Source organism: Streptomyces sp. NPDC051105 (assembly GCF_040682795.1).
In the GTDB taxonomy this organism is placed as follows: Bacteria; Actinomycetota; Actinomycetes; order Streptomycetales; family Streptomycetaceae; genus Streptomyces.
Genome location: NZ_JBFBBR010000021.1, coordinates 61,393 through 119,063 on the forward strand (window position 1 = coordinate 61,393; position 57,671 = coordinate 119,063).

General features: G+C 68.6%; 46 protein-coding genes, 1 tRNA gene and 6 pseudogenes (1 of these 53 running past the window's edge). 11 read left to right on the forward strand and 42 right to left on the reverse strand.

What is annotated here, in order from left to right; all coding sequences use genetic code 11:
- Positions 1–66: 66 nt before the first annotated feature.
- From AB0N16_RS36760 to AB0N16_RS36775, 4 genes and pseudogenes are all read right to left on the reverse strand, one after another.
- Positions 67–2,565, reverse strand: coding sequence for an ATP-binding protein (locus AB0N16_RS36760; RefSeq protein WP_365804526.1), 2,499 nt, complete (start codon positions 2,563–2,565; stop codon positions 67–69).
- A gap of 317 nt (positions 2,566–2,882) precedes the next feature.
- Positions 2,883–3,206 carry an STAS domain-containing protein gene (locus tag AB0N16_RS36765; RefSeq protein WP_186284954.1) on the reverse strand — a complete coding sequence of 108 codons (324 nt, stop codon included), beginning with the start codon at positions 3,204–3,206 and terminating at the stop codon, positions 2,883–2,885.
- Between the two features lie 185 nt (positions 3,207–3,391).
- Positions 3,392–4,240, reverse strand: coding sequence for a 3-hydroxyacyl-CoA dehydrogenase family protein (locus AB0N16_RS36770; RefSeq protein ID WP_365804528.1), 849 nt, complete (start codon positions 4,238–4,240; stop codon positions 3,392–3,394).
- A gap of 152 nt (positions 4,241–4,392) precedes the next feature.
- Positions 4,393–4,488: pseudogene (locus AB0N16_RS36775) on the reverse strand (TetR/AcrR family transcriptional regulator); the annotation flags it as partial.
- A 22-nt stretch (positions 4,489–4,510) separates the two neighbouring features.
- Here AB0N16_RS36775 and AB0N16_RS36780 point away from each other — a divergent pair.
- Both AB0N16_RS36780 and AB0N16_RS36785 read left to right on the forward strand, forming a co-directional pair.
- Positions 4,511–4,606: pseudogene (locus tag AB0N16_RS36780) on the forward strand (ABC transporter permease); the annotation flags it as partial.
- A 13-nt stretch (positions 4,607–4,619) separates the two neighbouring features.
- A complete protein-coding gene (locus AB0N16_RS36785; protein ID WP_365804531.1) occupies positions 4,620–5,192 on the forward strand; it encodes a cob(I)yrinic acid a,c-diamide adenosyltransferase in 573 nt (190 codons plus the stop codon).
- Between the two features lie 70 nt (positions 5,193–5,262).
- On the opposite strand, the pseudogene AB0N16_RS36790 reads toward AB0N16_RS36785, so the two are convergent.
- Positions 5,263–5,447, reverse strand: a pseudogene (locus tag AB0N16_RS36790) (hypothetical protein); the annotation flags it as partial.
- Between the two features lie 44 nt (positions 5,448–5,491).
- On the opposite strand from AB0N16_RS36790, the pseudogene AB0N16_RS36795 reads away from it, so the two are divergent.
- Both AB0N16_RS36795 and AB0N16_RS36800 read left to right on the forward strand, forming a co-directional pair.
- A pseudogene (locus AB0N16_RS36795) lies at positions 5,492–5,638 on the forward strand (LuxR C-terminal-related transcriptional regulator); the annotation flags it as partial.
- 85 nt (positions 5,639–5,723) lie between these two features.
- Positions 5,724–7,547 carry a glycoside hydrolase family 18 chitinase gene (locus AB0N16_RS36800; RefSeq protein ID WP_365804533.1) on the forward strand — a complete coding sequence of 608 codons (1,824 nt, stop codon included), beginning with the start codon at positions 5,724–5,726 and terminating at the stop codon, positions 7,545–7,547.
- 60 nt (positions 7,548–7,607) lie between these two features.
- On the opposite strand, the gene AB0N16_RS36805 is transcribed toward AB0N16_RS36800, so the two are convergent.
- The 26 genes from AB0N16_RS36805 to AB0N16_RS36930 form a co-directional block, all read right to left on the reverse strand.
- The gene (locus tag AB0N16_RS36805) at positions 7,608–8,054 is read right to left on the reverse strand and encodes a DUF2550 domain-containing protein (protein WP_351710512.1); all 447 of its coding nucleotides are present in this window, start codon (positions 8,052–8,054) and stop codon (positions 7,608–7,610) included.
- A 129-nt stretch (positions 8,055–8,183) separates the two neighbouring features.
- A complete protein-coding gene (locus tag AB0N16_RS36810; RefSeq protein WP_351710510.1) occupies positions 8,184–8,558 on the reverse strand; it encodes a F0F1 ATP synthase subunit epsilon in 375 nt (124 codons plus the stop codon).
- A 113-nt stretch (positions 8,559–8,671) separates the two neighbouring features.
- On the reverse strand, positions 8,672–10,108 hold the full coding sequence (gene atpD, locus AB0N16_RS36815; RefSeq protein ID WP_365804535.1) for a F0F1 ATP synthase subunit beta: 1,437 nt from the start codon (positions 10,106–10,108) through the stop codon (positions 8,672–8,674).
- Positions 10,108–11,022: a F0F1 ATP synthase subunit gamma gene (locus AB0N16_RS36820; RefSeq protein ID WP_365804537.1), complete on the reverse strand. Its 915-nt coding sequence runs from the start codon at positions 11,020–11,022 to the stop codon at positions 10,108–10,110. The genes atpD and AB0N16_RS36820 overlap by 1 nt, the downstream gene beginning before the upstream one ends.
- A 21-nt stretch (positions 11,023–11,043) precedes the next feature.
- Positions 11,044–12,633: a F0F1 ATP synthase subunit alpha gene (gene atpA / locus AB0N16_RS36825; RefSeq protein ID WP_365804539.1), complete on the reverse strand. Its 1,590-nt coding sequence runs from the start codon at positions 12,631–12,633 to the stop codon at positions 11,044–11,046.
- Between the two features lie 134 nt (positions 12,634–12,767).
- A complete protein-coding gene (locus AB0N16_RS36830) occupies positions 12,768–13,583 on the reverse strand; it encodes a F0F1 ATP synthase subunit delta (protein WP_365804541.1) in 816 nt (271 codons plus the stop codon).
- Positions 13,580–14,125 (reverse strand): F0F1 ATP synthase subunit B, encoded by a 546-nt coding sequence (locus AB0N16_RS36835; RefSeq protein ID WP_351936896.1) that lies wholly within the window; start codon positions 14,123–14,125, stop codon positions 13,580–13,582. Before AB0N16_RS36835 ends, AB0N16_RS36830 begins: the two co-directional genes overlap by 4 nt.
- A gap of 37 nt (positions 14,126–14,162) precedes the next feature.
- Positions 14,163–14,411, reverse strand: coding sequence for a F0F1 ATP synthase subunit C (locus AB0N16_RS36840; protein ID WP_067003022.1), 249 nt, complete (start codon positions 14,409–14,411; stop codon positions 14,163–14,165).
- Between the two features lie 76 nt (positions 14,412–14,487).
- Positions 14,488–15,321 carry a F0F1 ATP synthase subunit A gene (gene atpB, locus AB0N16_RS36845; RefSeq protein ID WP_365804544.1) on the reverse strand — a complete coding sequence of 278 codons (834 nt, stop codon included), beginning with the start codon at positions 15,319–15,321 and terminating at the stop codon, positions 14,488–14,490.
- A 225-nt stretch (positions 15,322–15,546) separates the two neighbouring features.
- Positions 15,547–16,005 carry a hypothetical protein gene (locus tag AB0N16_RS36850; protein WP_365804546.1) on the reverse strand — a complete coding sequence of 153 codons (459 nt, stop codon included), beginning with the start codon at positions 16,003–16,005 and terminating at the stop codon, positions 15,547–15,549.
- 302 nt (positions 16,006–16,307) lie between these two features.
- Positions 16,308–17,675 (reverse strand): MraY family glycosyltransferase, encoded by a 1,368-nt coding sequence (locus AB0N16_RS36855; protein WP_365804548.1) that lies wholly within the window; start codon positions 17,673–17,675, stop codon positions 16,308–16,310.
- Between the two features lie 125 nt (positions 17,676–17,800).
- A complete protein-coding gene (gene glyA / locus AB0N16_RS36860; protein WP_365804550.1) occupies positions 17,801–19,069 on the reverse strand; it encodes a serine hydroxymethyltransferase in 1,269 nt (422 codons plus the stop codon).
- 84 nt (positions 19,070–19,153) lie between these two features.
- The gene (locus AB0N16_RS36865) at positions 19,154–19,837 is read right to left on the reverse strand and encodes a protein-tyrosine-phosphatase (protein ID WP_360477379.1); all 684 of its coding nucleotides are present in this window, start codon (positions 19,835–19,837) and stop codon (positions 19,154–19,156) included.
- Positions 19,834–20,481 (reverse strand): L-threonylcarbamoyladenylate synthase, encoded by a 648-nt coding sequence (locus AB0N16_RS36870; protein WP_365804552.1) that lies wholly within the window; start codon positions 20,479–20,481, stop codon positions 19,834–19,836. Before AB0N16_RS36870 ends, AB0N16_RS36865 begins: the two co-directional genes overlap by 4 nt.
- 79 nt (positions 20,482–20,560) lie before the next feature.
- Positions 20,561–21,406 (reverse strand): peptide chain release factor N(5)-glutamine methyltransferase, encoded by an 846-nt coding sequence (gene prmC / locus AB0N16_RS36875; protein ID WP_362575517.1) that lies wholly within the window; start codon positions 21,404–21,406, stop codon positions 20,561–20,563.
- 35 nt (positions 21,407–21,441) lie between these two features.
- Entirely contained in the window at positions 21,442–22,518 is a 1,077-nt protein-coding gene (gene prfA, locus AB0N16_RS36880) for a peptide chain release factor 1 (RefSeq protein WP_365804555.1), read from the reverse strand.
- Between the two features lie 108 nt (positions 22,519–22,626).
- Entirely contained in the window at positions 22,627–22,851 is a 225-nt protein-coding gene (gene rpmE, locus AB0N16_RS36885) for a 50S ribosomal protein L31 (protein WP_190206740.1), read from the reverse strand.
- 301 nt (positions 22,852–23,152) lie between these two features.
- Entirely contained in the window at positions 23,153–24,286 is a 1,134-nt protein-coding gene (locus AB0N16_RS36890) for an LCP family protein (protein ID WP_365804558.1), read from the reverse strand.
- 217 nt (positions 24,287–24,503) lie between these two features.
- Positions 24,504–26,333, reverse strand: a complete 1,830-nt coding sequence (locus AB0N16_RS36895; RefSeq protein WP_365804560.1) for a trypsin-like serine protease — start codon at positions 26,331–26,333, stop codon at positions 24,504–24,506.
- Between the two features lie 133 nt (positions 26,334–26,466).
- A complete protein-coding gene (gene rho, locus AB0N16_RS36900) occupies positions 26,467–28,509 on the reverse strand; it encodes a transcription termination factor Rho (protein ID WP_365804563.1) in 2,043 nt (680 codons plus the stop codon).
- Positions 28,510–28,913: 404 nt separating this feature from the next.
- A complete protein-coding gene (gene thrB / locus AB0N16_RS36905; protein WP_365804565.1) occupies positions 28,914–29,843 on the reverse strand; it encodes a homoserine kinase in 930 nt (309 codons plus the stop codon).
- 375 nt (positions 29,844–30,218) lie between these two features.
- Positions 30,219–31,277 (reverse strand): threonine synthase, encoded by a 1,059-nt coding sequence (thrC, locus tag AB0N16_RS36910; protein ID WP_365804567.1) that lies wholly within the window; start codon positions 31,275–31,277, stop codon positions 30,219–30,221.
- A gap of 6 nt (positions 31,278–31,283) precedes the next feature.
- Positions 31,284–32,576, reverse strand: coding sequence for a homoserine dehydrogenase (locus AB0N16_RS36915; protein WP_365804570.1), 1,293 nt, complete (start codon positions 32,574–32,576; stop codon positions 31,284–31,286).
- Between the two features lie 182 nt (positions 32,577–32,758).
- Positions 32,759–34,150, reverse strand: a complete 1,392-nt coding sequence (gene lysA / locus AB0N16_RS36920; protein WP_365804572.1) for a diaminopimelate decarboxylase — start codon at positions 34,148–34,150, stop codon at positions 32,759–32,761.
- Between the two features lie 19 nt (positions 34,151–34,169).
- The gene (gene nrtL, locus AB0N16_RS36925) at positions 34,170–35,162 is read right to left on the reverse strand and encodes an ArgS-related anticodon-binding protein NrtL (protein WP_365804574.1); all 993 of its coding nucleotides are present in this window, start codon (positions 35,160–35,162) and stop codon (positions 34,170–34,172) included.
- 373 nt (positions 35,163–35,535) lie between these two features.
- Positions 35,536–36,027, reverse strand: coding sequence for a response regulator (locus tag AB0N16_RS36930; protein ID WP_365804576.1), 492 nt, complete (start codon positions 36,025–36,027; stop codon positions 35,536–35,538).
- A 152-nt stretch (positions 36,028–36,179) separates the two neighbouring features.
- On the opposite strand from AB0N16_RS36930, the gene AB0N16_RS36935 reads away from it, so the two are divergent.
- Positions 36,180–36,251, forward strand: a tRNA-Arg gene (locus AB0N16_RS36935).
- Between the two features lie 666 nt (positions 36,252–36,917).
- On the opposite strand, the pseudogene AB0N16_RS36940 reads toward AB0N16_RS36935, so the two are convergent.
- A pseudogene (locus tag AB0N16_RS36940) lies at positions 36,918–37,262 on the reverse strand (hypothetical protein); the annotation flags it as partial.
- Between the two features lie 117 nt (positions 37,263–37,379).
- On the opposite strand from AB0N16_RS36940, the gene AB0N16_RS36945 reads away from it, so the two are divergent.
- Positions 37,380–41,123, forward strand: a complete 3,744-nt coding sequence (locus tag AB0N16_RS36945) for a tetratricopeptide repeat protein (RefSeq protein ID WP_365804578.1) — start codon at positions 37,380–37,382, stop codon at positions 41,121–41,123.
- A 430-nt stretch (positions 41,124–41,553) separates the two neighbouring features.
- Here the strand turns inward: AB0N16_RS36945 and AB0N16_RS36950 are convergent, their stop codons facing one another.
- The 3 genes and pseudogenes from AB0N16_RS36950 to AB0N16_RS36960 form a co-directional block, all read right to left on the reverse strand.
- Positions 41,554–41,937: a DUF6083 domain-containing protein gene (locus AB0N16_RS36950; RefSeq protein WP_365804580.1), complete on the reverse strand. Its 384-nt coding sequence runs from the start codon at positions 41,935–41,937 to the stop codon at positions 41,554–41,556.
- Positions 41,938–42,145: 208 nt separating this feature from the next.
- Positions 42,146–42,418: a DUF4236 domain-containing protein gene (locus tag AB0N16_RS36955; protein ID WP_365804582.1), complete on the reverse strand. Its 273-nt coding sequence runs from the start codon at positions 42,416–42,418 to the stop codon at positions 42,146–42,148.
- A gap of 188 nt (positions 42,419–42,606) precedes the next feature.
- Positions 42,607–42,986: pseudogene (locus AB0N16_RS36960) on the reverse strand (DUF3987 domain-containing protein); the annotation flags it as partial.
- Between the two features lie 911 nt (positions 42,987–43,897).
- Here AB0N16_RS36960 and AB0N16_RS36965 point away from each other — a divergent pair.
- Positions 43,898–44,026: a hypothetical protein gene (locus AB0N16_RS36965; protein ID WP_365804584.1), complete on the forward strand. Its 129-nt coding sequence runs from the start codon at positions 43,898–43,900 to the stop codon at positions 44,024–44,026.
- Between the two features lie 285 nt (positions 44,027–44,311).
- Here AB0N16_RS36965 and AB0N16_RS36970 read toward each other — a convergent pair whose 3' ends face one another.
- The gene (locus AB0N16_RS36970) at positions 44,312–44,686 is read right to left on the reverse strand and encodes a hypothetical protein (protein WP_365804586.1); all 375 of its coding nucleotides are present in this window, start codon (positions 44,684–44,686) and stop codon (positions 44,312–44,314) included.
- A gap of 97 nt (positions 44,687–44,783) precedes the next feature.
- On the opposite strand from AB0N16_RS36970, the gene AB0N16_RS36975 reads away from it, so the two are divergent.
- Positions 44,784–44,987: a hypothetical protein gene (locus AB0N16_RS36975; RefSeq protein WP_365804588.1), complete on the forward strand. Its 204-nt coding sequence runs from the start codon at positions 44,784–44,786 to the stop codon at positions 44,985–44,987.
- Positions 44,988–45,003: 16 nt separating this feature from the next.
- Here AB0N16_RS36975 and AB0N16_RS36980 read toward each other — a convergent pair whose 3' ends face one another.
- The 3 genes from AB0N16_RS36980 to AB0N16_RS36990 all read right to left on the reverse strand — a co-directional run bounded on the left by AB0N16_RS36980 (position 45,004) and on the right by AB0N16_RS36990 (position 48,518).
- A complete protein-coding gene (locus AB0N16_RS36980) occupies positions 45,004–46,233 on the reverse strand; it encodes an HTTM domain-containing protein (RefSeq protein WP_365804591.1) in 1,230 nt (409 codons plus the stop codon).
- The gene (locus tag AB0N16_RS36985) at positions 46,223–46,780 is read right to left on the reverse strand and encodes a DUF5819 family protein (RefSeq protein WP_365804593.1); all 558 of its coding nucleotides are present in this window, start codon (positions 46,778–46,780) and stop codon (positions 46,223–46,225) included. Before AB0N16_RS36985 ends, AB0N16_RS36980 begins: the two co-directional genes overlap by 11 nt.
- A 301-nt stretch (positions 46,781–47,081) precedes the next feature.
- Positions 47,082–48,518, reverse strand: coding sequence for an ice-binding family protein (locus AB0N16_RS36990; RefSeq protein ID WP_365804651.1), 1,437 nt, complete (start codon positions 48,516–48,518; stop codon positions 47,082–47,084).
- A 1,156-nt stretch (positions 48,519–49,674) separates the two neighbouring features.
- Between AB0N16_RS36990 and AB0N16_RS36995 the strand changes: the two genes are divergently transcribed.
- Positions 49,675–50,547, forward strand: coding sequence for a helix-turn-helix transcriptional regulator (locus AB0N16_RS36995; protein WP_365804595.1), 873 nt, complete (start codon positions 49,675–49,677; stop codon positions 50,545–50,547).
- Positions 50,548–50,761: 214 nt separating this feature from the next.
- On the opposite strand, the gene AB0N16_RS37000 is transcribed toward AB0N16_RS36995, so the two are convergent.
- From AB0N16_RS37000 to AB0N16_RS37010, 3 genes are all read right to left on the reverse strand, one after another.
- Positions 50,762–51,910 carry an HTTM domain-containing protein gene (locus AB0N16_RS37000; RefSeq protein ID WP_365804598.1) on the reverse strand — a complete coding sequence of 383 codons (1,149 nt, stop codon included), beginning with the start codon at positions 51,908–51,910 and terminating at the stop codon, positions 50,762–50,764.
- Positions 51,897–52,481, reverse strand: a complete 585-nt coding sequence (locus AB0N16_RS37005; protein WP_365804600.1) for a DUF5819 family protein — start codon at positions 52,479–52,481, stop codon at positions 51,897–51,899. Before AB0N16_RS37005 ends, AB0N16_RS37000 begins: the two co-directional genes overlap by 14 nt.
- A gap of 315 nt (positions 52,482–52,796) precedes the next feature.
- Positions 52,797–54,026 (reverse strand): ice-binding family protein, encoded by a 1,230-nt coding sequence (locus AB0N16_RS37010; RefSeq protein WP_365804602.1) that lies wholly within the window; start codon positions 54,024–54,026, stop codon positions 52,797–52,799.
- Between the two features lie 803 nt (positions 54,027–54,829).
- Between AB0N16_RS37010 and AB0N16_RS37015 the strand changes: the two genes are divergently transcribed.
- Both AB0N16_RS37015 and AB0N16_RS37020 read left to right on the forward strand, forming a co-directional pair.
- Complete coding sequence (locus tag AB0N16_RS37015) at positions 54,830–56,290, forward strand: NAD(P)/FAD-dependent oxidoreductase (protein WP_365804604.1); 1,461 nt, start codon at positions 54,830–54,832, stop codon at positions 56,288–56,290.
- A gap of 890 nt (positions 56,291–57,180) precedes the next feature.
- Positions 57,181–57,671: the 5' portion of a cytochrome P450 gene (locus AB0N16_RS37020; RefSeq protein ID WP_365804606.1), read on the forward strand. It continues 535 nt past the right edge of the window; 491 of the gene's 1,026 nt are visible here — the first part of the coding sequence; it begins with the start codon at positions 57,181–57,183; the stop codon falls past the right edge of the window.

Sequence of the window (57,671 nt, forward strand, 5' to 3'; positions counted from 1 at the left end):
TCTTTCGCCCGGGCGGGGGGGCCCCGGGGGGGGCCCCCGGCGGGGGCGGCCCGCCCCCCGACTGTTTCAGATGACCGTGCCGGTCGCGGTGCCGGGGGTGGTGCCCTCCGATGCGCTCGAGGCCGTGACCGTCGGGGTGTCGGAGGTCGGGCCGCTTGCCGAGTCGGTCGTGGTGGGGGTGTCGGTCGGGCCCGGCGACGAGGGCGAAGGCGACTCGCTCGGCGTCGGTGACTCGGTCGACTTCGAAGGGGTCGGCGACGGCGACTTCGAAATCGACCGTGTCGGCGTCGGCGACTTGGACGGCGAGTGGGTCGTACCGCCGCTCGACGAGCTCTTCGTGCCCGTCGGGGTGGCCGAAGGGGACGTCTCGTCCGACGGCGGCGTCGGGTCGTCCGACGTGCCGAGCGTGCCGTCGGGGCCGGGGTCCGTCGGTTTGGTCGTCGTCGTGCCCGTGTGCCCCGTGCCCGACGACTGCTTGGGGTCGGCGCCCAGGGCGCCGTCGCCCGTGCCCTCGCTCGCCGACGGGTTGACGCTCACGTTGTCGGCCGGGTTGTCGGCGTTGTCGTGGGAGGTCATGCCGAGCCCCACCACCGTGCCGAGGACGGCGGTGAGGAGCACGCCCGAGCCCACCGCCACCAGGTTGCGGCGGGCCATGCGGACCAGACCGCCGCGCCGGGCCGGCGGCGACTGCCCCGGGGCGCGGCGGGTGACCAGTGTGTCCGAGATCGGGGAGTGGACGGCCGGGAAGGGCGTCGCGACACCGCCCGCCGGGGATATGGACTCCTCGTGGCGAGCGTCGGGGACCTCGTCGCCCGCCATCGCGGCGAGGCCGGGAAGGACCTCCCCCGAGCGGTCGGCGACCAGCGCCAGCGCCCGCCGGCCGGCCGTCGTACCCCGCTTGTCGGAGAGCGCCCCGCGCAGTCCGATGGAGGCCTCGAGTTCGGCCCGGGCCCGGTCCAGCTGGCCACCGCAGAGCGCGAGTATCCCCAACTCGTGGTGGAAATAGGCTTGTTCACCTACCTCGCCGGCAAGGCGGGCGGCCTCCGCACCGGCGCGCAGCGCGCGTTCCCAGGCGCTCCAGTGCAGCCCGGCCGCGAACGCGGGCGCGGCCGTGCGGGCCAGTCGTACCGGCGTGGACTCCTCGTCCTCGGCCGGGGGCACGGTGGCGGGCACGAGGACCGCGAGCGCGGCGAGGACCGCGTCCGCCTCGGCGCACACCCGATCCGGAGTGACCGAGGGGTGCCCGGCCCACCAGGAGTAGTGCTGGCCGGCGGCGAGGGCCTGGGCTTCGATGTCGTCGGCGTATCCGGCGGCCTCGAGCTGCTGCTGGACGCCCGCGGCAAGGCGGTAGCGGGAGCCGACCGGGGAGACCAGTCCGCAGCCCGCCAGTTCGCCGAGGGCGGCGTCCGCGTGGGTGTCGCCGACCAGGGCGGGCAGATGGGCCTGGTGCGGGACCTCGCCGCCGAGGGCGACCGCGAAGCGCAGGGTGGCGCGGGCGGAGGCGCTGAGGCGGGCGGCGAGCAGCGGCGCGGGCGCGGCGGCCTCGCCGAGGGACGGCAGCGGGACCTCGTCGGTCGCCTCGGCGTCGAAGGGCACATCGACCGACATGTCGGACAGCTCGGACGCGAAGACGCCGAGCTCGTCCACGGCGCCCGTGCTGGCCCGCAGCTGGTCGCGCTGGCGCAGCAGCGCGCCGGCCTGGACGAATCGCAGTGGCAGGCCCTCCGACTCGAACCAGAGGTCGCCGGCCCAGTTGGCCTCCTCCTCGCTGAGCACCCGGCCGACCGCGCGCTCCAGGATGTCCACGCCCCCGGCCCGCTCCAGGCCGCTGAGGAAGATCTCCTCGACGGCGGAGTCGGCGGAGGGCGCCGGCACGTCCGGGGTGGCGCCGATCAGGAAGGCGCACTCGGGGGTGGCGTCGATCAGCTCGTCGAGCCCGGAGCCGCCGAACTCGATGTCGTCGAGGACGACGACCGCGCCGATGTCACGGACCAGTTCGAGGAGCTCGTCGTGGTCGGGGCGGTGCCCGGGCGCCTTGTAGACGGCGCGGAAGAGATCGTGGAGCAGGTCCTCGGGCGTGCGGTGGAAGCCGTTGAGGCGGACCACGCCGTCGGGGGCGAGGTCCGAGCAGTCGTCGGCGACCAGGTCGAGGAGCGCGGTGCGGCCGGAGCCCGAGGGGCCGGTGAGGCGGACGGAGCGGCCGCGGGCGAGGAGTCGTACCAGGCGCTCGCGGTCGTCCTGGCGCTCCAGGAGCGGCAGCTCGGGCTGGGCGGGACCGGGCGGTACCGGCGGCCGGGTGGCGCGCTCGTACTCGGCGCGCTCGGCGGCGGTGCGCTTCTCCGGTCTGGCGGGGCGTTCGGTCGGCGGGCAGGGTTCTATCTCGCTGCCGTCGACCGGGTTCACGGTCAGCAGGAAGTCGCCGGAGACCAGTCGCGCCGTGCGGACGAGCGCCGGCGCACTCTGGCCGAAGTCGTTGGTGAGGGATTCCCTCGGCGGGCGCTGGCGCGGCGTGCTGCCGTCGCCGTCATGGCCGTACGCCTCGGGTCCCGGGTTGATCGGGTCCATAGGTTCCTAGCCCCCCAAAAGCGTGGTGTGCCGTGAATGCGGGCCCCTCCCGGCCTGTTGCACACTGCGCTGTCGCTTCTGGTCCGGGCCCGCGCTCGAAGGGTGACAAGGCGACGGGCGACCGAACCCTAAACCTTCGCACAGTATGTACGACAGTCCGGGGTACCGCGCCGTCCAAGACATCACAGTCTCGTGAGGATTGCGCCTGACATGTGCTTGTGCCGCGTCCGTCCGGGTCACCCCCGTCGCCCGGTTCCCGCCGCGCCCCACCCGTTCGCCGCCGCACACCCGTCCCGGTCCGGCTCCCCGGCCGGGTGTCACACCCGGGGCAGCGACTCCACCCCGATACCCCCCTCGATCGCCAGGATCCGGTGCAGCCTGGTGGCCACCAGCAGGCGCTGCATCTGCGGCGGTACACCGCGCAGCACCAGGCGGCGGCCGCAGCGGCCGGCCCGCCGGTGGGCCCCCATGATCACCCCGAGTCCGGTGGCGTCCCAGGAGTCCAGCTCGGACAGGTCCAGCACCAGATCGCCGACTCCGTCGTCGACGGCCGAGTGCAGGACCGTACGGGCGTCCGCCGCGCTGCGCACGTCGAGGCGGCCCCCGACGACCAGCTCGGCGTGGTCGCCCCTGATGTGCATATGCGCTCCCCGAGAGTGCGTGTCCTACTCCGTGAAAGTGATGTCCGGTGATGCAACCTCTGACTGCGTTCGACGGTCAGAGGTTGCCATCTGTAAGCGAACCGATACCGAATTCACCCCCGAGGGTGAAACTCCCGGGACTTGTGCGTTTCGGAGGCGGTTCAGAGGCTCTACGTACTGATGTTTCAGTACGTGTAGAAGCCCTGCCCGCTCTTGCGCCCGATGTCACCGGCGTCAACCATCCGGCGCATCAGCTCGGGCGGGGCGAACTTCTCGTCCTGCGACTCGGTGTAGATGTTGCCGGTGGCGTGCAGCAGGATGTCGACGCCGGTGAGGTCCGCCGTGGCCAGCGGGCCCATGGCGTGACCGAAGCCCAGCTTGCAGGCCAGGTCGATGTCCTCGGCCGTGGCGACGCCCGACTCGTACAGCTTGGTGGCCTCGACGACGAGCGCCGAGATCAGCCGGGTCGTCACGAAGCCGGCGACGTCCCGGTTGACGACGATGCAGGTCTTGCCGACGGACTCGGCGAACTCCCGCGCGGTGGCGAGGGCTTCGTCGCTGGTCTTGTAGCCGCGGACCAGTTCCACGAGCTGCATCATCGGCACCGGCGAGAAGAAGTGGACGCCGACGACCCGCTCGGGGTGTTCGGTGGCAGCCGCGATCTTGGTGATCGGGATGGCGGAGGTGTTGGAGGCGAGCACCGCGTCCGGGCGCACGATCTTGTCGAGCGCGCGGAAGATCTCGTGCTTGACCTCCAGCTTCTCGAAGACGGCCTCGACGACGAGGTCGGCGTCGGCGGCCGCGTCCAGATCGGTGGTCGTGGTGATCCGGGCCAGGGCGGCGTCGGCGTCGTGCGCCTCCAGCTTCCCCTTGCTCACGAACTTGTCGTACGAGGCCTGGATGCCCCCGACGGCACGGTCCAGCGCCTCGTCCGTGACGTCACGCAGGACCACGTCCCAGCCGGCCTGCGCGGCGACCTGGGCGATGCCGGAACCCATCAAGCCGGCACCGATGACGGCAAGCTTCCGTGCCACTCCGCTCCCCTTACACGCTGTTGAGGTATGCCTCTTGGGCGGGACCCTAGCGCTCGTGAGGGGCCGGGAAACCCGGTAAGTAATGCGTGTCACGGTCTCAGGGCGTGAGACAACCGTCACGTCTTGTCAGCCGCACCCCGCGGCACGGTCCATTACGCGCCACGCACGGCGTAGTTGAGCACCTTCTCGCTCAACAGCTCCTCGATGTCGTCGAGGAGGACCAGTACCTCTCGTGACACTTCGCGTGGATCGCACCCCTTGAACAGTGGGACGTACCACATGCTCTGCGGCGCCCTGTCCGCCGTCACCCTCGCGACACTCGCCGTGACGGTGGGCACACGCGTGTTCCGCACGGCCGGTGCGTAACTACGCTGGTCACATGGTCAATCTGACGCGCATCTACACCAGGACCGGCGACCGGGGCACCACCGCCCTCGGGGACATGAGCCGGGTCGCCAAGACCGATCCCCGGATCTCGGCGTACGCGGACGCCAACGAGGCGAACGCGGTGATCGGGACGGCGATCGCGCTGGGCGGGCTGGACGAGGAGGTCGTCAAGGTGCTCACCCGGGTGCAGAACGACCTCTTCGACGTCGGCGCGGACCTGTCGACACCCGTGGTGGAGAACCCCGAGTTCCCGCCCCTGCGGGTCGAGCAGTTCTACATCGACAAGCTGGAGGCGGACTGCGACCGCTTCAACGAGCGCCTGGAGAAGCTGCGTTCCTTCATCCTCCCGGGCGGCACCCCGGGCGCGGCCCTGCTCCACCAGGCCTGCACGGTCGTGCGACGGGCCGAGCGGTCGACATGGGCCGCGCTGGAGGCACACGGGGAGGTGATGAACCCGCTCACCGCGACCTACCTCAACCGCCTCTCGGACCTGCTCTTCATCCTGGCGCGCACGGCGAACGCGGGGGTCGGGGATGTGCTGTGGGTTCCGGGCGGAGAACGCTGACGAAAACCGCCTACTGCCGGGGCCGGCGGTTGGAGCGCTGAGGCGGCCCGCTGGCGCGCAGGAGACCGTCCGCCATGAGGACCGTCCGCAGCCACAGGCGGCCCTCGTGGCGGGCGCGCGCCATGCCGTAGCGGGGCGGCTTCGGGGGCGCGGGGCCCCGGCCGGGCGGTGGGCGGCGTGGCCGTCCAGCCAGCGGATCGTGTGGTGGCCGTAGGCGAGGGTGAAGCCGACGCAGAGGGCCGCCAGGCCGTGTTCCCCATTCGGTCTGCCTCCAGGCTTCCGGCGGGACCCGCCCGACACGTCGCGAGATGGCCGAGGCCACGGTGAAGACACACGTCAGCCGGTTGCCGGCCAAGCTGGAGCTGCGCAGCCGGGTTCAAGCTGCGGTGCTTGCGCAGGAGTTGGGGATCCGGTCCCGTTTCAGCAGAGTGGTCCAGACCTATTGACCGGTGGTCCAGACCTTTCTATTCTCGCGGCACTGTGGGCGCGAAGGCTCAGTCGTGCCCCCCAACTCCCCATAGGAGGCGCACGATGCGCTTCAGACACAGAGCCGCGGCAGGGTTCGCGACCCTGTTGCTCCCGCTGGCCGGCCTGGTCGGCCTCGCAGGCCCCGCCCAGGCCGCGACGACCGCCACCGCCACCTACACCAAGACCTCGGACTGGGGCACCGGCTTCGGCGGCCAGTGGACCGTCAAGAACACCGGTACCACGTCGATCAGCTCCTGGACCGTCGAGTGGGACTACCCCTCCGGGACCTCGGTCACCTCCGCCTGGGACGCGGACGTCACCTCCTCCGGCACCCACTGGACCGCCAAGAACAAGTCCTACAACGGCTCCATCGCCCCCGGCGCCTCGGTCTCCTTCGGCTTCAACGGCGCGGGCTCCGGCTCCCCGACCAACTGCCTGCTCAACGGCGCCAGTTGCGACGGCGGCACCACCGTCCCCGGTGACGCGGCGCCCTCCGCGCCCGGCACCCCGACCGCGTCCGGCACCACCGACACCTCGGTGAAGCTGAGCTGGTCCGCCGCCACCGACGACAAGGGCGTCAAGAACTACGACGTGCTGCGCGACGGCAAGGTCGTCTCCACGGTGACCACCACCTCGTACACCGACACGGGTCTCACGGCCGGCACCGACTACTCCTACACCGTCCAGGCCCGCGACACCGCGAACCAGACCGGTCCGGTCAGCGGCGCGGTCTCGGTGCACACCACCGGCGGGACGACCACTCCCCCGACCACCGGCTCCAAGGTCAAGCTGGGCTACTTCACCGAGTGGGGCATCTACGGCCGCAACTACCAGGTCAAGAACCTGGTGACGTCCGGCTCCGCGGCGAAGATCACCCACATCAACTACGCCTTCGGCAACGTCACCAACGGGCAGTGCGCGATCGGTGACGCCTACGCCGACTACCAGAAGACGTTCACCGCCGACCAGTCGGTCAGCGGCGTCGCCGACACCTGGGATCAGCCACTGGCCGGCAACTTCAACCAGCTGCGCGAGCTGAAGGCCAAGTACCCGAACATCAAGATCCTGTGGTCCTTCGGCGGCTGGACCTGGTCCGGCGGCTTCGCCCAGGCCGCGGCCAACCCGACCGCGTTCGCCGACTCCTGCTACAACCTGGTCGAGGACCCGCGCTGGGCCGATGTCTTCGACGGCATCGACATCGACTGGGAGTACCCGAACGCCTGCGGGCTGAGCTGCGACACCAGCGGGGCCGCGGCCTACAAGAACCTGATGGCCGCGCTGCGCGCCAAGTTCGGTTCGAACAACCTGGTCACCGCGGCCACCACCGCGGACGGCACCTCGGGCGGCAAGATCGACGCCGCGGACTACGCGGGGGCGGCCCAGTACGTCGACTGGTACAACGTGATGTCGTACGACTTCTTCGGCGCCTTCGACGCGGACGGCCCGACCGCCCCGCACTCGCCGCTCACCACGTACACCGGCATCCCGACGCCCGGCTTCACCACGGCCGACGCGATCGCCAAGTTCAAGTCGAAGGGCGTCCCCGCGAGCAAGCTGCTGATCGGCATCGGCTTCTACGGCCGCGGCTGGACGGGCGTGACGCAGGACGCTCCGGGCGGTACGGCCACCGGTCCGGCGCCGGGCACCTACGAGCAGGGCATCGAGGACTACAAGGTACTCAAGACCTCCTGCCCCGCCACCGGCACCGTCGCGGGCACGGCGTACGCGCACTGCGGCAGCAACTGGTGGTCCTACGACACCCCCTCGACGATCGCCGGGAAGATGAGCTGGGCCAAGTCCCAGGGCCTCGGCGGCGCGTTCTTCTGGGAGTTCAGCGGTGACACCAGCAACGGCGAGCTGGTGAGCGCCATCAACTCGAACCTGTAGCAACCCACCGGAGCCACATTCGCCCTCCCCCACACTTCGTCCGGGGGAGGGTGAATGTGGCTACGCCACGTTCACCCGCTGACCGGGCGGGGCTGCCTCCAGCCACGCGAGGAATCCGGTCAGCGCGTCGTCGCTCATGGCGAGTTCCAGGCGGGTGCCCCGATGGACACAGGTGAGGATCACGGCGTCGGAGAGCAGGGCCAGTTCCTCCTCGCCCTCCGGGAGGCGGCGGCCGGCCACCTCGATCCGGTCGCGTTCCAGGACCCGGCGGGGGCGGTAGGCGTAGGAGAAGACCCGGTACCACTCGACGCTGTCGCCGTTGTAGCGGGCGACACCGTAGCTCCAGCCCTTGCCACTGGTGTCCGTCTTCTCGGGGACGTCCCAGCGCAGCGAACAGTCGAAGGTGCCGCCGGAGCGCTGGATCAGTCTGCGCCGCAGTCCGAACAGGAAGAGTCCCACCACCACGAGCGCGACCACGATTCCGCACACAGTCAGAGCGAGGACCATCGGCACCGACCTCCTCGTCTCCTAGGTAATGGAACGTAAAAAGACCCAGATCTACCTCAGCCGCGGCTGGGACCGGATGGCTCCGGCCCCAGCCGCGGCTGAGTTACGTCAACGCATACGCGCAGTGTGTCAGCGCGACGTCGCCGCCCGCAGACGAACGTCGGCGCGTCGCTCGGCGGTGGCGTCGCCCTCCGCCTTCGCGCGCTCCAGCTCCCGCTCCGCGCGCTGGACGTCGATCTCGTCCGACAGCTCGGCGATCTCGGCCAGCAGCGACAGCTTGTTGTCCGCGAACGAGATGAAACCGCCGTGCACCGCGGCGACGACCGTCCCACCTTCACTCGTACGGATGGTCACCGGGCCCGACTCCAGCACACCCAGCAGCGGCTGGTGACCGGGCATGACGCCGATGTCGCCGGACGTGGTGCGCGCGACGACCAGGGTCGCCTCGCCGGACCAGACCTGACGGTCGGCGGCGACCAGCTCGACATGCAGCTCAGCAGCCAAAGGTGGCTCCTCGGGTCACCACCCGGTGGGATCACCGGGTGTTGGATACAAGTCTAATGGGCGTGAGTGAGGGGGCGGGACGCGCCCGCCCCCTCACACGAACTCAGGCGAGTTCAGGAGACGCCCAGCTCCTTGGCGTTGGCCTTGAGGTCCTCGATGCCACCGCACAGGAAGAACGCCTGCTCCGGGAAGTGGTCGTACTCACCGTCGATGATCGCGTTGAACGCCACGATCGACTCGTCCAGCGGCACGTCCGACCCGTCGACGCCGGTGAACTGCTTGGCGACGTGGGTGTTCTGGGACAGGAAGCGCTCCACGCGACGGGCGCGGTGGACGACGAGCTTGTCCTCCTCGCCGAGCTCGTCGATACCGAGGATCGCGATGATGTCCTGGAGGTCCTTGTACTTCTGCAGGACCGTCTTGACGCGCATGGCGGTGGCGTAGTGGTCCGCCGCGATGTAGCGCGGGTCCAGGATCCGGGACGTGGAGTCCAGCGGGTCCACGGCCGGGTAGATGCCCTTCTCGGAGATCGGACGGGACAGCACCGTCGTCGCGTCGAGGTGGGCGAAGGTGGTGGCCGGGGCCGGGTCGGTCAGGTCGTCCGCGGGCACGTAGATCGCCTGCATCGAGGTGATCGAGTGACCGCGGGTCGAGGTGATGCGCTCCTGGAGGAGACCCATCTCGTCGGCCAGGTTCGGCTGGTAGCCCACCGCGGAGGGCATCCGGCCGAGCAGGGTCGAGACCTCGGAACCGGCCTGCGTGAAGCGGAAGATGTTGTCGATGAAGAACAGCACGTCCTGCTTCTGCACATCGCGGAAGTACTCCGCCATGGTCAGACCCGCGAGGGCCACGCGCAGACGGGTGCCCGGGGGCTCGTCCATCTGGCCGAAGACCAGGGCGGTCTTGTCGATGACGCCCGAGTCGGCCATCTCCTCGATGAGGTCGTTGCCCTCACGGGTGCGCTCGCCGACACCGGCGAACACGGAGACACCGTCGTGGTTGTTGGCGACGCGGTAGATCATCTCCTGGATGAGCACCGTCTTGCCGACGCCGGCACCGCCGAACAGACCGATCTTGCCACCCTTGACGTACGGGGTGAGCAGGTCGATGACCTTGACGCCGGTCTCGAACATCTCGGTCTTCGACTCGAGCTCGTCGAAGTTCGGGGCCTTGCGGTGGATGGACCAGCGCTCGCCCGTGTACTGCTCGTCGACGTTCAGTACCTCACCGAGGGTGTTGAACACCTTGCCCTTGGTGAAGTCGCCGACCGGGACGGTGATGCCGTCGCCGGTGTCGACGACCGGGGCCTGGCGGACCAGACCGTCGGTGGGCTGCATGGAGATGGTGCGGACCAGGCCGTCACCCAGGTGCTGGGCGACCTCCAGGGTCAGCGTCTTCTTCTCGCCGGCGTTGGCCGGGTCGGCCACCTCGACGTGCAGAGCGTTGTAGATCTCCGGCATCGCGTCGACGGGGAACTCCACGTCGACGACCGGGCCGATGACCCGGGCGACGCGGCCCGTGGCCGTCGCGGTCTCAACAGTGGTGGTCATTAGCGGTCACTCCCCGCGGTCGCGTCGGCCAGGGCGCTGGCGCCACCGACGATCTCGCTGATTTCCTGGGTGATTTCGGCCTGGCGGGCCGCGTTGGCAAGCCGGGAGAGCGTGTTGATCAGCTCGCCCGCGTTGTCGGTCGCCGACTTCATCGCGCGCCGCGTGGCGGCGTGCTTCGAAGCGGCCGACTGGAGGAGCGCGTTGTAGATACGGCTCTCCACATAGCGCGGCAGAAGGGCGTCGAGGACGTCCTCCGCCGAGGGCTCGAAGTCGTACAGCGGGAGGATCTCGCCCGGGGGCCTCTCCTCCGCGACCTCTTCGAGGCGCAGCGGCAGCAGTCGGGCGTCAAGCGCCGTCTGCGTCATCATCGACACGAACTCGGTGTAGACGATGTGGAGTTCGTCCACACCGCCGTCCGCCGTGTCCGTCTCGATGGCCTCGATCAGAGGCGCCGCGACCTTCTTGGCGTCCGCGTACGAGGGCTCGTCGGTGAAGCCCGACCACGACTCCACGACCTTGCGCTCGCGGAAGTTGTAGTGGGCCAGACCACGGCGGCCGACGATGTAGGTGTCGACCTCCTTGCCCTCCGCCTCAAGACGCGCCGTCAGCTGCTCGGCGGACTTGATGGCGTTGGAGTTGAAGGCACCGGCCAGACCGCGGTCGCTCGTGAGGAGCAGGACCGCGGCACGGGCCGGGTTCTCCGCCTCCGTGGTGAGCGGGTGCTTGGTGTTCGAACCCGTACCGACCGCCGTGACCGCGCGGGTGAGCTCGGTCGCGTACGGCGCGGAGGCCCGCACCTTGCGCTGTGCCTTGACCACGCGCGAGGCGGCGATCATCTCCATCGCCTTGGTGATCTTCTTGGTCGCGGTGACGGATCGGATGCGACGCTTGTAGACCCGGAGCTGGGCTCCCATGAGTCAGGTCCCTTCCTTACGTCACTTGGCCGCGGCCGGGGCGTCCTCGCCGAGAAGCTTGCCGTCCGAGGTCTCGAACTGCTTCTTGAACTCGGCGATCGCGTCGGCAACAGCGGTGAGGGTGTCGTCCGACATCTTGCCGCCCTCCTTGATGGAGGTCATGAGGCCCTGCTCCTTGCGGTGCAGGTACTCGAGCAGCTCCTTCTCGAAGCGGCGGATGTCGGAGACCGGGACGTCGTCCATCTTGCCGGTGGTGCCGGCCCACACGGAGACGACCTGGTCCTCGGTCGGCATCGGCTGGTACTGAGCCTGCTTCAGCAGCTCGACCAGTCGGGAACCACGCTCCAGCTGCGACTTCGACGCGGCGTCCAGGTCGGAACCGAAGGCGGCGAACGCCTCCAGCTCACGGTACTGGGCGAGGTCCAGACGGAGGCGGCCGGAGACCTGCTTCATCGCCTTGTGCTGCGCGGAACCACCGACTCGGGAGACGGAGATACCGACGTTCAGCGCGGGGCGCTGACCGGCGTTGAACAGGTCCGACTCCAGGAAGCACTGGCCGTCGGTGATGGAGATGACGTTGGTCGGGATGAACGCCGAGACGTCGTTGGCCTTGGTCTCGACGATCGGCAGACCGGTCATCGAACCGGCGCCCATGTCGTCGGAGAGCTTGGCGCAGCGCTCCAGCAGACGGGAGTGCAGGTAGAAGACGTCACCCGGGTAGGCCTCACGGCCCGGCGGGCGGCGCAGCAGCAGGGAGACGGCGCGGTAGGCGTCGGCCTGCTTCGAGAGGTCGTCGAAGATGATGAGGACGTGCTTGCCGTCGTACATCCAGTGCTGGCCGATGGCCGAGCCGGTGTACGGCGCCAGGTACTTGAAGCCGGCCGGGTCGGACGCCGGGGCGGCGACGATGGTCGTGTACTCCAGCGCGCCGGCCTCCTCGAGGGCGCCACGCACGGAGGCGATGGTCGAGCCCTTCTGGCCGATGGCGACGTAGACGCAGCGGACCTGCTTCTTCGGGTCGCCCGAGCGCCAGTTGTCGCGCTGGTTGATGATCGTGTCGACGGCCAGGGCGGTCTTGCCGGTCTGACGGTCACCGATGATCAGCTGACGCTGACCGCGGCCGACCGGGGTCATGGCGTCGACGGCCTTGTAGCCGGTCTCCATCGGCTCGTGCACCGACTTACGGGCCATGACGCCCGGAGCCTGCAGCTCCAGGGCACGGCGGCCGGACGTCTCGATCTCACCGAGGCCGTCGATCGGGTTGCCGAGCGGGTCGACGACGCGGCCGAGGTAGCCCTCGCCCACCGCGACGGAGAGGACCTCACCGGTGCGGTGCACCGGCTGACCCTCCTCGATGCCGCTGAACTCACCGAGGACGATGGCGCCGATCTCGCGCTCTTCCAGGTTGAGCGCGAGGCCGAGGGTGCCGTCCTCGAACTTCAGCAGTTCGTTGGCCATGGCCGAGGGCAGGCCCTCGACCTTCGCGATGCCGTCGCCGGCAAGGGTGACCGTACCGACCTCCTCGCGCGAGGCCGCGTCCGGCTTGTACGACTGGACGAAGTTCTCCAGCGCGTCCCGGATCTCCTCCGGCCGGATCGTGAGCTCCGCCATCTGGGTTCCCTGCTCTCCTTGTTGGGCCCGAAGTTTCACTTGGGGGGTCTGGGGGCGACCCCCAGGATTCTTCATGTACGGCCCAACCCGGGCCGTCGTAAGTACGTACTGCTTTGTTCTCGACTACCGAGGTGCTAGCTCGCCATGCGGCGGGCCGCGTCCTCCAGCCGGTCCGCGATCGAACCGTTGATGATCTCGTCACCGACCTGCACCCGGATCCCGCCGACGACCTCGGGGTCGACGTCGAGGTTGAGGTGCATCGTGCGGCCGTAGAGCTTCGCGAGGGCGGCGCCCAGGCGTCGCTTCTGCGGCTCGCTCAGCGGCACCGCCGAGGTGACGACGGCGACGACGCGGCTGCGGCGCTCCGCGGCGAGCTTGGAGAGGGCCTCCAGGCCCGCTTCCAGGCTACGTCCCCGCGGCACGGTCACAAGGCGCGTGACCAGACGCTCGGTGACCGGCTTGGCGCGACCGCCGAGCAGCCGGTGCAACAGCTCGGTCTTCGCGGCGACGGTGGCCTTGCGGTCGGTGAGCGCGGCGCGCAGCTCGGTGCTGGAGGAGACGATCCGGCCGAAGCGGAACAGCTCGTCCTCGGCGTCGTCCAGCGTGCCGGACTTCTCCGCGGCCGTGAGGTCGGCGGTGTTCGCCAGCTCCTCCAGCGCGTCCACCAGGTCGCGGGACTGCGACCAGCGGGACCGGACCAGGCCGGAGACCACGTCGGCGGTGGACTCGCCGACCTGGCCGCCGATCAGGCGCCGGGCCAGCTCGGCCTTGGCCTCGCCGGACTGCGCCGGGTCGGTGAGGACCCGGCGCAGGCCACCCTCGCGGTCGAGCAGCGTGGTGACGGCCGCCAGCTCGTCCGCGAGCCGCGTCGCGTCCACGGACGTCGAGTCCGTCAGCGCGTCGAGACGCTCACGTGCGGCTGCCAGTGCGTCGCGGCTCGCTCCGTTCATCGGGCCGCCTCGGCCTTCTCCTCAAGCTCGTCGAGGAAGCGGTCGATCACGCGGCTCTGCCGGGCGTGGTCCTCCAGGGACTCGCCGACCAGCTTGCCGGCCAGGTCGGTGGCCAGCTGACCCACGTCCTGACGCAGCGACTGCGCGGCGGACTTGCGGTCGGCCTCGATCTGGGCGTGACCGGCGGCGACGATCTCCTCACGCTGCCGCTGGCCCTCGGCGCGCATCTCGGCGATGAGGGTGGCGCCCTGCTCCTGAGCCTCCTGGCGCAGGCGCGCGGCCTCGTGCCGGGCCTCGGCCAGCTGCGCCTTGTACTGCTCAAGGACGCTCTGGGCCTCGGTCTGCGCGGCCTCGGCCTTCTCGATACCGCCCTCGATCGCCTCGCGGCGCTGCTCCAGAACCTTGTTGATGTTCGGAAGGAGCTTCTTGGCGAGGAAGCCGAAGACGATGACGAAGGCGATGAGGCCGATGACGAGCTCTGGGATCGGCGGGATGAGGGGGTTCTCGGCCTCCTCCGCCGCCAGCTGAACCAGGGGGCTCATATCTGTGCCTTTCGTCTAAACGTGCGCTGCGGTCGGGTCAGGAGGCCGGGTAGACGAACGGCATGACCAGACCGATCAGGGCGAGCGCCTCACAGAAGGCGAAGCCGAGGATCTGGTTGGCGCGGATCAGGCCGGCCGCCTCGGGCTGACGGGCGAGGGCCTGGGTGCCGTTACCGAAGATGATGCCGACGCCGACGCCCGGGCCGATCGCGGCGAGGCCGTAACCGATGGAGCCGAGGTTGCCCTTGATCTGGACAGCGGCCAGGGTCTCGTGCAGAACGGACATGCCGGTTCTTCCTTCTCTTTCAATGACCGGTGGGGGTTGGCCACCGGATGCCTGGGGTGGGTGGTCGGGTTGGCGCTCAGTGGGACTCGGCGAGCGCGCCCTGGATGAAGCTGCAGGTCAGCAGTACGAAGACGTATGCCTGGACAGCCTGGATGAAGAGCTCGAAGGCGGTCATCACGAGGACCATCACGAACGAGACACCGGAGTAGGCGATGCCGACGCCGTTGAGCATGTACCAGCTGGCAACCGTGAAGAGCAGCAGCAGGGTGTGGCCGGCGAACATGTTCGCGAAGAGCCGGACGGCGTGGGTGAAGGGCCGCACGAGCAGGTTCGAGAAGAGTTCGATCGTCATCGAGAGCGGAAGGACCGCGCCGAGCGACTTGTCGTAGCCGGTGAAGTTCTTGAAGGCGCCGACGAAGCCGTGCCGCTTGAAGGTCAGCGAGACCCACAGGATGTAGACGATCGCGGCCAGGGCGGCGGGGTACGAGATGATCGCGGTCACCGGGAACTGGGCGATCGGGATGATCGACCAGAGGTTCATCATCCAGATGAAGAAGAAGAGCGAGACGACGAGCGGGACGTACTTCTCGCCTTCCTTCTTGCCGATGGTCTCGTAGACGACACCGCGGCGGACGAAGTCGTAGCCGGCCTCGGCGACCATCTGGAGCTTGCCCGGGACGACCTTCGGCTTGGCGAAGGCGGCCCAGAAGAAGCCGACGACGATGATCGACCCGAGCAGCGCCAGCAGCATCGTCTTGTTGAAGTACACGGTGCTGTCCGCGTCGCCGAAGAGCGGCTTGAACAGGAACGAGTGCAGGCCCGGAGCGACCGTGTCGAATCCGCACCCGTCGTTTCCGAACAGGTGGCAGCTCGTGTCGAAAGCGAGCGTCTGCGTCGGGTCAGCACTCACCGCGGGCTCCTTCAGCGTGGCGCATAGGTACGGCAACCTCGTTGTGTCGGCGCGGCGCATGGCCGCGGTTCGGCACGGGACTGGTGTTTCGGATGTGGGGGCGGCTGGGGGGCATCTCGCCTCGCGATTGAGCAGGCGTCAGCTCAGATGCCCGCGCCCGCGATGCCGCAGTTGGCACCGGACGATAGCAGCATCTCTCGTGCGCCTTTATCCCGGGCCTACCTCTCACGACGAATGCCCCGTCTTCTCGGGCTTGTCTCCCTTTGCGGGAGCACCCGAGGAAGCGGTCGCATCGGGTTCGACGTAGAGGATCTTGGCCTTCATGTGTGCACGGGTCTGGGCAGCGATCCAGGTGAGCGTGGCGGCCACGAGCACGATGGCGAAGGCCCGGGGATTGAACAGCGTCGTGTTCTTGAACGCGGCCATGAAGATGAACAGCAGCAGAAGCTGGGCCGCGTAGAGCATCAGGCCCATCATCTGGAAGAGCTGCGGGAGCGATTTGGCGGTGCGCTGCAGAACATAGAGACCGACCCCCATGAAGAGGATCACGATCACCGTCGCGACAACCGCCCCGATCGCCCCCTTGCCGCCCGCGACCACCCCGCTGACGACGGCAGCGAGCACGCCGACGGCGGCCGTGGGTACGGCGGCCTGGGCCAGGATCCGGGCGTCATTGGACGGCATGGCGGCAACTCCGCTTTCACAGGGGGGCAGGTGTCGTCATGGACGAGCGTAGTCCCGGTCGGAGGGTCGAAGACCTCACGCTGACGGACCGTCGCAGTCGGGTCCGTCGACTCTGTCCGGGGTTCTCGTGAACCGTATCACAAACTATTTGATGAGGTCTTTACCTGGCAGGTGTGCTCACTGTCACACATGAGAGTGAACATGCGCGTCTGAGCGAAAACCAAGCCGTTGTGTCTGGTATTAGGGGGCTTTGCTCCCCCACGACTTGGCAATGCTCTAGTCAGATTCTTACCTTGCGGGGGTCAGCGGGAGGTCTCGGAGGCATGCCGGTCCAGGACGCGCGACCGGGGGCCGATGGCGGTCGCGCCATTGACCCGGCCCACCCCGGCGGTCACCGCGGGACGGTGCCCGTCACACGGTTCCTCGGCCTTCTCCAGGACATCGGGGGCGGCCGCCTGGGCGGCGGTCGCGGCCGTCGGCTCGGCGGCCTCCGGGGCGGGCCCGCGGCGCCGGTAGCGCGGCGGCACGAACCGCTGGGCCCACACCGGCACGCGCGGGGTGAACCGCGGCAGCAGAAGCAGCCCCAGGCCGATCGCGCTGAGGAAGACCACGCCGAGCACGATCCACATCGACGCGGAGTTCACCGAGTACGCCAGCGCCCCGAAGCCGATCAGCGCCGACCAGAAGTACATGATCAGCACGGCCCTGCTGTGCGAGTGGCCGATCTCCAGGAGCCGGTGGTGCAGGTGCCCCCGGTCGGCGGCGAACGGCGACTGGCCGCGCCAGGTGCGCCGCACGATCGCCAGCACCAGGTCGGCGGCCGGCACCGCGATGATGGTCAGCGGCAGCAGCAGCGGGATGTAGACCGGAACCATCTGGTGCACGGCGTTGCGCTCGGACCCGGCGAACAGGTTCATCACGTCCGGGTCGAGCTGGCCCGTGATCGAGATCGCACCGGCGGCCAGCACCAGGCCGATCAGCATCGAACCGGAGTCGCCCATGAAGATCCGCGCCGGATGCAGGTTGTGCGGCAGGAAGCCCAGGCACATGCCCATCAGGATCGCCGCGAACAGCGTGGCCGGGGCGGCGGCCTCGATGCCGTACGAGTACCAGATCCGGTACGCGTACATGAAGAACGCCGCGGCCGCGATGCAGACCATGCCGGAGGCCAGGCCGTCCAGGCCGTCGACGAAGTTGACCGCGTTGATGGTGATGACCACCAGGGCCACCGTCAGCAGGGTGCCCTGCCACGGGGTCAGGGCGACCGTGCCGACGCCCGGGATGGGCAGCCACAGGATCGTCAGACCCTGCATGACCATGACGCCCGCGGCGATCATCTGACCGCCCAGCTTGATCAAGGCGTCGATCTCGAACTTGTCGTCGAGGACACCGATCAGCCAGATCAGCGCGGCGCCGGAGAGCAGCGCCCGCGGCTCGTTCGACTTCTCGAAGACCTCGTTGAGGTTGGTCAGGTGGTCGGCGACCAGCAGACCCGCGCACAGCCCGAAGAACATCGCGATCCCGCCGAGCCGCGGAGTGGGCTCCCGGTGCACGTCACGGGCCCGGATCTCCGGCATGGCCCCGGCCACGATCGCGAACTTCCGCACCGGCCCTGTCAGCAGATACGTCACCGCGGCCGTGATGCAGAGCGTCAGCAGGTATTCACGCACAGGCTTCCCCACAGGTCTCGCTGGCCATCACAGCCCCACACCCTAGCGACGCTCGCATATGTATGGGGACTTCCGGGTAGCGACGATGGTTGCACGCGTGGCTGTGAGGCGGGCGTACAACGGCTCTACGACGCTGCGCCTACCCCGCCTCCACCGGGATACGGCGGAAATCTACCGGTGAGCTCGCGCACCTCGTCACGCACCCTCCCCGGGTCCGTCGCCCCGCGCAGCACCTCCGCCAGCAGAGCCGCGATCCGGGTCATCTCCCCCGCCTCCATGCCCTGTGTGGTCACGGCGGCGGTGCCCAGCCGCAGGCCGCGCGCATCCCCGTGCGGCAGGGCGCAGCTGTCCAGGACGATCCCGGCGGCGACGAGCCGGCCCCGGGCGGTACGCCCGTCCACGCCGAGGGGTGCGGGGTCGACGGTGATCAGATGGGTGTCCGTGCCCCCCGTCGTGACCACCAGCCCCTGGTCCGCGAGGGCGGCCGCGAGAACCCTCGCGTTGGCGACCACCTGATGGGCGTACACGCTGAACGCCGGTGTTGCCGCCTCCCCGAACGCGACCGCCTTGGCGGCGATGGTGTGCATCTGCGCGCCGCCCTGTGTGAAAGGGAACACAGCCCGGTCGAGGCGCTCGGCCAGCTCGGGCGAACCGCACAGGAGCATCCCGCCGCGCGGCCCGCGCAGCACCTTGTGCGTGGTCGCGCACACCACATCGGCGTACGGCACCGGGTTCGGCGCCGCTCCCCCGGCCACCAGCCCGATGGGATGGGCGGCGTCGGCGATCAGATACGCGCCCACCTCGTCGGCGACCTCGCGGAAGAAGGCGTAGTCGATGTGCCGGGGATAGGCGATGGACCCGCACACGATCGCCTTGGGCCGGTGGCTGCGGGCCAGTGCCCGCACCTGGTCGTGGTCGATGAGCCCGCTCTCCGCGTCGACCCCGTACCCGACGAAGTCGAACCAGCGGCCGGAGAAGTTGGCCGGCGAGCCGTGCGTGAGATGACCGCCGTAGGGCAGCCCGAGGGCGAGCACGGTGTCGCCGGGGCGCAGCAGGGCGGCGTAGGCGGCCAGTACGGCGGACGACCCGGAATGGGACTGCACATTGGCGTGCGCGGCGCCGAACAGGGCCTTGGCACGGTCCACGGCGAGCCGCTCGGCGACGTCCACGATCTCGCAGCCGCCGTGGTGCCGGGCGCCCGGATACCCCTCGGCGTACTTGTTGGCGAGCGGCGAGCCGAGGGCGGCCAGCACGGCCGGGGAGGAGAAGTTCTCGGCGGCGATCAGCTGCAACGACGTCGACTGCCGCGCCAGCTCCCCCAGCAGGATCTCCGCCAGTTCCGGATCCTGCCGCCGCAGCGGATCGGCCTCGAGGAGGGTAGGGCTGACCGGCATGACGGGCTCCGGGCGGTCGACGGTGACGTACGTCCAATGTAGGCCCGGGGCCGGTGGGGTGCTCGGTGTGTACGGCGCCTCGGGCTACATCCGCGCCGGGACGCCCGTGAGCGCCGTGACCACGGGGTCCAGGGCCTCGTGTATCTCGTCGCCGATGGAACGGAAGAACGGCAGCGGCGCGCCGTACGGGTCGTAGACCTCGTCCGCCTCCGCCGTGGGGGCCAGCAGCCAGCCGCGCAGCGCGGCCGCCGCACGGACCAGTGCGCGGGCGCGGACGACCACGCCCTCGTGCAGCGGGGGCAGCGTCGCCGGGTCGATCGCGCGGACCAGGCGGGTGAACTCCTTCAGCGTGAAGGTGCGCAGGCCCGCCGAGTGGCCCATGGAGATGACCTGGGCGCGGTGGTCGCGGGTGGCGGTCAGCACCAGGTCGGCGCGGATGACGTGCTCGTCGAGCAGCTCCCGTCCCACGAACCCGGTCGCGTCCGCGCCGAAGTCGGCCAGGACCGCCTCCGCGTTGGCCTCCATGGGCGCACCCTCATGGCCCCAGGTGCCCGCGCTCTCCACGATCAGCCCGCCGCCCAGAAAGGTGCCGAGCCGGTCCGTCACGAGATGGCGGGTCAGCCGCTCGGTGATCGGCGAGCGGCACACGTTGCCGGTGCTGACGTGGAGGATGCGGAAGCTGTCGCGCGGAAGCCCCACGAACGTGGTCGTGATCTCCGATGCGCGCTCCCCGTTGCCTATGCCACGCCCCGCGTCAGGGGCTGTCAATTCGCCACCTCGAGGTCGGGTACGACCTTGCGCAGCTCCTCCGCCGAGATGGCGCCCGCGCGCAGCAGCAGCGGCACCTCACGGCTGACGTCGACGATCGACGAGGGGACGTTGCCCGGGGTCGGACCGCCGTCGAGGTAGACGGAGACGGAGTCGCCGAGCATGTCCTGCGCGGCGTCACAGGTCTCCGGGGACGGGTGGCCGGTGAGGTTGGCGGAGGAGACGGCCATCGGGCCGACCTCGGTGAGCAGTTCGATGGCGACCGGGTGCAGGGGCATGCGCACGGCGACCGTGCCCCGGGTGTCGCCGAGGTCCCACTGGAGGGACGGCTGATGCCTGGCGACCAGCGTGAGGGCGCCCGGCCAGAACGCGTCGACCAGCTCCCAGGCCAGCTCGGAGAAGTCGGTGACGAGCCCGTGCAGCGTGTTCGGGGACCCGATCAGCACCGGGGTGGGCATGTTGCGGCCCCGGCCCTTGGCGTCGAGCAGGTCGGAGACCGCCTCCGCGGTGAACGCGTCGGCGCCGATGCCGTACACCGTGTCCGTGGGCAGCACCACCAGTTCGCCCCGGCGGACGGCGGACGCGGCCTCACGCAGACCCGTCGCGCGGTCGGTCGCGTCATTGGTGTCGTATCGCCGTGCCATGTCTAGCGGGCCTCCTCGTACACGAAGTACACGTACGTCCGGGAATCCCGGGACTCCCGGGGATCGGTCTGGGGGGTGCTCACGGCAGCGCCTTGCGGGCAGTCGCGAAGCGGGGACGGTTGTTGAGGTCCGGGTGGTCGGCCGCGTCGGCCCAGCCCCGCTCCTCGGTGAAGATCCACGGCACCTGGCCGCCCTGGGTGTCGGCGTGCTCGATGACGACGACACCGCCGGGGCGCAGCAGCCGATGCGCGGTGCGTTCGATGCCCCGGATGAGGTCGAGGCCGTCCTCACCGGAGAACAGGGCCAGCTCCGGGTCGTAGTCGCGCGCCTCGGGGGCGACGTACTCCCACTCGGTGAGCGGGATGTACGGCGGGTTGGAGATGACCAGGTCGACATGGCCGTCGAGGTCGTGGAAGGCGTCCAGGGCGTCTCCCTGGCGCAGGTCGACCCGGGAGCCCGCCACGTTCTTGCGGGTCCACTGGAGCGCCTCCTCGGACAGCTCCACGGCGTGCACGCGCGAGCGCGGGACCTCCTGGGCGAGGGCGAGCGCGATGGCGCCGGAGCCGGTGCACAGGTCGACGATGCACGGCTCGACCACGTCCATGGCGCGTACGGCGTCTATGGCCCAGCCGACGACGGACTCGGTCTCCGGGCGCGGTACGAAGACGCCCGGCCCCACCTGGAGTTCGAGGTAGCGGAAGTAGGCCCGCCCGGTGATGTGCTGGAGCGGCTCGCGCTGCTCCCGCCGGGCGATGACCTCCCAGTAGCGGGCGTCGAAGTCGGAGTCCTTGACGGAGTGCAGCGCGCCCCGCTTCACGCCGTGCACGAACGCGGCGAGCTCCTCCGCGTCGTTGCGCGGCGAGGGCACGCCGGCGTCGGCCAGCCGCTGGGTGGCCTGGGCCACCTCGGCGAGCAGCAGGTTCACGCTGGTCCTCCGTGTCGTACTCAGTCGTGCATGCCTTACGCGGCCGCGAGCTTCGCGGCCGAGTCCGCGTCGACGCAGGCCTGGATCACCGCGTCGAGTTCGCCGTCCAGGACCTGGTCCAAGTTGTACGCCTTGAAGCCGACGCGGTGGTCCGAGATGCGATTCTCCGGGAAGTTGTAGGTGCGGATCTTCTCGGAGCGGTCGACGGTGCGGACCTGGCTGCGGCGGGCGTCGGCGGCTTCCTTCTCCGCCTCCTCCTGCGCCGCGGCGAGCAGCCTGGAGCGCAGGATACGCAAGGCCTGCTCCTTGTTCTGCAGCTGGCTCTTCTCGTTCTGGCAGGAGGCGACGACTCCGGTGGGCAGGTGCGTGATGCGCACGGCGGAGTCGGTGGTGTTGACGGACTGGCCGCCGGGACCCGAGGACCGGTAGACGTCGATGCGGAGGTCGTTCGGATTGATCTCGACGTCGACCTCCTCGGCCTCGGGGGTCACCAGCACACCGGCCGCCGACGTGTGGATACGGCCCTGCGACTCGGTCGCCGGGACGCGCTGCACGCGGTGCACGCCGCCCTCGTACTTCAGCCGCGCCCAGACGCCCTGCCCGGGCTCGGTCGCACCGTTGCCGCCCTTGGTCTTCACCGCGACCTGGACGTCCTTGTAGCCGCCCAGCTCGGACTCGGTGGAGTCGATGATCTCGGTCTTCCAGCCGACGCGCTCGGCGTACCGCAGATACATCCGCAGCAGGTCACCGGCGAACAGCGCCGACTCGTCGCCGCCGGCCCCCGCCTTGATCTCCAGGATCACGTCCTTGTCGTCGGACGGGTCCCGGGGCACCAGCAGCAGCCGCAGCTTCTCGGTCAGCTCGTCGCGCTGCTTGTCCAGCTCCTTGACCTCCGCGGCGAAGTCGGGGTCGTCGGCGGCCAGTTCACGCGCGGTCTCGATGTCGTCGCCGGTCTGCTTCCAGGAGCGGTACGTGCCGACGATCGGGGTGAGTTCGGCGTAGCGCTTGTTCAGCCTGCGCGCGTTGGCCTGGTCGGCGTGGACCGAGGGGTCGGCGAGCTTCTTCTCCAGGTCGGCGTGCTCGACGACGAGTTCCTCGACGGCCTCGAACATTTTTGGGCTCCTGATACTGCGTACGGAAGGGAAGGCGGGCGACCAAAAACGCCGGTCCCGGGCGCGCCCCGGTAGGGACACGGCCGTGGACCGGCGAAATGGAGCTCGCTACTTCTTGGAGCCGGCGGCAGCCTTGCCGAAGCGGGCCTCGAAGCGGGCCACACGGCCACCGGTGTCGAGGATCTTCTGCTTGCCCGTGTAGAACGGGTGGCACTCGGAGCAGACCTCGGCCCGGATGGTGCCGGACTGGATGGTGCTGCGGGTGGTGAACGACGCGCCACAGGTGCAGCTGACCTGCGTCTCGACGTACTCGGGGTGGATCTCGCGCTTCAAGGTGTCTCCTAGATTTCGGGAGGGCACCGGGTCGCTACCGCGGGCTGCGGGGCGTGAACCGGGGCCGACGTACCAGTCTGCCAGGGCGGGGCGCATAGCCCAAAACCGGGGGGAGCGGCAGGGTATTCCCAAGGGTGCCGGGGATGGTCGCGCCTAGGGGGATGGCACGGTTTCGTGGTGCGCGAGTGCGGGCCGTCGTGGGTCGTTCGCGCAGTTCCCCGCGCCCCTTTAGGTGGGACCAGCGCAGTTACCTGGGGGCGCGGGGAACTGCGCGAGCAACCCCAACGCACCCGCGGCCGGACTACGACGTCACGACCCCCTTGGCCTGCCCGGTCGCCGTCCCCTTCGTCGCGCTCGCCGGGATCGGTCTGTCGTTCTTCAGGGCCGTCCAGACCTGCTTGGCCTTGGACTCGGCCACGATCACCCGGTTCGGGTTCGCCGGGTCGTACTCGACCGGCATCGTGACCATGCGCATGTTCTTGGAGCCGATGGACTTCAGACCGTTCGCGAAGTCGATCAGGGAGTTCACCGAGCCCAGGTCGGAGTCGGTGGTGACCGTCTTCGTCGCGGTGTCGGCCAGGTCGTACAGCTTCTTGGGGCTGGTGAAGACGCCCACCTGCTTGACCTGGTTGATCAGGGCCTTGACGAAGGCCTGCTGGAGCTGGATGCGGCCCAGGTCGGAGCCGTCGCCGACGCCGTGCCGGGTGCGGACCAGGCCGAGCGCCTGCTCACCGTCGAGCCTGTGCTTGCCGGCCTTGAGGTCGAGGTGGCTCTGCGGGTCGTCGATGCTCTTGGTCGTGGTGACCGTGACCCCGCCCAGCTCGTCGATGAGCTTCTGGAAGCCCGAGAAGTCGACCTCCAGGTAGTGGTCCATGCGGACACCCGTGATGGACTCGACCGTCTTGACCGCGCAGGTCGCGCCGCCCGTGGAGTACGCGGAGTTGAACATCACGCCGGTCGCGGCGGAGTGGCTGACGCCCTGCGCGTCCTTGCAGGCGGGACGGTCGATCAGGGTGTCCCGGGGGATGGAGACCACGCTGGCCCGCTTGTGGCCCTGGTAGACGTGGACGATCATCGCCGTGTCGGATCGGGCGCTGCCGTCGTCCGCGCCGCCGCCGAGCTTCCTGTTGGCACCGGAGCGCGTGTCCGAGCCGAGGACCAGGATGTTCTCGGAGCCGTTGTCGACCTTGGTGGGCCGGTCGCTGCCGAGCGCCTGGTTGATGTCGACGGTCCTGAGGTTGCCGTTGAGCTTGAAGTACACGTAACCGAGTCCGGTGCCGCCGAGAACGAGGATGCCGGCCGCCGTCCAAGCCGTGACGCGGAGCGCCCTGTGGCCCGTGCTGGGGGCCCTGCGGCGACGGCCCCTGCCCCGGCGGCCCGGGACCTTCGGACCGGCCTGGGGTATCGCGGGCTCCGGCGTGCTCTCGGCGGACATGGGCTCCCCTGTTCTCGTACGACTGCTCGGTTACCCCCTGCGGTCAGGGTCAGGCCCGGCGTACCAGGATCATCGGCACGTACCAGACCATCGTCGCTCCGCCTGGTCAGACGGCGAAACTCGGGAAAGGGTTGCACAACGCAGTGTGCCCACCGCGTGGGGCGATGGGCACACTGTGTAGTCGGGCAAGTGGGGCGAACCCCGCTCACCAGGTATTTCAGCCGAATATGTCGTACTGCTGGAAACCGGTACCGAGCGACTTCCTTGTGCCGAAGATCTCACTGGTCGCCTTACCCGTGCCCGGGTAGAGGTACAGCGTGCCGCCGGTCGTACGGGCCAGCAGGTCGGCCTTGCCGTCGCCGGTCAGGTCGCCGACCGCGGCGAGGGTGCTGAAGCCGGTCCAGCCGGAACGGACCTTCACCCGGGCCGAGAAGAGGCCGGTGCCGGACTTGCCGGTGCCCTTGTACAGGTAGAGGTCGCCACCGCTGCTCTTGCGGGCCAGCAGGTCGGCCTTGCCGTCGCCGTTGAAGTCGCCGACGCCGCGCAGCTGGTTGTACTGGCTCCAGCCGGTGCCGACCTTGACGCGGGCGGCGAAGGTGCCGTCGCCCTTGCCCGGGTACAGCCAGAGCGTGCCGCCGGAGTCCTCGGAGAGCACGTCGGGCAGGTAGTCGCCGGTGAGGTCACCGGGGATGATGGTGGCCTTGCGGGTCTTCCAGTTGGTGAAGATCTTCTTCGTGACCCAGGAGCCGTCGGTCTGGGCGCTGTTCAGCGCGAAGTGGTCCCAGTAGACGTCACCGGTGGAGGCCACCCGGTAGACCAGGTCCTGGAAGCCGTCCCGGTTGAGGTCGGCCTGCAGGATGAAGTTCACGCCGCTCCAGTCGCCCCAGGACTGACGGGCGGCCAGCGTAGTGCCCTTGGAGTCCAGCTCGTAGCCGACCTTGGACGACGACTTGCGGGCGAACAGGTCGGCCTTGCCGTCCGTGTAGCTCAGGTTGGTGTCGGCGATCTGCGCGTAGGCGGCCCCGACGTAGGTGCTGACCTTCGTGAAGACGGGGTAAGCGCCCTCGGCGACACAGTCCACGACGCCCCAGGAGACCACGCCGACGATCCGGCCGCCGACGACCAGCGGGCCGCCGGAGTCGCCGTTGCAGGTGGTGGTGGTGCCGGTGTCGGAGCCGGTGGCGGCCTGGCCGGCGCAGACCATGTGGCCCTTGACGAAGTCGCTGCCGTAGGCGTTCGTGCAGGTGGTGTCGGACTGGACGGGCAGCGTGGCCGTCTTCAGCGTCTCGGAGATGTCGTCCGTGGTGGAGCTGGTGCGGCCCCAGCCGTAGACCTTGGCGCTGGTGTTCGCCTTGTAGGAGGCCGTGTCGGTGTTGGTCGTCAGCCTGATCGGCGTGGCCTTGACCGGAGCGGCCAGGGTGAGCACGGCGACGTCGTTGTTGGGGGCGCCGTTCGACGTCACCGTGTACGACGGGTGGTTCCACTGCCGCAGGACGCCGGTGGCGGTGCCGCCGTGCAGGTTGGCGGTGCCGTCGGCGTTGCTGGTGGGCAGCGAGGCGGTGCCGGTGACGACGGCGGAGTCGGTGGTGCTCCACTTGTAGCCCTTGACGCAGTGCGCCGCGGTGAGGATCTTCGTGGGCGAGATGACCGAACCACCGCAGAAGAAGCCGACGTCGTCGCTGGTGCTGGTGGTGCCCTTGTCGTCGTAGTACCAGAGCTGCGCCATCCAAGGCGCCGAGGAGATGGTGGTCGTACCGCCACCGATGATCTTCGGCGAGACGGCCGAACCACTCGCGGTGGCGGCCGGCTTCTTGGTGGTCGTCGTCCCGCTGTCGGCGGTGATCGCGCGGGCGATCCGCTTGTTCAGGACGGTCTGCGACGTCGTGCTGACGGACGGCTTGACCGTGGGCGCGGGCAGGGTGGCCGCACTGGCGGAGGTCGAGATCAGCGCGGCGGTGACAGCCGCCGCGACACCGGCCGCGGCGACGGGCAGCGCGAACCGTATCCGACGTCTGTGCCGACCACTCCCGGACGTGGGTGTACCCACCTAAGTCCCCCCTCGGGATCAGGATTTCGAAATTCGGTCAACTGACCGAAGGCGCGATCCTACACCGAGGAGAGAAACGAAAAAGGACGGTCCCCCGCAATCGCGGGGAACCGTCCTTGTCCTAGGGCAATGGTCAGTCGCCGTTGCCCGGCGTCGGCGTCGTCTTCTGAATCTGCATCAGGAACTCGGCGTTCGACTTCGTCTGCTTCATCTTGTCGAGCAGCAGCTCGACCGCCTGCTGCTGGTCGAGGGCGTGCAGCACCCGGCGCAGCTTCCAGACGATGGCGAGCTCGTCCGGAGCGAGCAGGATCTCTTCCTTACGGGTGCCGGACGCGTCGACGTCCACCGCAGGGAAGATGCGCTTGTCGGCGAGCTTCCGGTCGAGCTTGAGCTCCGCGTTGCCGGTGCCCTTGAACTCCTCGAAGATCACCTCGTCCATGCGGGACCCGGTGTCCACCAGGGCGGTGGCGAGGATCGTGAGAGACCCGCCGTCCTCGATGTTGCGGGCCGCACCGAAGAAGCGCTTCGGCGGGTACAGGGCGGTCGAGTCGACACCACCGGACAGGATGCGGCCGGAGGCCGGCGCCGCCAGGTTGTACGCACGGCCCAGACGCGTGATCGAGTCGAGCAGCACGACCACGTCGTGGCCCAGCTCCACCAGACGCTTGGCGCGCTCGATGGCGAGCTCGGCGACCGTGGTGTGGTCCTCGGCCGGACGGTCGAAGGTCGAGGAGATGACCTCGCCCTTCACCGACCGCTGCATGTCGGTGACCTCCTCCGGACGCTCGTCGACGAGGACGACCATCAGGTGGCACTCGGGGTTGTTGTGCGTGATCGCGTTGGCGATCGCCTGCATGATCATGGTCTTGCCGGTCTTCGGCGGGGCCACGATCAGACCGCGCTGGCCCTTGCCGATCGGCGACACCAGGTCGATGATGCGGGTGGTCAGCACGCCCGGGTCGGTCTCCAGACGGAGCCGGTCCTGCGGGTAGAGCGGGGTCAGCTTGTTGAACTCCGGGCGGCCACGGCCGTGTTCGGGCGCCATGCCGTTGACGGAGTCGAGGCGGACCAGCGCGTTGAACTTCTCGCGGCGCTCGCCCTCCTTGGGCTGACGGACCGCACCGGTGACGTGGTCACCCTTGCGCAGACCGTTCTTGCGGACCTGGGCGAGGGAGACGTACACGTCGTTCGGGCCCGGCAGGTAGCCGGAGGTCCGGATGAACGCGTAGTTGTCGAGGATGTCCAGGATGCCCGCGACGGGGATCAGGACGTCGTCGTCGGCGAGCTGCGGCTCGGCACCACCGATCTCGTCGCGGCCACGACGGCCCCGGCGGTCCCGGTACCGGCCGCGACGGCCACGGCGACCGCCGTCGAAGTCGTCGTCGTCCTGCGGGCCGGCGTTGCGGTCCTGCCGGCCGCCGCCCTGCTGCTGCGGCTGCTGACGGTCCCGGTCCTGACGGTCCCGGTCCTGACGGTCCCGGTCCTGGCGGCCGCCCTGGCCACCGCCCTGCTGCTCGTCGCCCTTGCCGCGCCGGTCACGGTCCCGGCCGCGGTCACGGCGGTCACGGCGGCCGCGGCCCTCGCCGTCGGCGTCGCCCTGCGGCTGCGCGGCGGGCGTCTCGGTCTTCGGCTCACTCTTCGCCTCGGCGACGACGGTCTCGGCGCCGCTCGCGGTGGGGCTGCCGACCTCGGCGGTGGCCCGGCGACGGCGGCGCTCGGCCGGCGCGTCCTCGCCACCACGCTCGGCGTCACGGGCGGTGCCGCCGGCGGGCTGGCCGGGAATCTCGATCTGCTGCTGGGCCACGGCCTGCTCGGCGGGGGCCTCGGCGGCCTGCTCCGCCTGCTTCCCGGCGACCTCGCCGCCCGTACGGGCCTTGGAGGTGGCCCGGCGCTTCGGCTTGGTCTCGGTGGCGCTCTCAGTGGCCTTGGGGGCGGCGCCCGCGCCGGCCTGCGCCTCCTTGATGACCTCGATCAGCTGGCTCTTGCGCATCCGCGCCGTGCCCCTGATACCGAGGCCGGATGCGACCTGCTGAAGCTCTGCCAGCACCATGCCCTCGAGGCCGGTACCGCGGCGCCGCCGGGAGCCGGCACCGGTGGCAGGCGCGGAGGCGTCCGTGGCGGGCGCGGCAGCGGTCTCCTCGACACGTGCGCCCATCAGATCGGTGGTGTCGCTCACGAAGGGTCCTTCCCTGGAGCGGACGTCGGCCTGTCTGGCTCGGCGACCGGTTGTGCTGTCCGGCTGCGGTCCTTGCTGTGTGGACCGTGCCGGGGCGGTGGTCCGCCAAAGCGGCGGAGAGAATTTCTGGTGACGGCGCTTCCTCAGCCGTGGCACCCGGTGTCACGTGGCGTGGTAGCACCAATTCCGGAGCGTGCCCAGCGGCCCGCTCAGTGCCCGCGTACGGCGTACTGCCCAGGTACGACATACGAAACGCTGAGTGGCTTGGGAGACTCCCGGAAGAATGTCTGTCCCGGACGGGGACACGAAGCACCTCGCCATGGTGGGGTCGGGTGCAGACTTGAGATTAACACTACCGGATCCAACAAACATTCCCCCTCTCCAAATCCGGCAACCGTTCGCAGTCAAATGTCACTGGAGGGCGCAAGCGGCAGCACGCTCGCTCCCTGGACGTCGAGGTTCAGCCGGTTGGCGGCCCAGTCCGAGCCGGCCAGCGCCTCTACCTTGTCGGCGCTCGCGGCATCGGCCAGCGCCATGACGGTGGGTCCGGCGCCGGAGATCACGGCCGGGATGCCGTCGGCGCGCAGCCGCTCCACCAGCGCCGCGCTCTCCGGCATGGCCGGGGCGCGGTATTCCTGGTGCAGACGGTCCTCGGTGGCGGGCAGCAGCAGCTCGGGGCGCCTGGTGAGGGCCTCGACGAGTAGGGCGGCCCGGCCCGCATTGGCGGCGGCGTCGACGTGGGGCACGGTGCGCGGGAGCAGTCCGCGCGCGGTCTCGGTGAGCACCGGCTTCCCGGGCACGAAAACCACCGGAACGATGGAATCGGCGGGGTCCATCCTGATCGCCCGGGCGGCGCCGGACTCCATCCAGGAGAGCGTGAAGCCGCCCAGCAGACAGGCCGCGACGTTGTCGGGGTGACCCTCGATCTCGGTGGCCAGTTCGAGGAGCGCGGCGTCGTCGAGCCTGGCCTCGCCACCTATGGTCACGGCACGCGCGGCGACGATGCCGGCGCAGATGGCGGCGGAGGAGGAGCCCAGGCCACGGCCGTGCGGGATGCGATTGGCGCACACGATCTCCAGGCCGCGGGGCTGTCCGCCCAGCAGGTCGAAGGCGGTGCGCAGGGAGCGTACGAGGAGGTGGCTCTCGTCACGCGGCAGCGTCTCGCTGCCCTCACCCGCGATGTCGATGTGCAGCCCGGAGTCGGCCACCCGTACGACGACATCGTCGTAGAGCCCCAGCGCGAGGCCCAGGGCATCGAAGCCCGGACCGAGGTTGGCGCTGGTGGCGGGGGTGCGCACCCGGACGGCGGCGGCGCGGAACGCTGGACCGGCCATCGCTCGATGACTCTCCTTGAGCTGCGTGATGGTCGAATGACACTCGATAGGTACCTGAGGGAACCTCGGGCCGCGGAGGCGGCACGGCACCGCGCCATATGCGAAGGCATATGCAGCGGGCGGGTTCGGTACAGCCTATCGAAGGAAAGTTCTGTCGCGACATAGGGCGCACAGGAGGCGCACGATGCGTGTCGTAAGCCCCCTGTGCCCCTTCCTTAGGGAGTCCCCTGTTTAGGACGCCGCGATCTGTTCACCGGTTGCCCGCCGGGGGTTGGCCGAGCGTTGCCCGGACACCGCTCGTGCGGTTCCCGGGCCCGGCTCGTGCGGTTCCCGGGCCCGGCTCGTGCGGTTCCCGGGCGCCCCTCCGGTGGTTCTCTAGGCGAGTCCGAGCCGCTCGGCCGCGGCGGCCGCGTCGACGGGCACGGTGACCGGCTGTGGGGCGCCGGCGACGGCCCAGTCGGGGTCCTTCAGGCCGTTGCCGGTGACGGTGCAGACGATGCGCTGGCCCGGGTCGACCTTGCCCTGCTCGGCGGCCTTGAGTAGACCGGCCACGGAGGCGGCGGAGGCGGGCTCCACGAAGACGCCCTCCTGAGCGGCCAACAGCCGGTAGGCGCGCAGGATCTCACGGTCCGTCACCTCGTCGATGAAGCCCTCGGACTCGTCCCGGGCGGCGAGCGCGAACTGCCAGGAGGCGGGGTTGCCGATCCGGATCGCGGTGGCGATGGTCGAGGGGTCCTTGACGATCTCGCCGCGCACGATGGGTGCGGAACCGGAGGCCTGGAATCCCCACATCCGGGGGGTCCCGGCGGCGATCCCGTCCGCGGCGTACTCCTTGTAGCCCTTCCAGTACGCGGTGATGTTGCCCGCGTTGCCGACCGGCAGGACGTGGATGTCGGGCGCGTCGCCGAGCATGTCCACGATCTCGAAGGCGGCCGTCTTCTGCCCCTCTATGCGCACCGGGTTCACCGAATTGACCAGCGCCACCGGGTAGTTCTCGCTCAGCTTGCGGGCGAGGGTGAGGCAGTCGTCGAAGTTGCCGTCGACCTGGAGGATCTTCGCGCCGTGCACGAGGGCCTGGCCCATCTTGCCGAGCGCGATCTTGCCCCGCGGCACGAGCACGGCCGAGACCATGCCGGCGCGCACGGCGTAGGCCGCGGCGGAGGCGGAGGTGTTGCCCGTGGAGGCGCAGATGACCGCCTGCGCGCCCTCCTCCTTGGCCTTGGAGATGGCCATGGTCATACCGCGGTCCTTGAAGGACCCGGTGGGGTTGGCGCCCTCCACCTTCAGGTGGACCTCGCACCCCGTGCGCTCGGAGAGCACCTGCGCGGGCACGAGGGGCGTGCCGCCCTCGCGGAGCGTCACGACCGGCGTGGTGTCGGAGACGGGCAGCCGGTCCCGGTACTCCTCGATGATTCCGCGCCATTGGTGGGTCATTGCTCGTTACTCTCCTTCAACCCGCATGATGCTGGCGACACCCCGCACGGTGTCGAGCTTGCGCAGCGCCTCGACGGTCCCGGACAGGGAGGCGTCGGAGGCCCGGTGGGTGACGACGACGAGGGAGGCCTCGCCGTCCTTGCCCTGCTGGCGAACCGTATCGATGGAAACCCCGTGTTCGGCGAACACGGTCGCCACCTGGGCGAGAACACCCGGTTTGTCGGCGACGTCGAGGCTGATGTGGTAGCGCGTGACGACATCGCCCATGGGCGACACCGGCAGGGCGGCGTAGGCCGACTCGCCGGGCCCCGTTGCCCCGCTGAGCCGATTGCGGCAGACGGCGACCAGGTCGCCGAGGACCGCGGACGCGGTCGGGGCGCCGCCGGCGCCGGGACCGTAGAACATCAGCTGGCCGGCCGCGGCGGACTCGACGAAGACGGCGTTGTACGCGCCGCGCACGGAGGCGAGCGGGTGGGTCAGCGGAATCATCGCGGGGTGCACGCGGGCGGTGACGGAGCCGCCGTCCGCCGCCCGCTCGCAGATGGCGAGCAGCTTGATGGTGCAGCCCATGTTCTTGGCGGAGGCGAAGTCGGAGGCGGTGACCTCGTTCATGCCCTCGCGGTAGACGTCGTCGAGGCGCACCCGCGAGTGGAAGGCGATCCCGGCGAGGATGGCGGCCTTGGCGGCCGCGTCGAAGCCCTCGACATCGGCGGTGGGGTCGGCTTCCGCGTACCCGAGCGCGGTGGCCTCGTCGAGGGCCTCCTGATAACCGGCCCCCGTCGAGTCCATCTTGTCGAGGATGAAATTGGTTGTCCCATTGACGATCCCCAGCACCCGGTCGACCTTGTCGCCGGCCAGGGACTCGCGCAGCGGCCGGATCAGGGGGATGGCACCGGCGACGGCGGCCTCGTAGTAGAGGTCCTTGCCGTTCTGCTCGGCGGCCGCGTGCAGGTCGGCGCCGTCCTGGGCGAGCAGCGCCTTGTTGGCGGAGACGACGGAGGCGCCGTGCTCGAAGGCGGTGGTGATGAGGGTGCGGGCGGGCTCGATGCCTCCGATGACCTCGACGACGACGTCGATGTCGCCGCGTTTCACGAGGGCGGTGGCGTCGGTGGTCACCAGGCTCGGGTCGATGCCCTCACGGACCTTGGAGGGCCGGCGCACGGCCACCCCGGCCAGTTCGATCGGGGCGCCGATGCGCTGCGCCAGGTCGTCGGCGTGCGTCGTCATGATGCGCGCCACCTCTGAGCCGACTACTCCACAGCCCAGCAGCGCCACCTTCAGCGGACGCGTACGCATCATCCGACCTCGTTTCCTCATACCGTCTACGGTTGGACCAGTCTCACTCACCGGACGGGAGTTTCTACCCTTCGTCCGGATCGTGAGACATCTATTTCATTTTGCGGAGGGGGCCGGACAGGAGATCTTCCGTCTGCGCCATCGGATGTCATCGGAGGTCATCGGAGGTCGGAGGTCATCGGAGGTCATCCGACGTCGAGGCGCAGGAGGTCCTCCTCCGTCTCCCGGCGGACGATGGCCCGGGACTCGCCGTCGCGGACCGCGACGACGGGCGGCCGGAGCACATGGTTGTAGTTGCTCGCCATGGACCGGCAGTAGGCACCGGTGGCCGGTACGGCGATCAGGTCACCGGGTGCCAGGTCGCCCGGCAGGAACGCGTCCTTCACCACGATGTCCCCGCTCTCGCAGTGCTTGCCGACGACCCGGGCGAGCATCGGCTCGGCGTCGCTCGTCCGCGACACGAGAGCGACGCTGTACTCGGCGTCGTACAACGCGGTCCGGATGTTGTCGGACATGCCGCCGTCGACGGAGACATACGTCCGCAGCCCGTCGAGGGGCTTGATGGTGCCGACCTCGTAGAGGGTGAAGGCGGTCGGCCCGACGATGGCCCGCCCCGGCTCGACGGAGATACGCGGAGTCCGCAGCCGGGCGGCCTCGCACTCCCGGGTGACGATCTCGGTGAGCGCCTTGGCGATCTCGTGCGGCTCCCGGGGATCGTCGTCACTCGTGTACGCGATACCGAGCCCGCCGCCCAGATCGATCTCGGGCAGCTCGACACCGTGCTCGTCACGGATGTCCTTCAGCAGCCCCACGACCCGGTGCGCGGCGACCTCGAAGCCTGACATGTCGAAGATCTGCGACCCGATGTGCGAGTGGATCCCGATGACCTCCAGCCCGTCCAGCTGCAGCGCCCGCCGTACCGCCTCGGCGGCCTGGCCCCCGGCCAGCGGAATCCCGAACTTCTGGTCCTCGTGGGCGGTGGCGATGAACTCGTGCGTGTGGGCCTCGACGCCGACGGTGATACGGATCTGGACGCGCTGCCGCGTGCCGCGGGACTGGGCGATGTGGGCGACCCGCACGATCTCCTGGAACGAGTCGAGCACGATCCGCCCGACGCCGGCCTCGACCGCCCGCTCGATCTCCTCCGTCGACTTGTTGTTGCCGTGGAAGGCGATCCGGTCGGCCGGCATCCCGGCGGAGAGGGCGGTGGCCAGCTCGCCGCCGGAGCACACATCGAGGTTGAGGCCTTCCTCGTGCAGCCAGCGCACGACGGCCCGGGACAGGAAGGCCTTACCGGCGTAGAACACGTCGGCCTCCGGGCCGAAGGCGGTGCGCCAGGCCTGCGCCCGGGCCCGGAAGTCGGTCTCGTCGAGAACGTAGGCGGGGGTGCCGTGCTGCTCGGCGAGGGTCTTCACGTCGACACCGCCGACGGTGACGACCCCGTCGGCGTCCCGCCTGACGGTCTGGGCCCACACCTTGGGATCGAGGGCGTTGAGGTCGGTGGGCGGGGCGGTGTAGTGGCCCTCGGCCAGGACGTCGGCGTGGCGGGGCCCGGCGGGATGTGCGGAACGGCTCATTGCTCTTCAGGCGCTCTCTTCAGAGGTGATCGGGTGCGTCGATGCCGAGCAGGAACAGGCCGCCGGCCAGCACCGTCCCGGTGGCTTCGGCGAGGGCGAGCCGGGCGCGGTGGGCGGCCGAGGGTTTCTCCTCGCCACGGGGCAGCACGGTCGGCAGGAAAGGCAGGGCGGCATCGGCGACGGTGACGAGATGCCGGGCGAGCCGGTCGGGGGCGCGGTGGGTGGCCGCGGCGGTGAGGATGCGGGGGTAGTCGGCGAGGGCGGTGACGAGGTCGCCCGGGGCGCCGGGGACGTCGCCGGGTTCGGCAGCGAAGCCGAGCCGTCCGGCACCCCGGCCGACGGCTCGCGTCCTGGCGTGGGCGTACCGCACCCGGAAGAGCGGATTGCTCTCGCGCTGCACCAGGTGGTCGGCGGTGATCCGGGGCCGGTCATGGGCGGCGGGATGCAGCAGGGCCCACTGGGCGGCGTCGGGTCCGAGCGGGGCCGGGTCCTCGGGCGCCGGCACGGGCCGGAGGCTGACGGGATCACCGTGACCGACCTCACCGTGACCGACCTCCCCGCGGCCGCCCTGGGTCGCGACGATCCGTACGACGGCGTCGGCGACGACCTCGGCCCGGACGTCGTACGGCACCCGCAGCGCGACCACCTGCCCGGCGAGGGCGTCGCCGTGGCCGTAGCCGGGGCCGAGGGCACGGATCTCGGCGACCAGGGTCGCCGTGGGGGACGCGGTGGGGCTGAGGCTGATGTTCAGGAACCCGGGTCCGGTGACGACGACGTCATCGACGCCGGCGGCGTCCGCGAGATGGGGCACCAGGATCTCGGCGACCCGCAGGGGGGGCTGCCCGGCCGGGCGGGCGAGCTGAAGCGCGATGTTGGTGGCGTAGTCCCCACACCCACCGGGCCCCGGCGGCGTGACCACGACCCGCTCCGGCACGCTCACGCTCAGCTCCCCCTCGTCAACAGCACGACGCACCGCGCGCAGCACGGTACGGGAGAGCTCGACGGGCGTCACGGGACAAGCGTAGGGGAGGAGGGGGGCGGGCAGGCGACCCGGTTTGGAAGGGGGTCCGGGATGTGGACATGGGGGGCGGTGTGGGGGCTGTGTGGGCGACAGGGGCCATGGGGCTGCGGCCCTGGGGCCTTACGTGCGGGATGGGGCCTGTAGTCCTACGGGGGCCTCGGGCCTGCGGGGCCTGCGGGCGTCGGGCCTGCGGGCGTGCGGGCGTCGGGCGTGCGGGCCTGCGCTCGGGAGGGACCGTAGGCCCACGGCCGCGCGACGGCGCCACGGCCCCACGGCCCCACGGTTCACGGAATTGATGCGGGCTGGGCCGCAGGGCCGGACCGCAGGGCCGAGCCGCAGGGCCGGGCCGCCGATTGCATGGCCCCTACGGGTAGACGGGGTTGCCCCCGGCCCACTCCCCGGAGAACTCGACCTCACCACCCTCGCCACCCTCACCACCGTCTCCCCCGCGCTCCCGCTCCTCCGACTCTTCCGTCCCTCGCCGATGCGCCATCAACTCCCTTACGAGCCGCACGAGTTCGGAGGGCTCGAAGGGTTTGGCGAGGAAGGCGTCGACACCGACATCAAGGCCGGTCTCGACCTCGTACTGAGTGCAGGCGCTGACGATGGCGAGGGGAATGTCATGGGTGCGGGGGTCGGCACGGAGCAGAGCGGCGGTCCGCAGACCGTCGAGCCGGGGCATGACGACATCAAGGGTGATCACATCGGGCCGCACCTGATGAACGACATCCAGACACTCGGCACCATCGGCCGCGGTCACGACCTCGAGACCCTCCAGTTCGAGATTGACCCTGATCAGCTGCCGGATGACCTTGTTGTCGTCCACAACAAGCACCCGGCCCGACACCCCTGGCACAACTCGAGAGTAGGTCCGGACCGGCCACCGCGTCCGCGTTTTCCCGACTTCCGCCCCGCGCGGGGGAGCGCCCCAGGAAACCCGTTCCTGATCACCCCGACCGAGCTGGTAGTGTTCTACCCGTCGCCGCGAGCAACAGCTCAACGCCAGACGCCCCCGTAGCTCAGGGGATAGAGCAACGGCCTCCGGAGCCGTGTGCGCAGGTTCGAATCCTGCCGGGGGCACTCGCCTAGGTATATGCCGAAACTAGCATTTGACCAGGGCGGATGCCGACAGAAGAGGGCGGGAGTCAGTCTCACTGACTCCCGCCCTCTCTCGTTGTCTCTCAGCGTTCGCGCACCATCTGCGATACACCCGACGACGCGGGCCGCGTCGCCTACATGACTCCTAGCCCCCGCCTCGCGAGACGCTTCAGCTCACGGCTGAAGTCGTCAACCGCTTCACCCAGCTCCCTGTGCAAAACACGCGCCCAGCGGTGGGTATCCAAGGAGAGTGTCGAATCACCGCGTGCCTGGTCAGATCGGATGAGGGCATCAACCTGGGCAGCAGTGCTCCGCACCAACTCCGGCCTCTCGTACAGCGCCACGGGGTTGGGCGCCATGGAGCACCAGGCTGGCGCATAGCGAGGTAGCGCCGGTGAAATCTTCACCCAGGGGGCGGGAGGAAGAAGGCCCCCCAGGACTGGCATCAGCTGGATCCTTGCCTCGACATACGGCGAGGTGAAGGAGCGAAGCTCGGTCTGCAGCGGTATTAGCTGGTCGATGGTGGCCGTCCTGACACCGCCGAGCAACGTGTATCGAGCTGCCGCAGCAGTAGCCACTGCACCTACGACCACCCCACCGAGGCCAATCCAGGCCGCAGAGATCTCGGACTGGGTCACCAGCTCCCCCTCAGCTATCGGACGCACAGTCATGCTCATGCTCCCAAAACTGCCCGATCCAGGGAACACCGCCAGACCGTGAAGTGCCCCTACGTCGCATCTCCCTCTTCTTCCAGGGCTTAGTGATCTTCGCGTTGGCCGCTTCTTCGTGGCCGTCAATGCAGCCGTGATAGCGCCGGTGAATGACCTCCGGAGAGTTGCCGGCTCGCCGGGCAACCTCGGCGATCGGTACTCCCGCGTTCAGCCATCGCGTGATGCAGGCGTGCCGTAGGTCGTACGGGCGGCCGGCCAACGGCGAGTCGACGCGCTCAGGTGGGAGCGTGTACTCCCGCGCTTCCTCCCACACCCGCCAATAGCATCGAAGCGCCTCATAAAGGGCGCCGGAGTAGCTCGGATCCGCCTCGTATCCGCGCTTGCAACCTGGGAGCATAGCCGCGGCGGTGCATCTGCCGTTTCCGGGAGGGGAGAAGCGGTGGCAGTACAGAAGATCTCGCGGCAAGAGCTGATCCGGCAACGGCGCCGGGATGGGTTCGTAGGACGGCAGGGCGAGCTCGCGGCGCTCACAGACACCCTCAGTCGGCCTCCCGAAGCAGCCGCGGAGTTCCTCTTCCACATTCACGGCCCCGCCGGCGTCGGGAAGTCCACTCTGCTACGCCGCATGGAAAGCGAGGCCCGGGAGCGTCAGGCGGTCACGGGGTACGTGGATGAGTCCGTCGCCGATGTGGTGGAAGCCATGGAGGCCCTCAGTACGCAATGCTCCCAGCAGGGCGTGGCTCTTAAGAGCTTTGACAAGGCCTTAGCGGTCTACCGGCAGCGTCGGCACGAGGTCGATGCTGCGTCTGGCCCCGTGCCAGGAACCCAGCTGCCGGCTGGAGAATCAGAAACGGGATCGGGACCAGCCGCGTCGACCCCATCGCCAGGCAGTTTGATCGCTGCACAGGTGGGACTGGTCGGCCTCGGAATGCTACCGGGGGTTGGGGCCTTCACCGGTGCGGTCGACCCCCACCAAGTGGCCGCCGGGGCCGACCGAATGAAGGCGATGCTCAGCACTCGGTTTCGCAACCACGACGATATCCAGCTCGTCATGTCCCCGGTAAAGGTCCTCACCCCGCTGTTTCTCCAGGACCTGGCCGAGGTCGCACAGCGCCGCCCATGGGTGGCGCTATTCGTAGACACCTACGAGCGCACTGGTCCGCTCCTGGACGTCTGGCTGCGCGACATCCTGACTTCCGACAGGTACGGAGAACTCCCGGCGAACGTGCTGGTCGTGCTCGCCGGGCAAAACCGATTGGACACCCGCACCTGGGCCGACTGCTTGGACCTAGTCACCGATCTGCCGTTGGAGGTGTTCACCGAAGCCGAAGCTCGCAGATTCCTGTCGTCTAAAGGCATCACCGATGAACGCACCGTGGAAGTGATCCTGCGACTGTCCGGACGGCTACCTGTGCTCCTGTCTACGCTAGCCGAGGCCCGACCCGCTAGCGCCGAAGACGTCGGAGACCCAAGCGGCACCGCAGTGGAGCGGTTCTTGAAGTGGGAGACTGACCCGACCCGTCGTGCTGCGGCACTCGCTTGCGCCATACCCCAGGAAATCGACGAAGATGTCTACCGGATATCGGTGGGTGAAGATGCCGCAGGCCAGTTCGACTGGCTGCGTTCCCTCCCCTTCGTTACCGACCGCGCAGGTCGCTGCCAGTACCACGACGTCGTGCGCGACACAATGCTACGCCTCCAGCGCCAGCAATCCCGCGCGCGCTGGAAGGACCAACACACTCGGCTCGCCGTTGCCTTCCGAAGGCAACGGGCTCAACTGGAGGAAGGGGTCCCGCCGGAGAACGGCTGGTGGGAAAGCCAAGACTGGCGAAGCCTCCGTTTGCAAGAGACCTACCACTGTCTCTGCGCCGACCCCCACGCAGCTCTCTCTCAGACGCTTCGCGAACTCCTCGACGCCTACGACCACGGCACCGCCACCCTGCGTCGGTGGGTGCAAACGCTCATCCAGGTTGGCCGAGACGCCGACGCTAGTGAGGTCCTTGACTGGGGCCGACAGCTCCTCACCGCACTGGACCTGGACCACGACCAGCACCCTGAGATCAGGGCTTTGTCTCTTCTCATGGCCCGTGCGCACCTCAGCCCTGACGGAAAGGCATTCGCCCACCTTCTCTGCGGCCGAGATCACCGCAATGCCGATCAGTACGAAGATGCCATCATCCAATACGACAAATCTATCGCCCTAAATTCGCGTAGCTCACGGGCTTATTACGGTCGCGGAATCACCTACCGGCTAATGGGTCGACATGAAGAGGCTCTTGCCGACCTCAACCGCGCCATAGAAATCGCCCCCCAAGACGGTTCAAACTTCGCCCAGCGCGGTTTCACGTACATCCTCTCGGCCCGTTACGAGGAGGCTCTCGCCGACCTCAACCGCGCCATCGAACTCGATCCCCAAGACGCATGGAATTTCGCCCAGCGCGGCGTCGCCCACCTGCGCGTGGATCGGTACGAGGAAGCACTCGCAGACCTCAACTGCGCCACCGAACTCGTACCCGACCACGAATGGGCCATCGCGCATCGCGGCGTCGTCTACAGGGCCTTGAGCCAGTACGATGAATCACTTGTCGACCTCAACCGCGCCATCGAACTCGATCCCCAAGACGCATGGAATTTCGGCCAGCGCGGCGTCACCCACCGCCTGATGGATCGGTACGAGGAATCACTCGCAGACCTCAACCACGCCACCGAACTCAAACCCAACTACGAATGGGTCATCGCCCAGCGCGGCACCACCCACCGCCTCATGGGCCGGTACGAAGAAGCACTCGCAGACCTCAACCACGCCACAGAACTCAACCCCCAAGGCTGTTCACACTTCACCGAGCGCGGCATCACCTACCAGGACATGGGCCGGCACGAAGAAGCACTCGCAGACCTCAACCACGCCACAGAACTCAACCCCGATTACGAATGGGCCATCGCCCAGCGCGGCGTCACCCACCGCCTGATGGATCGGTACGAGGAATCACTCACAGACCTCAACCACGCCATCGAACTCAAACCCGACTACGAATGGGCCATCGCCCAGCGCGGCTTCACCCACCGCCTCATGGGCCGGCACGAAGAGGCACTCGCAGACCTCAACCGCGCCACAGAAATCGCCCCCCAAGACGCATGGAATTTCGCCCAGCGCGGTGTCACCCACCGCCTCATGGGCCGGCATGAGGAGGCTCTCGCAGACCTCAACCGCGCCATCGAACTCGAACCCCAAGACAGTTCACACTTCGCCGAGCGCGGCATCACCCACCGCCTGATGGAACGGTACGAGGAGGCTCTCACCGACCTCAACCACGCCACCGAACTCAAACCCGACTACGACTGGGCCATCGCCCAGCGCAGCATCACCCACCGCCTCATGGGCCGGTACGAAGAAGCACTCACGGACCTCAACCACGCCATCGAACTCGAACCCCAAGACAGTTCACACTTCGCCGAGCGCGGCATCACCTACCAAGACATGGGCCGGTACGAAGAAGCACTCGCCGACCTCAACCAGGCCACCGAACTCAAACCCGACTACGACTGGGCCATCGCCCACCGCGGCATCACCCACCGCCTCATGGGCCGGTACGAAGAAGCACTCACAGACCTCAACCACGCCATCGAACTCGAACCCCAAGACAGTTCACACTTCGCCGAGCGCGGCATCACCCACCAAGACATGGGCCGGTACGAAGAAGCACTCGCCGACCTCAACCACGCCACCGAACTCAAACCCGACTACGACTGGGCCATCGCCCACCGCGGCATCACCCACCGCCACCTCGGCCGGTACGAAGAAGCACTCACAGACCTCAACCACGCCATCGAACTCGACCCCCAAGACGGTTGGTGCCTTTACGAAAAAGGACTCATCCTACATCTGACAGAGGATCCGAGTTGGCAGCTTCCCATTGACCGAGCAGTTGAGATCTTTGCCCGCGATGCAACCGGTACGGGACCCAGGTCAGTAAACGGGAAAGGCAATCTGTTCATTGCCTGCTGCGCCATTTCGCGATGGGATATCGCGAATCAACACCTAACAAACTTCCTGAATACCTTCAAGTCGAAAAACGAGCTAAAAGAGGTGCTTACAGACCTGGAAGAGTTAACGTGTGTGATCCCATCTCTCAGGGATTCCACCTCGGGCTTTCAAGATCGACTCCGCAGCGTGCTCAGCTGACCACCGTGAACCTCACACGTCTGCGTCCACCTCCGCCCCTCAGCCATATGCACGTAGCCCACCTATTCATCGGACGAGGCGGGAGCCGCCCTTGGCAACTACGGCCGTCAGCAACTTCAGTCGCGTGTGAGTGGCGCGTGGAAAAGAACGGCCAGTACTCATCACACCACATCCTCGCAGGTCAGAGCCGCACAAGTACTCCCCTTAATCATGCTCTCCGGAGCCGGGTGCGCAGGTTCGAATCCTGCCGGGGGCACCTTGGATTAGGTGCCCAAAGACCCCGTCACCAGCGGAAACGCTGAGGCCGGGGGCTTCTTGTATATGCAGGCGTATGCGGCGTTGAGCAGCACCATGAGGGCCTCTGTGGACTATTTGCGGACAGGATCTTGGAGCGTCGCCCCAGGTCAGTCCAGCAATTTCGCCGTGCCCGTCATCCGGCGTCCGGCCACTCCTCAGGAGGACGGGGCGGCTCGGGCTCGTTCAACCGCTCGGCTTGCCGGGCGTTCTCCCCACGCAGGCTCGTCAGCCATGGCCACAGGTCCGGCAGGGCTTGCTCGGGACAGGCCAGACGATGCTCGATGCGGCACCGCTGGAACGGATCGGGAGGACAGACGCCGTACACCGCCACCCGCCCATCGGACGTCTCGATCCACCGATACTCCGCCGGCACCAGGTGGGCGAGCGGAGCCATGTCGGGCTCCAACAGCACCCAGTCGTGTTCGATCGTCGCCACCCGTTCCTGCGGCAGACCGCAATACGGGCACAGCAGCCGTGCCCCACCCAGCCTGCGCGTCGACTTCTTTGAAGCCCCCATACAGCGAGGGTCAGCACCCTGCCCGTCCGTGCGTAGAGGGCGAACCGGACGGGACTCCTGGGGCGCCCGCGCATCAGCGAGAGGGAAATCGACGCGACAGGTGCATCCAGCAACCAGCGGCTTAGAAAGTGCGGCCAGTACACGACGAAGCCCCCACCCCGTAGAGGCTGGGGCTGTTCGCCGAGCGGCCCAATTCACTCATACTCGCTCAGGAGATCTTCAATCTTCCGGTTGGCGATCTCCTGGCGCCCGTCGATGCATTTCGCATAGCGGCCGAGCAGGACTTGGGCGTTGTGTGGCTGGAGGACGAGGTGGAGTAGGACACTCCAGGGGCAAGGCGCACTGTCGTGGTCCGGCGCCCTCGGGTGTTCATGGTGACCCGACCGGCCTTGCCTCCGATACTCAGGCTGCTCGACTTGTTGCCGAGTCGGACGCGCACGCCTGGCGCGATCTTGAACGACTTGTTGATACGCACTCCCATACGTCCCCCAAGGCATTGGAGTAGCAGGCCAGCCCGGATACCGCCATCTTTGGGGCGACCTGCCGCAGATCGTTGCCTCTGAGACGAGCGCACGGACGTACTGCGCGAGCCGGACCATTCATTGGGAGCCACGGTGCCGTGAAATATGCCCAATTCTCTGAGGAGTTGGTCCAGAGTCGTAGCCGCTTGCCGGAGTAGCGTCCGGCGATGATGTCGAAGATGTCGCCCTCCGCGGACATGACGGCGATCCGGCCGCCTTGCTCCGCCGTCCGCGAGGTGACCGTCTCGGCCGTGGTGTCGTCGGCGAGCAACTGCGGTTTGGCGGGCATGCTCACGGTGTCCGCGGTCTGCGCCAGCGCGATCGCTGTGGCGACCATCTCGTCCCGCTCGTCGCGCTCGCAGATGCTGCTTTGGCGGTGGCCTTGTCTGCCGCTTCCTTGGCGAGGCGGGCAGTCATCTCGGCTTTCACGATGGCCGGTTGGATCAGCGTGCGCAGTTGCTGTTCCGCCTCGTACAACGGGTCCGTGAGCAGGCCGAACACGGCGGACTTCCTGTTGGCGGGCGGCAGGGTGGGAGCTGGGGTGAGCGGTGGGAGAACCGGGCCGGTGACAGGGCCGGCCGAGAAGGGGCATGATCCGCTCATGCGCACACGACGAGAGGTCCGCTGGGCCTTGTGGGGGCTGTGGCTTGCATGCCTGGTGTTCTCCGTCTGGTTCTTCGCTGAGGTGATCACACTCTTCCTGGAGGCCGAGTCCTGGTGATGCGGGCGTGGTGGTGGACAGTTCCGGTGTCTGAGGTTCCCCCGAGATGCGGGGAGAGGTGACAGAGGGTCAGATGCGTCTCGTGATGCGCCAAGACCGTCCCACCCGGGATGGCCTAAGGGATCAACGCTGGTGGGGGCACAGGATGCGTCAATGGGGGCAGGCGCGGCGAGAACGAAAAGCAATGAACAAGTTCTTCGAAACGCTCAAGATCACCCACAACGCCCCAGAAGGCGAAACGTTCGCGAAGAACACCCCTGCCGTTGCAGCCCTCAATTACCGGCGCTGGAGACCACGGCCAACGGCTATGTGATCCGAGCAGAGCCGAGATCGCACTACAGCATCCTGACAAACCCGGAGGTCGGAACCTTCGTGGCGCGCTGCACCAACTGCCAGGCCAGGTATCCCCGGCCTTGGGGCCTGGACAAGGCGGAGGCGATGCCCTACGCCTGGGCACGCGAACCGATCGAGGACTGACACCGGATCAAGACGACTGCGTGAGGGCGGGTGTGGCCGAGTCGGACGACGAGGATGGGTTCTCCCTGTTGTTCATGTGCGACATCGAGGAGCCCGACGCGCAGGGAGTGTCCTTGGGGATGGACACCCACTGTCTTGTCACGCCGGACCAGGGCACCGCATATAGCTGTGTGCGTGAGGTAAAACTGGACGGAAACGTGCCGGGTGACGTGGGGACCCTTCGTCGCTGGACGCGCTCGGCTTGGCCGACCCCATCGTCGAGGCCTTGCTGCGGGCGCCGGCGGTCGACGTGGCACGCATGCGCGAGGTGCTGCCGCGCATCCTGGCGTACGGGCGTCCAGGTGCCCACCCGAGACTGATCAACCTGTAGCGAGTACAGCAGCGCAGTACAGCAACCCCAGCAGCCGAGCCCGACCGGTGGCACCCTCGAAGAGCCGCGTCAGGACCGGATGACCCCCAACAGCCGCTCCGCATAGAGCTACGGATCAGAAGTTCCCCGTGCCACACCCGTGCCAGACCCAGCGGAGAGCCACGGGGAATGGCGGTGGCCGACGGGTGGCTGACCCTCGATCAGCCCATGCGGGCAGTTCGCAGCTCAGAGCAGCACTCACCCAACCTCGCTCCTAACCCACGGTGACTCGCGCCACGACGGTTTTCAAGACCGTTTACGGATGGGTGATCCCAACGCGTCGAGTGCACCCACGGCCGCGTGGATATGAGCCGGACCGCAACGCAACCGTTCTCCCGCGCACCACCAGAACAGTCGCTCCTGTGCATCCTCCAGTGGATGCATGCCCAGGCCGTGCTCGGGGCACAGGGGCCACGCCTGCCACAAAAGCTCCATGACAGTCTCCTGTGCCGCATCGGCAACGCTCGCCAGCGCAGAGGCAAGGCTGTCCTGCGAGTTCGGGTCCAGGTAATTGCCGTGCCACTCGCCGTTGGCCATGGCGACGTAGACGTTCTCCCGCTCATCCGTATCGTAGGACGGAAGAGCCAGCAGTTGCAGAGGTTCCAGCTGGGGAAGCGTCACCGCCAGGTCCCGGTTCAGAAGGGCGAGAGCCTGGTCCCACACTGGGTACTCGCCCGGCGAGACGCGGCGAGGCTCAGGGGGGTCGAAAAGAGCGCACATGAGCACCATCCTCCGCCACGCCAGGGACAGCTCCATTCGCTCAACAGCGTCGCCCCCCTGTGAAGACCGCGTGCGGCGGCTGACATCAGCGGCTGACACCAACCAGCACGAACAGCAGCGCCCGGCGGCGGGCCTCAGCGGAAGATCGACCGAGGCGCAGGCCGGGTTGACCGATGTCGACGGGCCCCTGCGATCGACCTGATTTTCCCGCACGGCTCCTATTCCGTCACCGTCGGCCCGGACGGCGCCGGACCGCTGCGACCGGTTCCCGGACGGGACATCGGCCTGCTCCCCTCCTGGCAAGCCGAGCGGCCGCCCTGCGCGGGTACGGATCCGAGCCCTGCTCCCTGCCGGGGTGCCGGGGTCCGGACGCCGGATCTCCGGGCTGCGCGCCGGGCGAGGTGGGGCAGGGAAGCGTAGAAGCGGTCGGGAAGGAACACGGCGTCCGCGATGATCATCGTGCCCGAGAAGAGAGGCAGTCCCAGGATCAGCGCGATACCGATGTGCATGCCCAGCAGCATGACGAGCACGGGGTACTTGAGCCTGCCGAAGAGCACGAACGGGAAGGCGACCTGTGTGAGAACGGTCAGGTAACCGACGATCGCGATCAGGAGCGGGTACTGGTCCAGGAGATGGGAGAGCTCGGGCCAGGGCTGGAAGAGGTCGAGGTTCAGCACGTAGTGGAGGGCCGTGCCGTCGTCCCAGAAGGAGCCCTGCACCTTGTACAGGCCGGCCGATCCGTACAGAAGGCAGACCTGCACCGCGATGACGAAGACGCCGCAGTTGTGCACCACCGTGACCAGCTTGCCGCGCGCCGCACGGAGCTGCTGAGCGGGAGAACTTCGCACCTGCTCCGGCGCGTTGTCCGCCCGTGCCGCCTTGATCCGCTTTCGGCGCGCGTCCAGGGACCAGCGCCGGCCGCACGCGGTGAGCGCGAGATAGAGCGCCATCAGCAGGACGAGATTGTCGCCCCCGTCCGTCATGAAGATCGCTCTGGCGTGGAACGAGGTCACCACGACGGCGAAGAGGACGGACGTGGCCCGGGTCCGCCAGCCCAGCATGAACAGCGCGGACGTCACGAGAGCCAGCACGTAGCACAGCTCGAAGTAGGCACGGCCGTCCGCAAGGATCAGGAAGCTGTACCAGCCCGTCTGGTCGAAGAGCTGTGCCGCCAAGGCGGGCGTCCACGGGGAGCCGGGCCCCCAGATCTCGTACCGGTGCGGGAATTCGCGCAGGAGAAAGACCAGGTAGAGCAGCCCGTAGCCGATGCGCAGAACCGACGTGGCGTACAGGGACACCGGCCGGCCGGTGACAAGTGCCCACAAGGCGTCGGCTCGGGCGAGGAGCCGACGGCAGAACGCGTCTGCGGTCCATGCGTCGTGGCCCATGGGCCGGTCCTGCGTGTCCGCCGCCTTGGCGGGGAATTCACGGATCTGCTCATTTCCCATAGGGGGTCACCTTCCACCAGGGCAGGAGCCGGTTCTCCACCGGCGACGGCGGCCGGTGCCCGGCCGGCGTGCCGGGCGGGGCCACGGGCAGCGTGACGACCCGGAGCTGGACGAACTCGAAGGTGCGGCCGTCGTCATGGTCGGCGAGGCGGTCGGCGGCGATGTTGCTCAGATACTTCTGCATCATCACGGCCCGGTCCGAGCGTGCGGTGTCATCTGCTCCGTGCGTGTCGACGTAGGAGGCCCAGGCCCGGCGCAGGAGGTTCTGGGCCGTATGACTCGGAAACGGGTTGTGCTCGACCGCGGCACGGTCCATGGCGGTCAGGTCGATCCACGGACCGACCCGCATCGAGCCGTTGGACGCGGTGTGCGCGGTTCTCGCCAGGACCTGCCGGTTGACCGAGTCGGGGTTGGGGGCGAAGAGCCGCCAGTTCTGTTCGAAGAGGGGATACACCCATGCGTCGACCTGCCGGCTGTACCGCCTTGAGACGGAGTTGGCAGGTGCCACATGAAGAAAGACGGCGCCGAGATGGACCAGGGTCGTCACCAGACACAGGAGGACGGCAGTGTGCAGCCCCGCTCTCAGCGCCCTGGCACCTGCGGACCGCTCGCCGGGTGGGTCCCCGCCGTCGTACCCCTCCCGTGGATGCGGACCGGCATCGGACTCCCCGGTTTCCCGCACGCGCGCTGAATCAATTCCGCTCGACACCGCCCACCTTGCCTTCTCGTATCCGCTGCCCGGCGCCTGAGGTCTCTACGGACTGGCCGACACCGGCGGCGCGCGGCGGAATCGAGGGGATCCCGCCGCGCGCCGTCATCCGATGTACGGACCTCCCGCAGCCTGCCGCCTAGCCTTCGTGGCCTTCGGACTTCGGTGTGTTGCCATACCCGTAGTTGGCGTACTTGCCGAAGTCGTACTTGCCGTAGTCGGAGTTGGCGTAGTCCTCGCCGTGCTCCGGCTTGCCGTGCTCCGGCTTGCCGTTTTCAGGCTTGCCGTGCTCCGGCTTGCCGTTCTCAGGCTTGCCGTTCTCCGGCTTGCCGGGCCCGCCCTGATGCTCCTCGCCCGGCTTGCCATGCTCGTGATGGCCGCCGCCGTGGCCCGGGCCGCCGGGCTTGTTGTCATGCTCACCGGGCTTGCCGCCGTGCCCACCCGCGGTGTCCCCGCCGGTGTTGCCCGACGTGTTCCCAGAAGTGCCGTTGTTCCCCGCGGTGTTGCCCGAGGTGTTCCCGGCGGTGTTACCGGAGACGTTCCCCGAGGTGCCGCCGGTCCCGACGATCGGCCCGCCCAGCAGGCCACCAGTGACCAGACCCCCGCTGACCAGACCGCCACCGGTCACGCCAAGGGTGGTGCCGGTCGTCGTACCGCCACTCGTGGTTCCGGTCGTCGTGCCGCTCGTGGTTCCGGTCGTCGTACCGGTGGTCGTACCCGTCGTCGTGGTGCCACCGGTCGTCGTACCGGTCGTGGTGCCCGTCGTCGTACCGGTCGTGGTGCCGGTCGTCGTACCGCTCGTGGTGCCGGTCGTGGTGCCACCGGTCGTGCTGGTCGCGCAGTTGTTGAGGAAGATGCGGTTGTTGTCGAGCGTCACCTCACCGTTGCGGGCCAGCGCCCGGCCCTCGATGTTCGTGCCGGTGGTCACGTGGATGTCCGTCAGCGCCATGATGGTGCCCACGAAGGTCGAGGTGGTGCCCAGCGTGGCCGAACTCCCGATTTGCCAGTACACGTTGCACGGCGAAGCGCCGTTCGTCAGGAGCACTCGGCTGGAGGAAGCAGTCGTCAGGGCTTCCGGAATCTGGAAGACCCAAACGGAATTCGGGTTCCCCTTGGCATCCAGGATCAGATCGCCGGTGAGTCCGACACCGGATGAAGCGGTGTAGACGCCCGGGATAAGCGTGGTGCCAGTTCCGATTCCCGCCGCGAGCGCAAAGTCCTCCGCCTGGCCGGCCGCCTGGTTGTACGCCGTGACCAGGTCGGACTTGGCCTGCAGCGCTTCGGCGTCGGCGGCGTGCACAGCGCCGAGCACCTGGCCGGGCGGGAAGCCCGTGATGGCCGGGGTCGGGTGCGTCCCGAGGTCGTGGCTGATCAGCGAGGGGCCGGTATTGGTGACTCCCGCACCTGCCAGAACGGAGTAGCTCGCGGCCGTGGCGAGCGGTACGGGCGTAGCGATGGCGACAGCCTGCGCGGGCGTCATGATGACCGTCGCCGCGGCAACCGTGGAGGCGAGGGCCGAAGCCAGCAAGCCGGGCAAGGCGCGGCGGCGAGCTGTTTGAGGGATTTTCAGCTTCATCGAGAGGCCATTTTCTGTGGGGGCCGTGGCGTACCGGGCCCTGCCAAATTGCCCGGGAGCCTGGATCTGGTCGCTGCATATTACGGAGAAATCTTTGCGCGGCAACGGCAATCGAAGGAGAGTTGAGATCGCCGGGAATTAAACCCCCAAATGCACGGCAGGTATTGGTAAATTCATATTTCCGATTGTCCGGCGCGTTCACCCGAATTCGCGGATCGTATGCCCGGGGCGCTCTTCCAGTCCGGTCTGCCGCCGTGGCCCCGTGTTCCGTCCAGCCTGCGGGCCCGCATCTCGGCCTGCAGGCCCGCATCGGTCAGTCAGGCGTCGACGAGGAGTAGCCTGGTGATTACCGAGAGAATTTCGTCCACCGGATTCCATGCCGGTGTCGTTCCCGGCGATTCACCACAGCCGGGCGGGCATGACCGGGCCGGGGTTGGGTCCGCATCATGACCGCGACCATTCTGTTGAGGCCCGCGGTCGAAGACCGAATTCCTGCTTCGTCGTCACCGCTCAGACTCGAACTGGCACTCGCCGGCACCGCTCCAGCACTGATCGACGGCGCCTGGGGGCCCCGCTCCCGCGATCGGGCGGGCCTCGTGCGCGAGTCCGCCGGGACGACGCCTGCTCAACGGCATCCGCGTCGTCGACGTAGATCTGACCACGGTCATCTTCTGCTAGGTGACCGGTCTCAACGTCTTCTCCACGCGTCGTGGGCCACCGCCGTGGCCGGTGGGTCCTTTCGGTTGCACCAGCCGCCTCCGGTGCCGGCTCGCATCCTCGCCCTCACCGGCAACGACTTCCCGCGCTCCGGCCTGCCGGACGATCTCCTCACCAGCCCGGCCGGTCCTGCGGCACGCGTCGTCGAATCCGCAGCCCCCGCCCGGAGCGTGTGCGGTGAGCGGGCGATCCGGGGCCGGGCGACCACGGGAACCTCGCAGATCACCGCGCCTCGCTCGGCGCCGCCCCGGACGGCCTCGCCCAACCCCGGGACGCAGCGGCACGAAGAGCCGACGTGTCGGCACAGGAAAGGAAAATGACAACGTCACAGTCCGTTTCACCGGTCAACGCACACGACGGCATGGCACATGATCGACAAGTCGTGCTCCATGGCAGCCTTCGGATCTGACAACAACGTGGATCCGGAGGTACCCCGCCCATGACGGTGATCATCAGTCCCACCGTGAGGAGACGCCGTCTGGGGGCCGAACTGCGCCGGCTCCGCCATGACAGCGGGCTGAAGAGCACGGAAGTGGCTGAGCGGCTCATGGTCTCCCAGCCCAAGATCAGCCATATGGAGAACGGCCGCCGTGCCATCAGCCCCCGCGATGTACGCGACCTGTGCGCCATCTACGGGGTGACGGACCACCAGGTCATCGACTCCCTGATGCGCATGGCCCAGGAGTCGGGACAGCAGGGATGGTGGAACGCCTACGGAGGGCACCCCCACAGCGTCCATATCGGCCTCGAGACGGACGCCGCCTCGATCCATGCCTATGAGCCCATGGTGATTCCCAGCCTGCTGCAGACCCCTGCCTACGCCAGTGCCGTCATCGAGGAAACGATTCCCTCGATCACTGCCGCACAGGCCGCCCGGCGCCTCAAAGTGCTGCTACGCCGGCAGCACCGGATCTACGACCCCACCTCACCACTGCGTCTGCGGGTCGTCCTGGAGGAATCGGCACTGCGCCGTGTCGTCGGCGGTCCCGACGTCATGCGTGAGCAGCTGGAGCATCTGAACGCACTCGGCGCCGAGCCGCACATCACCGTGCGAGTCCTCCCCTACACGGTGGGCGCCCACCCGGGCCTCTCAGGACAGTTCTCCATCCTGCGGTTCACCGACGGCCCGCAGGCAGGGGTGGTGTACCTGGAACGCTTCACCAGCGACCTTTACCTGGAAAGACAATCCGCCGTACAGCAGTACTCCATGATGTACGACCACCTCCAGGCCCGAGCCCTCAGCCCAGCCAGCACGCACGACTTCATCACCGACGCCACCAAGTCACACATCGACGCGTCAAGCCGCCGCTGAGTACTCTGACGGCCTCATCGCGGCAGTCGCACCCAACACGCTCTCCAAGTCCGCCTCCGGGGTTCGGTGGGAAACGGGATGTTCTGACCTGGGGCGGAGCGAGCGGTAGCGGCACCTTTGTTGGGGACCACGACGCGTTTGGCGCCGGTGACCGTCTGCCCTGGCAGACGGCCCCTGGTTTTCCCTCAGAGACCAGGGGCCATCAGTGTCGGCCTCAGCCGGTATGTTCCGGCTGCGGAGGTACCGATGCAGCCTCCGCGGGGTTCGGAGTCGGTGCCTCCCTGCCGTCGGCCCACGGCACGACTCGCCGCGACAGCTGTGCCAAGTACCGGTAGAAGCGGTCGGGAAGGAACACGGCGTCCGCGACGATCATCGCGCCGGAGAAGAGCGGCAGGCCCAGGAAGAGCACGATACCCAGGTGCATGCTCAGCAGCATCGTCAGGACGGGGTACTTGAGCCTGCCGAACAGGACGAACGGGAAGGCCACCTGCAACAGCACCGTCAGGTAGCAGGCGATGGCGATCAGTACGTCGTGTTCGTCCGCCATGGCGGAGAGCTCGGGCCAGGGCTGGAACAGGTTGAGATTCAGGGCGTAATGGAGGGCGGTGCCGTTGCCCCAGGAGGCGCCCTGCACCTTGTACAGGCCCGCGGATCCGTAGAGGAAGCAGACCTGGGCGGCGATGACGAGCATGCCGCAGTTGTGCAGCACCGTGATCACTGTCAGGCGCGCGTCGCGGAGGTGGGGTCGCAGTTCGCCGGATGCCTGGTCCGGCGGAAGCCGGACTGCCTTGCAGGCGGATGCCCGGAGCCGGGCCCTGCGTGCGTCGAGGGACCAGCGTCGGCCGCACGCGGTGGCAACGAGGTAGAGGGCCATGAGGAGGATGAGGTTGTCCCCTCCGTCCGTCATGAAGATCGACCTGGCGTGGAACGACGTCACTACGACCGCGAAGAGCACGGATACCGCTCTGGTCCGCCAGCCCAGCATGAACAATGCGGAGATGACGATGGCTGCCGTGTAGCAGACCTCGAAGTAGGCCCGGCTGTCGGACAGGGTGAGGATGCTGGCCCAGCCGGTCTGGTCGAAGAGCTGCTTGGCGAGTGCCGGCGTCCACGGTGAGCCGGGACCCCAGATCTCGTCGCGGTGAGGAAACTCGCGCAGCAGGAAGGCGAAGTAGAGGAACCCGTACCCGATGCGCAGAACCGCCGCGGCGTACAGGGAGATCGGCTGCTCCAGCAGGAGCGTGAGGAGCGCCGCGATACGCGCCGGCAGGTGCCGCGGCGTGTGTGCGCCCGCCGGCTCCGCGCCGTGCCCGAGGCGCGTCGGCGTGGTTGCCGGGGTCGATGTCTGCTCAGCCTGTCGCATGGCGGGCCACCTTCCACCAGGGCAGGTAACGGGTGTCGGCGGGCCGGGGTGCGGCCGAGCCGGGACCGGGGCCGCCCGCTGCTCTCGGTGCGGCGATGGGTACGGTGACCACCCTCAGCTGGATGGACTCGAATGTGCCGTGGCGATGGGCGGCGAGACGATCCGCTGCGATGTTGCGCAGGTACTGCTGGATCATCAGAGCGCGTTGTGAGCGCGGACGGTCGTCGCCGCCGTGTGTTTCGAGGTAGGAAGTCCAGGCCCTGCGCAGCATGTTCTGTGCTGTGTGGCTCGGGAAGGGGTCGTGTTCCACTGCGGCTGTGTCGACGGCGGTCAGGTCGAACCAGCCGCTGACTACGGCGGTGCCGTCCGGAGTGGTGTGCATGGTCCTTGCCGAAATCCGCCGGTTGACCGACTCCGGGTCCGGAGCGAAGAGCCGCCAGTTCTGTTCGAAGAACGGGAAGACCCAGGCGTTGACCTGCCGGCTGTACTGCCGGGAGACGGGATTCGTCGGTGCCACCTGCAGGAACACCAGGAGCACATGCACCAGGGCCGCCGCCAGGCACAGGACCACGGCGACTTGTACTCCGGCCTTCAGCGCGACGGGCGGCTCTGAAGACGCTGGGAACGCAGTCGGTCTCCCGCTCCCTCTCTGTACGGTCGGCCCGGCGCCCGCCTGGGCCGATTCGTCAGCATCTGCTGACGCGATGTCACCCCGCACGGCCCTGTCCGGTCCTTCCGCCCCGACTTCTCTCATCTGGTTCTCCTGAGCTTCCGCCTGCGGCGTGCGGCGGGGTCGATGACGATCCGCGCCGCACGCCACCCGCCCTACTCGCGCACGTGGGTGGCTGCCTGCGAGCAGTCACCCCGCTGGAGTGGGTCGCGCATGCTAGGCAGGGTCACAGCCGTAGCTGTCGTCCTGGCCGGGGCTGTCGCCATAGTCGTCGCCGTACCCGTTGTGTTCGGGTTTGCAGCCATGGCCGTTCCCACCCGAGGTGCCACCGGTGGTGCCGGAGGTCGTCGCACCGGTGGTACCGGAGGTCGTCGCACCAGAAGTGCCGGCCGTCGTGTCACCGGTGGTACCGGCAGTCGTGGTGCCAGTAGTGCCGGCCGTCGTGTCACCGGTGGTACCGGCAGTCGTGGTGCCAGTAGTGCCGGCCGTCGTGTCACCGGTGGTACCAGCAGTCGTGGTGCCAGTAGTGCCAGCGGTCGTGTCACCGGTGGTACCAGCAGTCGTGGTGCCAGTAGTGCCAGCGGTCGTGTCACCAGTGGTACCAGCAGTCGTGGTGCCAGTAGTGCCGGCCGTCGTGTCACCAGTGGTACCAGCAGTCGTCGCGCCAGTGGTGCCGGCCGTCGTGGTGCCACCCGTAGTGCCAGTCGCGCACTGCGGCCGGGTGATCGTGTTGGTGTCCAGCGTCACGGCACCGTTGCGGGCCAGCGCCCGTCCCTCGATGGTCGCGCTCGTGGTGACAGTGATCGAGGTCATGGCCAGGATGTTGCCCACGAAGGCGGTGCTGGTGCCAAGCGTGGCCGAACTGCCGACCTTCCAGAACACATTGCACGGCGAGGCGCCGTTGATGAGGGATACACGGCTGCTGGACGCCGTCGTCAGCCCCGAACCGATCTGGAACACCCAGACGGCGTTGGGGTCCCCCTGGGCATCAAGGGTGAGGGTGCCGGTGAGTCCGAGAGTGGAGGAAGCGGTGTAGACGCCCGGAACCAGCGTCAGGCCACCGGCGTCCGGGGGAAGCGCCCCGTCGGAGGGCTGCCCGGCAGCGTCGTCGTACGCCGTGATCAGGTCGGTCTGGGCGTCCTGAGCCACAGTGTCCGCGGAGTGCTGGGTCCCGTTCACCACGGCGGGCGGCCCGTATCCGCTGATGGACGTGCCCGGAGACACTCCGACATCCCCGGTGATCACCGAGGGACCGGTGTTGGTGGTTTCCGAACCGGCCAGTACCGCGAAGCTGTCCGCCCTACCCAGATCTACAAACGTGGCGAGGGCACTTGCCCGGGTCGGCGACACAGCGACTACGACAGCGGAGATCACCACGGCAAGTAACGCCGCGATCCATACCGACAAAGTGCGCCGCAGAGGCGCGACAGGGGTATTGAGCGTCATCGAAGAGCCAGCTCCTGTGAGGGGGATGGAGAAGTTTTGGCGGTTCTCGGTCACACGGAATCGCCTGTCTCTGCCTCTGGAATATTACGCAGGCGCATGCTCCAACTAACGACTTACGCGAGTGGCTTGGCCGAACCTGACGAGCCGATCGCAAATGCTCAGAAAATTTCTCATAGGCTGAATGGTCGTGCCTGCTTGGTCGAGACGGGTGAAACGGTGACGCCACCTACCAGGTCAGCCCGGGCGGCAGAGAAATTCATGCATCCGTGACCCCTGGGTCGATACCGCCCCCATCCGGCACCCGAAGCCTCACCGGCGTGTTGAGCAAATGAGCAGCTCTGCGATTCTCTCCGGAGGAGAGTCGGAACTGGCGGAGCGGATGGAACACCGCGAGAAGAACATGAAGGCTTTGCGTGAGGCCAGGGAAGGGAACCGACCTCTGCGCGTCACCGGAGCGGTCCTTCCCCGCAATCCCGTCTTTCGGTGAGGACCTGATCGGTTGACCAGGTCACCGGCAATATCGCCCTGACGCACCAAGGCCCTCGGCTCATGGAAACGCCCAGGAACAAGAGCACGGCCGACGTTAGTGATCATTTGGAAGGCCGACCCGTCCACCGGCAGACTGTGGCGTATGAGATCCACGACGCCGTCCCTGGCCTGCTCGGACAAGGCCAGGTCACGGGGGGCGACATGGTGACCCGGCAGCCCGGGGCCGCCGACGGCCCGGACTGTCCCGTGCGCGGTGCCCTGTCGCGTCGTGCGCTGCGCTCGGCGCCCGGCGTTCCCCCCATGGGGTTGGCGTCATGACGACCGCGGTCGTCGTCGGCGGCGGGCCCAACGGGCTCGCCGCTGCGGCCCTCCTCGCGCGGGATGGCCTGGACGTCACGCTGCTGGAGGCCGCCGACGAGGTCGGCGGCGGCACGCGCAGCCACGAGCCGATCCTGCCCGGCCTGCTGCATGACCACTGTTCGGCCATCCACCCCATGGCCGTCACCTCGCCCGCGCTCCGGGCCCTCGGCCTCGAACGCCACGGGCTGCGCTGGCGGCTGCCGGAGATCGACTGCGTGCACCCGCTGGACGACGGGACGGCCGGGGTCCTGCTGCGCTCCGTCACCAAGACCGCCGCCGGGCTCGGCCCGGACGGCCGCCGCTACCGGGCCCTGGTGGAGCCCTCGGTGCGGCGCTGGGACGCCCTCGCGCACGACGTGATGGGTCCGCTGCTGCGGATCCCGGCGCATCCGCTACTGCTCGCCCGGTTCGGCCTCCCGGCCGTGCTGCCTCCCGCGGTCCTCGCGCGCCTCTTCCGGACCCCGCAGGCCCAGGCACTGTGGGCCGGGGTGGCGGCGCACGCGTTCCGGCCGTTCTGGGACCCGCTCGTCTCGGCGATCGGGCTCGGCATCCTCGTCTCCGGCCACGCCGCCGGGTGGGCCGTCGCGGAGGGCGGCTCGCAGTCCATCGCCCGCAGCATGGCCGCGGTTCTCCTCGCCGCCGGCGGCACGATCGAGACCGGCGCGCGGATCACCACCCGGCGGCAGATCCCGCCCGCTGACGTGACTCTGCTCGACCTCGATCCCGGTCAGGTCGCCGCCCTCTACGGCGACAGGCTGCCCGCCCGCGTGACGGGCGCGTACCAGCGCTTCCGCCGTGGCCCTGGCGCCTTCAAGGTGGACCTGGCCGTCGAGGGCGGCGTGCCCTGGAGGGACGAGCAGGCACGACGGGCCGGGACCGTGCACCTCGGCGGCGCGCTCCCCGAAGTGGCCCGGGCGGAACGGGACGTGACGCAGGGCCGGATGCCCGAGCGGCCCTTCGTCCTGGTCGGCCAGCAGTACCTTGCCGACCCCTCCCGGTCGGTCGGCGACATCCACCCCGTCTGGACGTACGCCCACGTCCCGCACGGCTACGACGGCGACGCCACGGAGGCGATCCTCCGGCAGCTCGAACGCTTCGCCCCCGGCGTGCGCGAACGAATCGTGGGCCGGCACGTCACCCGCCCCGCCGACTTCGCAGCGGCCAACCCCAACTTCACCGGCGGCGACATCCTCACCGGAGCGAAGACGGTCTCCCAGCTCCTCCTGGGCGCCCGCCCGGCGCTGGACCCGTACACCACTGGCCTGCCCGGCGTGTTCCTGTGCTCAGCGGCCACCCCACCCGGCCCCGGGGTGCACGGCATGTGCGGCGCCGGGGCAGCGGCATCAGCACTGCGCCACCTGGGGCGCCGCCCGACCTGGCAGGCTCAGGAGCGCTCCCAGGACTGGCGCATGTAGAAGCGCTCCCCGCTCGTGCAGCCCAGGCCCTCGGCCGCAAGGTTCACCTGAACGCGAAGCGGGAACCGCTATGGACGGTTCAGGCGTTTTGATTCCGTGAAGGTGGCGGTGTCCCTACGCCAGGTCTTTCGGAGTCGCGACGCGTCGGAGGACCAAGTGAGTGCTGGGATCGTCCAGTTGGTCGAGCGCCACGGAACGGCATCTGTTGATGCGACTGTCGGCGCCGGCGACGAGGACGGCGTATTCGCGGCTGCCCTTCGCCGCCCTCCGCGGTGGCGCTACCGCGGTCCCGAATGCGGTGATCAGTGGTGACCGCGTTCGCCCGATGACCGGAATGGGCCCCATATCGTATATGTGTCGTGTGTGGCAAGATGTCACGTGTGGCAACTGGTGCTGAAGACAGGCGAGAGGAGTGCCTCATGATCGCCAAACTGCTCAGCAAGCTGTCCTTCACCCGCCACTACGGTGCGTACGGGGCCCATGAATGGGACGCGTACGCCGGCGACGACTAGGACTGACCGCACTGCCGGCGGGCGTCCCTGGGCGCCCGCCAGTTCCCAGCCACGCTGCCGACGACATCGGCCTGGACAGGTACGCGAGCCAGGGACGATCTCATGGGCCGAAGGAATGAGCCGCCGCGGTTGCCCGAAGGCAGCTTCGCGGCCTGGAGCCGCGACCGGCTCGCGGTGGCGCGCCGTGGCGCTGAAGAGTGTGGGGACGTCTGGCAGCTGGAACCGGGTGTCTACGTAGCCGCTGCGGCCGGGCCGTGTGAAGCAGTCCTGCGCCGTGCGCAGGACTTCCCCAAGGCGTCCTCGCCTCTCTTCCCGCCGTTGAAGCGGTCGAGCGGAGCACCGACACCCGAGGAGCGCGCGTACGCGCACGCCGCCCGCATGCGCGGACTACGTGCGCAGGCGGTCGCGGCCCGGATCGGTGAGATCGCGCCCCGTACCGCTCGATTCGCCGACCAGTTGCCCACGGGCCAGGACGTCGAGATTCTGCCCCCGGTCCGGCACGCCCTGGCAGAGATCGGCGTGAGCTACCTCTTCTCCGAAGACGCTCCCGCCCTGCTGCCCTATGCCGCACAGCTCTTCCTGGCCCGGGAGGTGCTCGTACGCCCCTCGCGCTGGGTATGGCCACGCTGGATCCCCACACCGGCACGGCGGTTCCGAACCCGGCAGCAAGTCGCCTTCACCGAGGCTTTGCGGCCCATCGTCCGCCGGCGTCGTTCGTCGGGTCGGCTCGGTGACGACATGCTGGGACAGATGCTCCGGCCCTCTCCCCATTACGGCCTACTGCCGGACGAGGCCGTCCTCGACACTCTTCCCGGAATCACCGTCGCCACCTTCGAGACCCCTTCCCGGGCAGCCGGATGGATCCTGCT

Bases quoted from the DNA above. Each gene is read 5' to 3' on its own strand.
- AB0N16_RS36760 (WP_365804526.1), bottom strand. From the start codon at position 2,565: ATGGACCCGATCAACCCGGGACCCGAGGCGTACGGCCATGACGGCGAC.
- AB0N16_RS36765 (WP_186284954.1), bottom strand. From the start codon at position 3,206: ATGCACATCAGGGGCGACCACGCCGAGCTGGTCGTCGGGGGCCGCCTC.
- AB0N16_RS36785 (WP_365804531.1), top strand. From the start codon at position 4,620: ATGGTCAATCTGACGCGCATCTACACCAGGACCGGCGACCGGGGCACC.
- AB0N16_RS36800 (WP_365804533.1), top strand. From the start codon at position 5,724: ATGCGCTTCAGACACAGAGCCGCGGCAGGGTTCGCGACCCTGTTGCTC.
- AB0N16_RS36805 (WP_351710512.1), bottom strand. From the start codon at position 8,054: ATGGTCCTCGCTCTGACTGTGTGCGGAATCGTGGTCGCGCTCGTGGTG.
- atpD (WP_365804535.1), bottom strand. From the start codon at position 10,108: ATGACCACCACTGTTGAGACCGCGACGGCCACGGGCCGCGTCGCCCGG.
- AB0N16_RS36820 (WP_365804537.1), bottom strand. From the start codon at position 11,022: ATGGGAGCCCAGCTCCGGGTCTACAAGCGTCGCATCCGATCCGTCACC.
- atpA (WP_365804539.1), bottom strand. From the start codon at position 12,633: ATGGCGGAGCTCACGATCCGGCCGGAGGAGATCCGGGACGCGCTGGAG.
- AB0N16_RS36830 (WP_365804541.1), bottom strand. From the start codon at position 13,583: ATGAACGGAGCGAGCCGCGACGCACTGGCAGCCGCACGTGAGCGTCTC.
- AB0N16_RS36835 (WP_351936896.1), bottom strand. From the start codon at position 14,125: ATGAGCCCCCTGGTTCAGCTGGCGGCGGAGGAGGCCGAGAACCCCCTC.
- AB0N16_RS36840 (WP_067003022.1), bottom strand. From the start codon at position 14,411: ATGTCCGTTCTGCACGAGACCCTGGCCGCTGTCCAGATCAAGGGCAAC.
- AB0N16_RS36850 (WP_365804546.1), bottom strand. From the start codon at position 16,005: ATGCCGTCCAATGACGCCCGGATCCTGGCCCAGGCCGCCGTACCCACG.
- glyA (WP_365804550.1), bottom strand. From the start codon at position 19,069: ATGCCGGTCAGCCCTACCCTCCTCGAGGCCGATCCGCTGCGGCGGCAG.
- AB0N16_RS36870 (WP_365804552.1), bottom strand. From the start codon at position 20,481: ATGGCACGGCGATACGACACCAATGACGCGACCGACCGCGCGACGGGT.
- prfA (WP_365804555.1), bottom strand. From the start codon at position 22,518: ATGTTCGAGGCCGTCGAGGAACTCGTCGTCGAGCACGCCGACCTGGAG.
- AB0N16_RS36890 (WP_365804558.1), bottom strand. From the start codon at position 24,286: ATGTCCGCCGAGAGCACGCCGGAGCCCGCGATACCCCAGGCCGGTCCG.
- thrB (WP_365804565.1), bottom strand. From the start codon at position 29,843: ATGGCCGGTCCAGCGTTCCGCGCCGCCGCCGTCCGGGTGCGCACCCCC.
- thrC (WP_365804567.1), bottom strand. From the start codon at position 31,277: ATGACCCACCAATGGCGCGGAATCATCGAGGAGTACCGGGACCGGCTG.
- AB0N16_RS36915 (WP_365804570.1), bottom strand. From the start codon at position 32,576: ATGATGCGTACGCGTCCGCTGAAGGTGGCGCTGCTGGGCTGTGGAGTA.
- lysA (WP_365804572.1), bottom strand. From the start codon at position 34,150: ATGAGCCGTTCCGCACATCCCGCCGGGCCCCGCCACGCCGACGTCCTG.
- AB0N16_RS36950 (WP_365804580.1), bottom strand. From the start codon at position 41,937: ATGGGGGCTTCAAAGAAGTCGACGCGCAGGCTGGGTGGGGCACGGCTG.
- AB0N16_RS36955 (WP_365804582.1), bottom strand. From the start codon at position 42,418: ATGGGAGTGCGTATCAACAAGTCGTTCAAGATCGCGCCAGGCGTGCGC.
- AB0N16_RS36975 (WP_365804588.1), top strand. From the start codon at position 44,784: ATGAGCACCATCCTCCGCCACGCCAGGGACAGCTCCATTCGCTCAACA.
- AB0N16_RS36980 (WP_365804591.1), bottom strand. From the start codon at position 46,233: ATGGGAAATGAGCAGATCCGTGAATTCCCCGCCAAGGCGGCGGACACG.
- AB0N16_RS36990 (WP_365804651.1), bottom strand. From the start codon at position 48,518: ATGAAGCTGAAAATCCCTCAAACAGCTCGCCGCCGCGCCTTGCCCGGC.
- AB0N16_RS36995 (WP_365804595.1), top strand. From the start codon at position 49,675: ATGACGGTGATCATCAGTCCCACCGTGAGGAGACGCCGTCTGGGGGCC.
- AB0N16_RS37000 (WP_365804598.1), bottom strand. From the start codon at position 51,910: ATGCGACAGGCTGAGCAGACATCGACCCCGGCAACCACGCCGACGCGC.
- AB0N16_RS37010 (WP_365804602.1), bottom strand. From the start codon at position 54,026: ATGACGCTCAATACCCCTGTCGCGCCTCTGCGGCGCACTTTGTCGGTA.
- AB0N16_RS37015 (WP_365804604.1), top strand. From the start codon at position 54,830: ATGACGACCGCGGTCGTCGTCGGCGGCGGGCCCAACGGGCTCGCCGCT.